General features: G+C 56.0%; 41 protein-coding genes and 1 pseudogene. 19 read left to right on the top strand and 23 right to left on the bottom strand.

What is annotated here, in order from left to right; genetic code table 11:
* Nucleotides 1–92 precede the first annotated feature (92 nt).
* Nucleotides 93–299 (top strand): annotated as a pseudogene (locus tag AAF465_12135) (EAL domain-containing protein).
* Nucleotides 300–355: 56 nt separating this feature from the next.
* Here AAF465_12135 and AAF465_12130 read toward each other — a convergent pair.
* The 6 genes from AAF465_12130 to AAF465_12105 all read right to left on the bottom strand — a co-directional run bounded on the left by AAF465_12130 (nucleotide 356) and on the right by AAF465_12105 (nucleotide 8834).
* A complete protein-coding gene (locus AAF465_12130) occupies nucleotides 356–1120 on the bottom strand; it encodes an SDR family oxidoreductase (protein ID MEM7083473.1) in 765 nt (254 codons plus the stop codon).
* Nucleotides 1121–1311: 191 nt separating this feature from the next.
* The gene (locus AAF465_12125; GenBank protein MEM7083472.1) at nucleotides 1312–3777 is read right to left on the bottom strand and encodes an acyl-CoA dehydrogenase; all 2466 of its coding nucleotides are present in this window, start codon (nucleotides 3775–3777) and stop codon (nucleotides 1312–1314) included.
* Between the two features lie 303 nt (nucleotides 3778–4080).
* Nucleotides 4081–5058, bottom strand: a complete 978-nt coding sequence (locus AAF465_12120; GenBank protein MEM7083471.1) for a malate dehydrogenase — start codon at nucleotides 5056–5058, stop codon at nucleotides 4081–4083.
* 126 nt (nucleotides 5059–5184) lie between these two features.
* Nucleotides 5185–6366, bottom strand: coding sequence for a hypothetical protein (locus tag AAF465_12115; protein ID MEM7083470.1), 1182 nt, complete (start codon nucleotides 6364–6366; stop codon nucleotides 5185–5187).
* Nucleotides 6363–6992: an RNA polymerase sigma factor gene (locus tag AAF465_12110; GenBank protein MEM7083469.1), complete on the bottom strand. Its 630-nt coding sequence runs from the start codon at nucleotides 6990–6992 to the stop codon at nucleotides 6363–6365. Before AAF465_12110 ends, AAF465_12115 begins: the two co-directional genes overlap by 4 nt.
* A gap of 69 nt (nucleotides 6993–7061) precedes the next feature.
* Complete coding sequence (locus tag AAF465_12105) at nucleotides 7062–8834, bottom strand: VWA domain-containing protein (protein MEM7083468.1); 1773 nt, start codon at nucleotides 8832–8834, stop codon at nucleotides 7062–7064.
* A 474-nt stretch (nucleotides 8835–9308) separates the two neighbouring features.
* Between AAF465_12105 and AAF465_12100 the strand changes: the two genes are divergently transcribed.
* The 7 genes from AAF465_12100 to AAF465_12070 all read left to right on the top strand — a co-directional run bounded on the left by AAF465_12100 (nucleotide 9309) and on the right by AAF465_12070 (nucleotide 17149).
* Complete coding sequence (locus tag AAF465_12100; GenBank protein MEM7083467.1) at nucleotides 9309–9680, top strand: GntR family transcriptional regulator; 372 nt, start codon at nucleotides 9309–9311, stop codon at nucleotides 9678–9680.
* Nucleotides 9677–10534: an ABC transporter ATP-binding protein gene (locus tag AAF465_12095; protein ID MEM7083466.1), complete on the top strand. Its 858-nt coding sequence runs from the start codon at nucleotides 9677–9679 to the stop codon at nucleotides 10532–10534. Before AAF465_12100 ends, AAF465_12095 begins: the two co-directional genes overlap by 4 nt.
* The gene (locus AAF465_12090; protein MEM7083465.1) at nucleotides 10531–11469 is read left to right on the top strand and encodes a hypothetical protein; all 939 of its coding nucleotides are present in this window, start codon (nucleotides 10531–10533) and stop codon (nucleotides 11467–11469) included. The genes AAF465_12095 and AAF465_12090 overlap by 4 nt, the downstream gene beginning before the upstream one ends.
* 60 nt (nucleotides 11470–11529) lie before the next feature.
* A complete protein-coding gene (locus tag AAF465_12085; protein ID MEM7083464.1) occupies nucleotides 11530–12756 on the top strand; it encodes a DUF4097 family beta strand repeat-containing protein in 1227 nt (408 codons plus the stop codon).
* Between the two features lie 320 nt (nucleotides 12757–13076).
* Nucleotides 13077–14456 carry an amidohydrolase gene (locus AAF465_12080; protein ID MEM7083463.1) on the top strand — a complete coding sequence of 460 codons (1380 nt, stop codon included), beginning with the start codon at nucleotides 13077–13079 and terminating at the stop codon, nucleotides 14454–14456.
* Nucleotides 14456–15733 carry an amidohydrolase family protein gene (locus tag AAF465_12075; protein MEM7083462.1) on the top strand — a complete coding sequence of 426 codons (1278 nt, stop codon included), beginning with the start codon at nucleotides 14456–14458 and terminating at the stop codon, nucleotides 15731–15733. The genes AAF465_12080 and AAF465_12075 overlap by 1 nt, the downstream gene beginning before the upstream one ends.
* Before the next feature lie 57 nt (nucleotides 15734–15790).
* Entirely contained in the window at nucleotides 15791–17149 is a 1359-nt protein-coding gene (locus AAF465_12070; GenBank protein ID MEM7083461.1) for a hypothetical protein, read from the top strand.
* Nucleotides 17150–17155: 6 nt separating this feature from the next.
* Here the strand turns inward: AAF465_12070 and AAF465_12065 are convergent, their stop codons facing one another.
* Entirely contained in the window at nucleotides 17156–19318 is a 2163-nt protein-coding gene (locus AAF465_12065; GenBank protein ID MEM7083460.1) for a prolyl oligopeptidase family serine peptidase, read from the bottom strand.
* 24 nt (nucleotides 19319–19342) lie between these two features.
* The gene (locus tag AAF465_12060) at nucleotides 19343–20035 is read right to left on the bottom strand and encodes a TIGR04211 family SH3 domain-containing protein (GenBank protein ID MEM7083459.1); all 693 of its coding nucleotides are present in this window, start codon (nucleotides 20033–20035) and stop codon (nucleotides 19343–19345) included.
* 150 nt (nucleotides 20036–20185) lie between these two features.
* Here AAF465_12060 and AAF465_12055 point away from each other — a divergent pair, with 150 nt between their 5' ends.
* The 5 genes from AAF465_12055 (at nucleotide 20186) to ppc (ending at nucleotide 26898) form a co-directional block, all read left to right on the top strand.
* Nucleotides 20186–21220 carry a M14 family zinc carboxypeptidase gene (locus AAF465_12055; protein ID MEM7083458.1) on the top strand — a complete coding sequence of 345 codons (1035 nt, stop codon included), beginning with the start codon at nucleotides 20186–20188 and terminating at the stop codon, nucleotides 21218–21220.
* On the top strand, nucleotides 21221–22204 hold the full coding sequence (locus AAF465_12050) for an alpha/beta hydrolase (protein ID MEM7083457.1): 984 nt from the start codon (nucleotides 21221–21223) through the stop codon (nucleotides 22202–22204).
* Nucleotides 22205–22362: 158 nt separating this feature from the next.
* Nucleotides 22363–23643, top strand: a complete 1281-nt coding sequence (locus AAF465_12045; GenBank protein MEM7083456.1) for a TlpA disulfide reductase family protein — start codon at nucleotides 22363–22365, stop codon at nucleotides 23641–23643.
* A complete protein-coding gene (locus AAF465_12040; GenBank protein MEM7083455.1) occupies nucleotides 23643–24125 on the top strand; it encodes a YajQ family cyclic di-GMP-binding protein in 483 nt (160 codons plus the stop codon). The genes AAF465_12045 and AAF465_12040 overlap by 1 nt, the downstream gene beginning before the upstream one ends.
* Nucleotides 24126–24186: 61 nt before the next feature.
* Nucleotides 24187–26898: a phosphoenolpyruvate carboxylase gene (gene ppc / locus AAF465_12035; protein MEM7083454.1), complete on the top strand. Its 2712-nt coding sequence runs from the start codon at nucleotides 24187–24189 to the stop codon at nucleotides 26896–26898.
* Between the two features lie 176 nt (nucleotides 26899–27074).
* On the opposite strand, the gene AAF465_12030 is transcribed toward ppc, so the two are convergent.
* The 3 genes from AAF465_12030 to AAF465_12020 all read right to left on the bottom strand — a co-directional run bounded on the left by AAF465_12030 (nucleotide 27075) and on the right by AAF465_12020 (nucleotide 28959).
* Complete coding sequence (locus AAF465_12030) at nucleotides 27075–27617, bottom strand: PEP-CTERM sorting domain-containing protein (protein MEM7083453.1); 543 nt, start codon at nucleotides 27615–27617, stop codon at nucleotides 27075–27077.
* A gap of 51 nt (nucleotides 27618–27668) precedes the next feature.
* Nucleotides 27669–28211 (bottom strand): PEP-CTERM sorting domain-containing protein, encoded by a 543-nt coding sequence (locus AAF465_12025; protein ID MEM7083452.1) that lies wholly within the window; start codon nucleotides 28209–28211, stop codon nucleotides 27669–27671.
* 286 nt (nucleotides 28212–28497) lie between these two features.
* Nucleotides 28498–28959, bottom strand: coding sequence for a YcgN family cysteine cluster protein (locus AAF465_12020; protein MEM7083451.1), 462 nt, complete (start codon nucleotides 28957–28959; stop codon nucleotides 28498–28500).
* Nucleotides 28960–29122: 163 nt separating this feature from the next.
* On the opposite strand from AAF465_12020, the gene AAF465_12015 reads away from it, so the two are divergent.
* From AAF465_12015 to AAF465_12000, 4 genes are all read left to right on the top strand, one after another.
* On the top strand, nucleotides 29123–30085 hold the full coding sequence (locus AAF465_12015; protein ID MEM7083450.1) for a D-2-hydroxyacid dehydrogenase: 963 nt from the start codon (nucleotides 29123–29125) through the stop codon (nucleotides 30083–30085).
* A 69-nt stretch (nucleotides 30086–30154) separates the two neighbouring features.
* Nucleotides 30155–31063 carry a LysR substrate-binding domain-containing protein gene (locus AAF465_12010; GenBank protein ID MEM7083449.1) on the top strand — a complete coding sequence of 303 codons (909 nt, stop codon included), beginning with the start codon at nucleotides 30155–30157 and terminating at the stop codon, nucleotides 31061–31063.
* 15 nt (nucleotides 31064–31078) lie between these two features.
* The gene (locus tag AAF465_12005) at nucleotides 31079–32758 is read left to right on the top strand and encodes an AMP-binding protein (protein ID MEM7083448.1); all 1680 of its coding nucleotides are present in this window, start codon (nucleotides 31079–31081) and stop codon (nucleotides 32756–32758) included.
* A 10-nt stretch (nucleotides 32759–32768) separates the two neighbouring features.
* Nucleotides 32769–33515: a hypothetical protein gene (locus tag AAF465_12000; protein ID MEM7083447.1), complete on the top strand. Its 747-nt coding sequence runs from the start codon at nucleotides 32769–32771 to the stop codon at nucleotides 33513–33515.
* A 90-nt stretch (nucleotides 33516–33605) separates the two neighbouring features.
* Here AAF465_12000 and AAF465_11995 read toward each other — a convergent pair whose 3' ends face one another.
* The 12 genes from AAF465_11995 to AAF465_11940 all read right to left on the bottom strand — a co-directional run bounded on the left by AAF465_11995 (nucleotide 33606) and on the right by AAF465_11940 (nucleotide 47626).
* A complete protein-coding gene (locus tag AAF465_11995) occupies nucleotides 33606–34499 on the bottom strand; it encodes an alpha/beta fold hydrolase (GenBank protein MEM7083446.1) in 894 nt (297 codons plus the stop codon).
* Between the two features lie 119 nt (nucleotides 34500–34618).
* Nucleotides 34619–35878, bottom strand: coding sequence for a DUF445 domain-containing protein (locus AAF465_11990; GenBank protein MEM7083445.1), 1260 nt, complete (start codon nucleotides 35876–35878; stop codon nucleotides 34619–34621).
* Between the two features lie 5 nt (nucleotides 35879–35883).
* Entirely contained in the window at nucleotides 35884–36951 is a 1068-nt protein-coding gene (gene hemE, locus AAF465_11985) for a uroporphyrinogen decarboxylase (protein ID MEM7083444.1), read from the bottom strand.
* Nucleotides 36945–37658, bottom strand: coding sequence for an orotidine-5'-phosphate decarboxylase (gene pyrF / locus AAF465_11980; GenBank protein ID MEM7083443.1), 714 nt, complete (start codon nucleotides 37656–37658; stop codon nucleotides 36945–36947). The genes hemE and pyrF overlap by 7 nt, the downstream gene beginning before the upstream one ends.
* Nucleotides 37659–37778: 120 nt before the next feature.
* On the bottom strand, nucleotides 37779–38933 hold the full coding sequence (locus AAF465_11975) for a deoxyguanosinetriphosphate triphosphohydrolase (protein MEM7083442.1): 1155 nt from the start codon (nucleotides 38931–38933) through the stop codon (nucleotides 37779–37781).
* Entirely contained in the window at nucleotides 38930–40591 is a 1662-nt protein-coding gene (gene aroB / locus AAF465_11970) for a 3-dehydroquinate synthase (GenBank protein ID MEM7083441.1), read from the bottom strand. The genes AAF465_11975 and aroB overlap by 4 nt, the downstream gene beginning before the upstream one ends.
* 83 nt (nucleotides 40592–40674) lie before the next feature.
* The gene (locus AAF465_11965) at nucleotides 40675–42600 is read right to left on the bottom strand and encodes an Ig-like domain-containing protein (GenBank protein MEM7083440.1); all 1926 of its coding nucleotides are present in this window, start codon (nucleotides 42598–42600) and stop codon (nucleotides 40675–40677) included.
* A 47-nt stretch (nucleotides 42601–42647) separates the two neighbouring features.
* Nucleotides 42648–44804 (bottom strand): type IV pilus secretin PilQ, encoded by a 2157-nt coding sequence (locus AAF465_11960; GenBank protein MEM7083439.1) that lies wholly within the window; start codon nucleotides 44802–44804, stop codon nucleotides 42648–42650.
* A gap of 61 nt (nucleotides 44805–44865) precedes the next feature.
* Nucleotides 44866–45387 (bottom strand): pilus assembly protein PilP, encoded by a 522-nt coding sequence (locus AAF465_11955; GenBank protein MEM7083438.1) that lies wholly within the window; start codon nucleotides 45385–45387, stop codon nucleotides 44866–44868.
* Nucleotides 45388–45993, bottom strand: coding sequence for a type 4a pilus biogenesis protein PilO (locus tag AAF465_11950; GenBank protein MEM7083437.1), 606 nt, complete (start codon nucleotides 45991–45993; stop codon nucleotides 45388–45390).
* A complete protein-coding gene (locus AAF465_11945) occupies nucleotides 45990–46565 on the bottom strand; it encodes a PilN domain-containing protein (GenBank protein ID MEM7083436.1) in 576 nt (191 codons plus the stop codon). Before AAF465_11945 ends, AAF465_11950 begins: the two co-directional genes overlap by 4 nt.
* Nucleotides 46565–47626: a pilus assembly protein PilM gene (locus AAF465_11940; GenBank protein ID MEM7083435.1), complete on the bottom strand. Its 1062-nt coding sequence runs from the start codon at nucleotides 47624–47626 to the stop codon at nucleotides 46565–46567. Before AAF465_11940 ends, AAF465_11945 begins: the two co-directional genes overlap by 1 nt.
* Before the next feature lie 294 nt (nucleotides 47627–47920).
* On the opposite strand from AAF465_11940, the gene AAF465_11935 reads away from it, so the two are divergent.
* Both AAF465_11935 and AAF465_11930 read left to right on the top strand, forming a co-directional pair.
* Nucleotides 47921–50416, top strand: a complete 2496-nt coding sequence (locus tag AAF465_11935; GenBank protein ID MEM7083434.1) for a penicillin-binding protein 1A — start codon at nucleotides 47921–47923, stop codon at nucleotides 50414–50416.
* Between the two features lie 26 nt (nucleotides 50417–50442).
* Nucleotides 50443–51078, top strand: coding sequence for a hypothetical protein (locus tag AAF465_11930; protein ID MEM7083433.1), 636 nt, complete (start codon nucleotides 50443–50445; stop codon nucleotides 51076–51078).
* Nucleotides 51079–51309: the final 231 nt, after the last annotated feature.

Below are 51309 nucleotides of genomic sequence, written 5' to 3'. Positions count from 1 at the left end.
TGATTGAGATAGCGCAGTCGATTGTGTTGGCAATCTATTTGCCGCACTTGATTGCTGTCATCAGGCTGGATCTCTAAGGTAGTCAACGCAATCGAAAGCTGCTCGAGGCGATGGTGACACTCGCGCAAAATCTCAACAAACAAATCGTTGCTGAAGGGGTCGAAAAACCGGCTCATATGGCGCAGCTCAAAGAACTCGGCGTTGAATTCATGCAGGGCTACGTGCTGGGCAAGCCGCTCGCCGCGTCACGAATCGGCCGGTTTCTTCGCGATCAAGGCGATGCATCAAGCACGGAGTGATCGACGCCGGCTACGCGTGTTCAGGGTCAGACAGCACACCGCGACCCACCACACGATTAAGGCGCTCCGCCGGCTGCATTGATAAACGAGCCGGTCACATACGAAGCATCGCTGGAGAGCAACCAGCGAATCGCTTGTGCGACCTCTAGCGCTTCGCCTCCACGCGCCATCGGGATGTGAGCCGCGAGTCGGTCGACTCGGTTAGGATCGCCACCGTCAGCGTGCATGTCGGTATAGATAAAGCCCGGTCGCACACTGTTCACGCGCACCCCTTCGGCGGCGACTTCTTTGGCCAGTCCGCGCGTCAGCGCATCCATCGCCCCTTTTGAGGCCGCATAGTCAACGTATTCATCCGGTGACCCGGTGAGTGCGGCTACCGACGAAACATTGACGATCGCACCGCCTTGGCCGCCTTGCTGCGTCGACATGCGTTTGATCGCCTCGCGACTGCATAAAAAAGCACTGGTGACGTTATGGCGCAATACTCGGTTGATGCGTTGTTCATCGAGATCGAAGACGCGCGCCTGATTCGATAGCACTGCGACGTTATTCACGAGTGCATCCAAACGGCCGAATTCCTGGTCGATCGCGTCAAACAAGCGCACCACTTCCCGCTCCTTCGAGACATCCGCTTGCACGGCCAGAGGTCGGGTATGCGCGAGAGACTCGCTCAACGCCTGGGCCGCCTCTTGGCTGCGTCGATAGTTAATGCAAACACGGTAACCTTCCTCGGCCAGTAGCCGAACGGTCGCTGCGCCGATACCACGACTGCTGCCGGTGACTAATACCGTCGGTTGAGCAGAGCGCGCTGAATGCGTCATGAGTGTTCCTCATTGCCCAGTGAACCCACAGTGTAACCCGTGCGGAAATCGCGGCAATAATCATGGTATTAAGCACGACGTTAATGCGGGTGTCTGTTCTGAGTAATGGGCACTCATAAAAAAAGCCGAACCGGAAAAGCGGCTCGGCCTTTTGGGCTTTATGCGGTCGCGTCGTACCGCATGGCGAGTGGTCAGGCGGCAGTATGCAGTGTTGTATCACGCGATGCGGCTGACCCGGCCATAAGCTCTTCGGTCGTGAAGTCATCGACTGCCGAGAGTGCCTGAACTTCCTCGTCGAAGGCCAAATACTCTCGCGCTTCATCGGCACTAAATACGCCTGCTTCAACCGCGGCTTCGACGATCGCAGGTGGTGCACCATCCCGGATTCTCCCTTCTTTGATCGCACTGCGCAGTGTTTTCTCGAGTGCTTCGAACGCGTCTGCGCGACGCATCAGCTGATCGATGCGACCCGGGATGTTGTTGTGTGTGGGCGTGAGGAAAATGCCGGAGACCAGTCGTTCGCGTGTATCGGACGCGCGAATCATGAGTTCGGCCACCTTGCGATCGAGTTCATCCGACGGTGCCGAATACATCCGACCACGAGGGAATACAAGCATGCGCAGTACGAGGGCCAATGCGCGATTGGGTAAATTGCGAATGACGCCGTGGAGCTGCTCTTGTGCGGTGTACATGAAATGTCGAACTGCCCAGTCGACCACCGGTAAGTCGTCGCTCGGGCGACCTTCGTCTTCAAATTTCTTCAGTACGCAGGAGGCGAAGTACAGGCAGCTCAGAATGTCGCCGAGTCGACCTGACAGCATCTCGCGTTTTTTGAGCCCGCCCTGCAGGCTCATCATCGCTACATCGGCGGCAAGCGCATACGCTGAGCTGTAGCGGTTAATTTGCTGATAGTACTTTTTGGTTGGCCCATCTACCGGTACAGGTGTGAGTCGGGATGAGCTCAGCGCCAGCAAGAACGAGCGAGACGCGTTGGCGCAAGCATTGCCGATCATGCCAAACAAATTGCGGTCGAAATTCTCGAGCGCCTGTGAACTCTCGTCATTGCATGCCTCAATTAGATTGAGCATGTAAGGATGGCAGCGAATGGCGCCCTGACCAAAAATGATCAGAGAGCGAGTCATGACGTTAGCGCCTTCAACGGTAATGCTAATCGGCACGGCCTGATAGCCTCGGCCCAAATAGTTGTTAGGCCCTAGGCAGATGCCCTTGCCGCCGTGAATGTCCATGGCGTCGTTGGCGATGTCACGCGCAAACTCGGTGCAGTGGTATTTGAGAATGGCGGATGGCACGCCCGGTTTCTGACCTCGATCGATTTCACCACAGGTGTACTTGACGGCTCCGTCCATCGCGTATGTGAGTCCAGCTATCCGCGCGATGAGTTCTTGAATGCCCTCGAACTTGCCGACGGGCAAGTTGAATTGTCGGCGAATCCGGCCGTAGGCACCGCTCGATGCTAAGGCCGCCTTGCCACCGCCGGCGGCGGTCGAGGGGAGCGAGATCGACCGACCAACAGTGAGGCATTCAACCAGCATGCGCCAGCCTTCACCGGCCATGTCGGCGCCACCGATAATGTAGCTCAGTGGAATGAACACGTTGTCGCCTTGTGTCGGTCCATTTTGGAACGGCACGTTGAGTGGGAAGTGTCGCCGACCCGAGGTAACACCGGGCAGGTGAGACGGAATCAGCGCGCAGGTTATACCGAGGTCTTCGGTCTCCCCGAGCAGACTGTCCGGATCGTACATGCGAAAAGCTAACCCGATCACGGTGGCCACCGGGGCGAGCGTGATGTAACGCTTGTTCCAGTTCAGCCGAAGTCCGAGCACTTCCTCACCGTCAAACGTTCCTTTACACACGATGCCCGTGTCGGAAATCGACGTGGCATCGGAACCGGCACGTGGACTGGTCAGACCAAAACACGGAATCTCTTCGCCGACAGCCAGTCGCGGCAGGTAGTAGTTTTTCTGCTCTTCTGTCCCGTAGTGCATGAGCAGCTCACCCGGGCCTAACGAGTTGGGTACGGCAACGGTTGAGGCGACGGTCGCGCTGCGGCTGGATAATTTGGCGATGACAGCCGAATGGGCCAGCGCCGAGAATTCGAGGCCGTTGTAGGCTTTGGGAATAATCATGGCGAAGAATTTCTGTTCTTTCAGGTAGGTCCAGATGTCTTCGGGGAGGTCGGCGAGCTCGTGCGTGATTTGCCACTCGTCGATCATCGCGCACAGTTCTTCAACCGGTCCGTCGAGAAACGCTTGCTCTTCTTCAGTGAGCGTGGGCTTGGGTGCACCGAGTAGTTCTTTCCAATCTGGATTACCTGAGAAGAGATCGCCGTCCCAGCCCACTGTGCCCGCATCCAGTGCCGCACGTTCCGTATCGGACATTTCGGGCAAGGCTTTGCGCATCAGCGCGAGCGCCGGTTTGCTCAGCGTATTCCGGCGCCAGTCGGCCATGTTGAGTGCCACCAAGCCGGCCAATGGAATGAGCAACAGTGTGTACCAAAGGAAACCGCCATCGCCAAAGACCAGATAGGCCAAATAAAACCCAGCTGCTGCGAAGGTGGTGTGCTTGAGCGATGCGCGAGTAAAGCCCAAGGCCAGAGCACCACCGATAAACGTGAGAAGCCAAAAAAGCGTCGACATGACCGTTTTCCTTTCAATACCTTTGATTCTGGAGCGACTATAGCTCGAGATGATGCGATGCCGCAATTGACAATAATCTCAATAGCGAGAATATTCAATTAAAACAGAAAGATAAGTTTGAAAAAAAGCGTAAATTTGGCTCAAGTTCTGCGCTCAATGGGCCCAAAAAAGCCACTCGAGCGAGTGGCTTTCGGGGTTTACGGATAGGGCGGCCTTGAGCCCCGCATGGCGTTGCGCCGCTTTGCGAGGCGCTGAACCCGCTTAGCGTAAGGCTATTAGGACAGAACCATCGATCGGCAGGCGCTACAGCAAGTGCGCCACGCCGTCACGCTCTTCTTGTAGCTCAGCGCGTGTCTCATCCATGCGCTGTCGGCTGAAGTCGTCGATCGATAAGCCCTGAACGATACGATAGTGACCGTTTTCGCAGGTGACCGGAAACGAGTAAATGACGCCTTCAGCAATCCCATAACTGCCATCGGATGGGATGGCCATGCTGACCCAATCACCATCGGCGGTGCCCAGCGCCCAGTCTCGAATGTGATCGATGGCCGCGGACGCGGCGGACGCCGCCGAGGAAGCGCCACGCGCTTTGATGATTGCGGCGCCACGTTTTTGAACGGTGGGAATAAAATCGTCGCGGGTCCAGCTATCATCGACCAACGATGGGGCGGCGGCACCATCAACCGAGCAGTGGTTTATGTCGGGATATTGGGTCGCGGAGTGGTTGCCCCAAATCGTCCTCTGCTTGATGTCGTTGACGTGCTTGCCCGTTTTTTCAGCCAGTTGGCTCAGTGCGCGATTGTGATCGAGCCGTGTCATCGCTGTGAAATTAGCGGGGTCGATGTCGGGCGCGTTCTGTTGGGTGATGAGTGCGTTTGTATTCGCCGGGTTGCCCACCACGAGTACTTTGATATCACGACTCGCGTGGTCTTTAATGGCTTTGCCCTGAACCGAAAAAATCTTCGCGTTAGCCTCGAGAAGGTCTTTACGCTCCATGCCGGGGCCGCGCGGGCGGGCGCCGACAAGCAGCGCGTAATCGGCGTCTTTGAAACCCACATTGGGATCATCGGTGGCGACGATACCGGCGAGCGTCGGGAAGGCACAGTCATTGAGCTCCATGACGACACCATTGAGCGCATCCATAGCGGGAGGGATTTCAAGTAAGTGCAGAATCACAGGCTGGTCTGGACCCAAGAGTTGACCCGAGCCGATGCGAAACGCGAGTTGATAACCAATTTGACCGGCAGCGCCAGTAATGGCGACCACGACGGGCTTGTTCATAGCGAGCTCCCTGAGAATGGCGTTGAGGGCGCTGATTCTAACACTGTCGATGCCCGGAAGCGCCGCTTTTTTAGCGACTCATTTAGCGGATTTTCGAGTGATTTCAAGTTGACGCTGCCCCATCAATTAGGGCGTTTCGGCCGGTGTGTCGAGCGTCACCGGTAGCGGCATGATAATTACAAGGTCTGGAAACAGTGCGCGGTAGGCGGCGAGCTGTGCACAGGCATCTGTGTACTCACCGTCTTCTCCGAGTTGACGAATATATTGAAGCCATGTCATCGCATCGCGTTTGGGTGTGGCCAGTCGCGCTGCCACCTTGGCGCGTTCGATGACCTCGGCATCAATGCCAAGCGCGTCGAGATCACACACGTACACTGGTGGGGCCGGTTGACGAACAGCGGACGCCGCCATGGATGATTGCTCGGCCTCGGTGAGCGATCGCTGGCGCGCATTTTTCAGTGCCTGCCCTTTTGCGGTGGGGCGTTCAAAGCGATGTTCTCGTTCGTCGGGTACGCGAGACCCTGTGACCAGAATTTCCTCGAACTCTATGTGATCGCTGGAGCGTTCATCGGCAAGCAACGGATCATCTGATTCGACCGAGTCAGACGGTGCTGCGGAACCTGGCGGCGTTGCCATGCTGACGACCTGCTCATCGGATGTTGATTCCGACTCAACGACGGGTGCGTCATTGGGTGAGGTGCTTGCGAACGCCGACTCGCTGTCAGCCGCTGGCGCACGGGTGTTGTCTTCATCCACCTCCATCGTTTCATTGGATCCGACCGTAAAGCGATCCTCTTTTCCTGAACGGACGACCTCCGTTGGTGGCTGCGGCACCGGCGCGCGCACTGACCGGGCCTCGGACGCCAATGGCGAGCCGGAGGCTTCGAGCTCAAGAGGGGTGGTTTTGGGCGCTCGCGCCGCGTCAACCGTGGGTTGCTCCGCCGCTTGACTAGGCTTGGAGGCAGCCGTATCGGCGGTGACCTCTTGACGTTCCACACGACCGGCGTCAATCGGTTGAGTAAGGCCGCCGCCGGCGTTCGAGTCGGTGCGTGGCGCCGGTTGGCTGACCGTTGAATACACGTCAGTCTCGGCTGAGTGGTCGTTGAGTGTGGTCGCGACATTGACGCCGAGTAGAACCGTGGCAGCGAGTCCAACCGGCACCAACCAGGCCGGGCGGCGGGGTGTGGGTTCGTTGGCTTCCTTGGCCTGCGCCAATATTGCCGCATCGAGCGACGCCGGAGGCATCTCGGTGCGCGTTGCCTTGTAGAGGTGTGAGAGCTCGGTTTCGTTGGGTGTTGTATCAGTCATAGGTGAGCCTGCTGATCATCGGCAAGAGCGGATCGAAGTTTTTGAGTGGCGTACCGCAAGCGGCTTTTGACGGTCTCTCGACCAATGCCGAGCACATCACCGATGTCGCTCAGCGATAAACCGCCTTCCTCCTTTAACAAGAACGCTTCACGCTGTTCGTCCGGCAAAGCGGCGATCGCGCTGAGTAGCCGTTGTTGAAGCGCAGCCGCATCGGCCAAAGACTCTTGAGTGGGATCGGTCGAGGCCGGATCGACCTCATCGCCGACGACCACCAGATGCGGCAACCGCTGATGTTTGCGACCTTGATCGATCAACAGGTTGTGGGCGATGCGATAGAGCCAGGTAGTAAATTTAGCGGTAGGTTGATAGCGCTCGCGCGCCTGAATAACGCGTGCCCAGGTGTCTTGAAACAGTTCGTCCGCCATCTCCACCACGCGGCACTGGCGTTTGAAGTAGCGATACAGCGGCCCTTTATGTCGGGCGTACAGTTCACCAAACGCGTCGGTGTCGCCGCGGCCATAGGCCATCATCAGTTCTTGGTCGGAGCGCTGCCCATCCATGGCCAGTACTTTAAGCAAGCCGGCACCAGAAGGATACCGTTGTCGACGTATTAAAGCCGACGTCATGGGGTCGGCCCGCTACGGGGCTTGGGGCCGACCACCGCTCGCGCCGTCCTTGGCGCTGGCGGTAGGTGATTAATCGGTGACCGCAATTTGTTGGGCACCTTGTTCGTCAAATAGCATGTCCGCGGTATTGACCAGATCAACGAACTCGTGACGATAGCCATGAGGATCGCGGTCTATCGCGCCACGGGCCAGTTGTTCGACATCGTCAAAGCCATAGCGACCCGTGTGCACATCACCACAGAGCAGTTGACCAAATGCCGCCACGGCGGCACTGAAGCGTAGGTTGTCGGTGCTGTCCTCAAGACTTTGCAAAGTGGACAGGCGTACCGGCGTGCCGATCTCTGTGCTGATGTCCCCGTGCGGTTGTTTGTAGCGCAGTCGGATAAAGCCGATTTCCGATTGCGCGCTGAGGTCGCCGGTTTGTGTGCGTTTTTCTGCCTGATAGCGAAGCGGATGCACGCTGCGAGAACTGCTGGAAACCGGCACCAGTTCGTAGAGTGCGGTCACGGTATGGCCGGCGCCGATCTCCCCCGCGTCGACGCGGTCGTTGATGAAGTCTTCTCGATTCAGTGCCCGATTCTCGTATCCGATCAAGCGGTATTCAGCGACCACGGCGGGATTGAACTCGATCTGAATTTTGACATCCTTGGCGATGGTGTGGAGCGTTGAGGTGATTTCGTTGACCAGTACCTTGCGCGCTTCTTTTTGCGAGTCGATATACGCGTAGTTGCCGTTGCCGGCATCGGCCAATTGTTCCATGAGATGATCGTTGTAGTTACCCGAACCAAAGCCCAGTGTCGTGAGCGACACGCCGCTTTGACGTTTGCGTTCGGCTAGGTCTTTGAGCGCCTCAAAATCGACCGTCCCCACATTAAAGTCACCGTCGGTGGCCAGCACAATGCGGTTGATGCCGTCCTCAATAAACGCTTCTTCTGCGAGCTGATACGCCAGGCGGATGCCGGCTGCGCCATTGGTCGAACCGCCGGCCTGCAGTTGACGCAGTGCGCGCGAGATGGCGCGTTGATTGTCCCCGGCAGTGGGTTCTAGCACCACACCCGACGCGCCGGCGTACACAACAATTGAGATGCGATCGCGCTCGTTCAGTTGTTGCGTCAACAGACGGAACGATTTTTTAAGTAGGGGCAGTTTGTTAGCACTGTTCATCGAGCCAGACACGTCCAGCAAAAAGACAAGATTGGCCGCAGGGCGGTCGGCGGCTGGGACTTCATAGCCTTTGAGGCCAATCTGGAGCAGCCAGTTATCACTCCATGGCGCGCGCGATAGTTCGGTATTCACGCTGAACGGCACATCAGAGGAGTCGGGCGTCGGATAGTCGTAATCAAAATAGTTGATGAGCTCTTCCACGCGCACCGCGTCCTGAGGCGGGAGTTGGTCATTATTCAAAAAGCGTCGCACATTGGCATACGCGCCGGTATCAACGTCGACGCTGAACGTGGACACCGGGTTGTCGCGCGTGAGCGTTACGGAATTTCGTTCGATCACCGCATAGTTTTCCCGGTTCTGCACAGAGAGATAAGGCGGTGCGTGAACCGACATGTCGCGGACCGAAACGGCGGGCGCGATCGCATTCAATGCACCATCGCGTTCTTGCCTGTATTGCTTGGCCTCTGCCTGGTTCGCCACGACCGGTTGGGGCTGTGGCACGGGCGAGGCGTCAGGCACTCGTGAGCCGGTGACAATCACCTCCTCAAACGCGTCGTTTCGTTCGACCGAGGGGGGTGACGGTTTTGCGGTCGTGTTGACGCGATCGGTGCTGCAACCGGGGAGCGCTACGGCGGCGGCACATAGCATGACGGGTAACGGGTGGAAGCGGTAGGTCATCGGTCTCTCCTAAGTATTTTTGCTGCGAGTAACCCTATAAACGACCGGTTGAAGCGAATGGGGTTAATGTCGCGAACGCTGTCGATGACGCCGAAGCGCCTGGCGGCGGTGCGGGTGCGCCGGGCATCGACCAGATCGTCGGCGCTGCGCGCCACAGTTCGACCCCCCCCCTTGGACCGACTGTCGCCCGTTACCCAGTCGAGGCGCGTGATAAAGGTGGTTTGAGGGTCGGATTAGCCAGGGTGTGGCGACACCTACTCACGGGGTTCTGGTGTTTGGTTCGCCCGGGGAATTCGGGTGGTTTTTCGTCTGCTACCACACCTGGAATCCGTGCGTGAGTTCAAATAAGCCATGTATTTCAGTCAATTACAGAAAAGTTGGCAATCTCGAGACTTGGTGTTATAGTACACTACAACACCACGACACAAAGCCAACCGATACCGGTGGGCCGCACGACTACAGAGATACGCACTTATGGATCCAAATTGGAACGACAATCAGCCTATTTATCGGCAGCTTAAGGAACGCGTCATCGCGATGGTTCTCGAAGGCATTGTGACCGATGGGGATTCGTTGCCATCGGTTCGCAACGTTGCCGCCGAATACAAACTCAATCCACTGACGGTGCTAAAGGCGTATCAGGAATTAGTGGATGAAAACCTGGTCGAGAAAAAAAGAGGACGCGGAATGTTTGTCAAAACGGGCGCTAGCGAACAACTCATGCACAACGAGCGAGAGCGATTTCTCGCGGAAGAGTGGCCGGACATTCAGGCCAAAGTGGAACGACTCGGCCTGACGCCAAAAGAATTATTGGCGACGGCGACAACGAAGGATGCCAGCGAATGAGCGACATGATTACAGCGCGTGGATTGATTAAAGCGTACGGTTCAACCCGCGCGCTCGACAACACATCCTTTACCGTTGAACGCGGCCGCATTGTGGGTCTGGTCGGACCAAATGGTGCGGGTAAAACCACTGCTTTGCGGGCGATGCTGGGCCTGACGAATTTTGATGGTGATTTGTCGATCTTGGGTATCGATCCACGCACCGATCGATCACGCCTGATGGAAAGCGTGTGTTTCGTTGCGGATATCGCGGTGCTACCGCGCTGGTTGCGAGTTAACCAAGCGGTTGATTTTATGCAGAACGTGCATCCAAAGTTTAATCGCGCTAAGGCCGAAGCGTTTTTGAGTCGCACCAACATTGTGCCATCACACAAAGTCAAAGCACTGTCGAAAGGGATGGTCGCTCAGCTGCACCTCGCGTTGGTGATGGCGATCGACGCGGAACTGTTGGTGCTCGATGAGCCGACACTCGGTCTCGATATCCTGTATCGCAAAAAATTCTACGAGTCACTGCTCAATGACTATTTTGACGACAATAAGACCATTGTTGTGACCACGCACCAGATTGAAGAGATTGAGAATATCCTCACCGATGTACTCTTTATTCGCAATGGTCGAATTGTGTTAGATAGCAGCGTCGAAGAATTGGCTGACGCCTTTACGGAGGTGCTGGTGAAGCCTGAGCACGCCGATACGGTGCGCCGCATGAATCCCATTCATGAACGAAGTGTATTTGGTAAGCAGTTGTTCTTGTTTGAAGATGTCAGCCGCGCCGATCTTGAGCCGTATGGTGAAATCCATACGCCCGGTATTTCCGACATTTTTGTCGCCAAGATGGAGATGGTTAGCTCATGAACTCCACGTCAAGTATTAAAACTTCTCAATGGCTGGTTCGCCGCGAGCTCTGGGAACACCGCTCGTTCTGGATTGTGCCTCTGGTCGTGATGAGTATCATTCTAATCGCCAATCTGGTGGCGGTTATCAAGGGTTCATCGCTGCAGATCGCCGGACCGTCGTTTTCGATTCAACACGGCTTCAGCGACACGCTCGTACCGATGATCCGCGAAGTCATATTGGCAGTGATGGTCGCCATATTTGGTGTGGCTGCGGGTATTGTTTCCATTTTTTACTTGCTGGATTGTTTGTACTCCGAACGCCGTGATCGCAGCGTGCTGTTTTGGAAGTCGCTGCCGATTTCTGACGCCCAAACCGTTGGCTCGAAGCTCTTCACGGGCATTGTCGTATTGCCTGTCATTGCGCTGATCGCGGCGGTGATCACGTATATTGCTATCGTGCTGTTACTGAGCCTTTCGTTCGGGTTTCGTGATGGATATCCCGTGGCGGGTTTTTGGAGCCCAGTGTTTTTGCTCAGCTCGGCGCTCAAATGGCTTATCTATACCATGAGTCAGCAGATTTGGTTTCTGCCCGTATACGCCTGGTTACTCTTTTGTTCGGCGTTCACCCGTAAAGCACCGTTTCTCGTCGCGACGCTTGTGCCGCTGGCCATTATTCTCGCTGAGCGCCTCGCGTACAGTCGCAGTTTCTTTATGGAGACCGTGGGTAACTACTTCATCGGTTTCTTTGCCGCTGCAGAAAATTCGGCGCCGCATTTGAACATAGACTCGACTGATTTCGGTACTGGCGAAGCATCTGTTGATTTTGGTGCGCTGGGCTTTTTGAACTACAGCCAGCTGTTGAGTCAACCGCAGTTTTATGTGGGCATCGCGGTTGCTGCGGCCCTCATTTACGCGTCAATCTGGTGGCGCAGACACAACGTCGAACTTGGATAGACCAGAACTGCCAGACAGTGTCTGGGTACTTGGCAATACACTTTATTAGGGAAGAACATCATGACTAGTTACACACGCACACGCACCGCTCGACAACTGTATGCCTGGGTTCTCATGGCCGCCGCGGTGGCTGTGCTGATCTTCGGTTCTGCCAACGCTGACGTTAATCGCGACAGCGAAACGCGCGTTGAGGCCTTCAGCTATGAGGTTAACGGCCGTACCGTATTTCTCGGTAATCTGGCCGGTGAAATCACGCTGTCCGCTGCGCGCGGCGACGAAGTGGAGGTTACCGCTACCGTTGTGGCGGGTGGCCGCGACGCACGGGACAATCTGGCGCTCGTGAGCTTTGAAGATGAAACCAAGAACGGTCGCCTGGTGTTACGCACACTGTATCCTACGGATGAGTACGATACCTATCTCTACGACCGAGACGGCCGCGGCAGCTCGCGGACCTCGTTTCGTTACAACGGCGAAAAGGTGGTGGTAGGCCATGGTCGCCGGGTACGGGATGGTATTGAGCTTCATGTGGACTACGACATTAAGCTCCCCGTTGGCGTGAATTTTATCGTCAACAATGGAATGGGACAGATTACCGCCGAAGGTATTGACGGTGAGTTTCATTTAAAAAACAAATCGGGTCCTGTGTCGGCGAGCAATACTGCAGGCACCATCAAACTCGACACGGGTTCGGGGTCGATCACTGGTGTCCAGCATCGAGGGGACCTGGTAGCGGATTCTGGCTCGGGACGCGTCAAAATCAGCGACGTGTCGGGCAACGTCTTGGCGGATACCGGGTCTGGCTCGATTACGGCTGACAATGTGGGCGGTGAGCTGCGCGCAGACACCGGTTCGGGGTCGGTGCAGGCGCGTAATGTTCAAGGCGAGGTGTTTGTTGACACCGGCTCAGGTCGGGTCACGCTCAATGACGTGGGCGGCTCGCTCAGCGTGGATACCGGTTCAGGTTCGATCGATGTCGAGGACTGGCGAGGTGGCGATGAGCTTGAGCTGGACACGGGTTCCGGCAGTGTGTCGGTGCGCGGTAACTTTGCGAACGTTGATCGGCTGCGCGTCGACACCGGCAGCGGCAGCGTATCGCTGGTGTCCAGTACGGTGCCCAATATGAAACTCAACGTATCGGCACGCCCTGGAATCGACGTGGACTTTCCGGATATGACCGATGTGAAGAAGTCACGCAGCTCGTTCCGAGGCACCATCGGCGCCGGTTCGGGCAGCGGCGAAATCGATACCGGTAGCGGCAAGGTCAGTTTCCGACTCGAGGCACTCTAAACGCTCTCCCTGTTTGCTCTTGTTGGTAAGCCGGGCCCCTCCCGTTACCAAGAGCAAGGTGTGTCCGCGACCGGTTCTGCCCACCGGCGCGGACACTTTTTTTCGTTGAGCCGTGCTCGGGGGCGATATCGCGCGCGCGATCGATCAACAATCTGTCTCGACCGACGTTGAGTGCGACTCGTGTTATGCGTGCGTTCAGCGGTTCGTATGTTTACTGTTACGTCGGTCACCCTCATCACGTGCATCACCACCCGATTCTTCGACCCGGTATACGAGCGTGTTAGCATGACCGCGTCGATGACAGTTGTTTGGAGTGATCCATGACCGCGTTTCGTTTTTCGAGTGTGTTGATCCTACTGGCGCTCACCGCCGCGTGCAGCGATGACAAGCAGGACACGGCTGCCGCCGATGTTCCGTTTGCGTCGACCTATCAACCACTGCCTTCCAAGCCTGTACTGATCACCAATGCACGCATACTCATCGGCAATGGTGAAGAGCTCGAAAACGGCAGCCTCCTCCTGCAGGACGGTGTGATCGCTGCGGTTGCGCCCAAAATTCGTGCGCCGCGTGACACGATTGAAATCGACGCATCTGGAAAGTGGGTGACGCCAGGCATCATCGACAATCACTCGCATCTGGGTGTCTATCCATCGCCGGGCGTGCGCGCGCACTCCGACGGCAACGAAATGACGGCGCCGGTGACGGCCGAAGTGTGGGCCGAACACTCCGTTTGGCCACAAGATCCGGGATTTGCCGCGGCATTGGCCGGCGGTGTAACCACGCTGCAGATTTTGCCAGGCTCTGCCAATCTGATTGGCGGTCGAAGCGTGACACTGAAAAACGTCCCCTCTCGCACGGTGCAGGGGATGAAATTTCCGAACGCCCCATACGGATTAAAAATGGCCTGCGGCGAAAACCCCAAACGCGTGTATGGAGAGAACAAAGGTCGCGCACCGGGTACACGGATGGGGAATGTCGCGGGTTATCGCGCTGCTTGGATCGACGCGAAGAAGTATCAAAAAAAGCTCAACGCGGCAGCGGATGGCGGTGGTGAGCCGCCCGATCGTGATCTCAAGTTAGAAACTTTGGCGGGCGTGCTCAACGGCGACATTCTTGTTCATATTCATTGTTATCGCGCCGATGAAATGGCGGTAATGCTCGATCTTGCTGAGGAATTTGATTACTCCGTGGCAGCGTTCCACCATGCGGTAGAGGCATACAAAATTGCCGACTTGCTCGCGCAAGCCGACGCTTGCTCGGCGATGTGGGCCGATTGGGGCGGATTCAAAATGGAAGCGTTTGATGACGTGCGTGAGAACGTGCCAATGGTGGCGAACGCCGGTGGCTGTGCCATCGTGCATTCGGACTCGTCGGTGGGCATTCAACGACTCAATCAAGAAGCCGCCAAGGCACTCGCCGCTGGCCAGCGTGTTGGCATCAATTTCACTGAAGCGGATGCGATTGCTTGGCTCACACGCAATCCGGCGAAATCGCTCGGCATTGTGAGCGTCACCGGCACGTTGGAGCAAGGCAAGATGGCGGATGTGGTCATTTGGAGTGGCAATCCATTCAGCGTTTATACGCAAGCGGAAAAAGTGTATGTCGACGGGGCACTCATGTACGACCGCTTCAATCCCGCTCATCAGCCGGTCTCAGATTATGTACTCGGCCATCGTACAGAAAATGGAGGCACACAATAATGAAACGCTCTCTAGTCGGAATGGGCTTAATCATGTTGATAGGGTGCGCGTCGGCGGCTGCCGAAATCGTGGCCATCACCGACGCAACGGTGCACACCATGGGTCGCAGCGGGACGCTCGACAACGCGACGGTGCTTATCGATGACGGTGAAGTGGTTGCCGTCGGATTGGATGTGGACATACCGGCAAATGCACGGATTATCGAGGGCAGCGACAAAATTGTTACGCCGGGTGTTTTCGACACGGTGAGTGCGCTGGGCGTTCGCGAAGTCGGTGCGGTTGATTCGACTGTCGACGTGGAGGCGAGCAGTACCTCAGGGCCCGCGTTCAAAGTGGTTGATGGATTTAATCCGCGCTCACCCACCCTGGTCGTGAATCGAATCGAAGGGGTAACGCGTGGTTTTTTATTGCCCAACCCAAACAGCGAAGGACACGTGCTTGCCGGGACCGGGTCGGTTGTGCACTTTGGCGCCACGCGTGATTACATCGTCAACGACAATGCCGCCGTGGTGGCCTACCTTGGTGAACAGGGCGCCGCTATGGCCGGCGGGGCACGTGGCCATGCACTGTTATCACTTGAAGCGGCCCTAAGCGATGCCGAGGATTATCGCGACGACAAAGAGGGATACGACACGGGCTCGACACGTGAGCTCAGTCTGGGCAAAGTGGATCTAGAGGCACTGCAGGGCGTTATTCGTGGGCGGATGCCCTTGGTGGTTGTGGTAAACCGCGCGGCCGATATCGAGCGCGTACTTGATCTTGCCAACGAGTACGCCATCGATCTGATTCTTTATGGCGGCGCTGAAGCTTGGATGGTGGCTGATCGCCTGGCTGAGGCTGGGGTGACAGTCGTACTCAATCCCATTCAGAACCTTCCCAACCAATTTGAGACACTCAACTCAACCTTTGATAACGCCAGGCGGCTGCATGTCGCCGGCGTAACCATCGCATTTTCGCATGCCGACACGCATAACCCACGGAATTTGACCCAGCTCGCCGGCAATGCGGTGGCCAATGGATTGCCGTGGGACGTCGCACTGCGCGCGATTACGGTGACGCCTGCCGATCTATTCGGCGGTAGTGATACGTGTTGTGCGATTGAACCTGGCAACGTCGCGGACCTGGTCGTATGGCCGGCCGATCCGCTCGAAGTCACCACCTATGCCGATCACGTGTTTATTCAGGGCAAGGAAATGCCCATGAAGAGTCGGCAAACCCTGCTTCGCGATCGCTATTTGGATCTCAAAGATGACCTGCCGTTTATGTATCGAAAATAGCGGTCAACGCGACTCGTGAAGCGCCCTGCACACCGCATTTGCGCCCTCTGGGCGATAATGATCGGCTGCTGGTCACCCGCGGCAATCGCTGCGCCGTATCAGACGGTGGTGAATGCGTCGAAGGCCGCGGTCGCGGCGAGCGATACCAACGGGGTAGTCGTGCAGGTGGAAGCACCTGTGTCGGTGCCGCGATCACCACCGAGGGCGCTTAATTTCGCGCCAAATGTTTCCGACCCCCAGTTTAAGAACGTGCGTCTGGTGATGCAGCCCGGCGCCGCCAACAGCGATCACAGTAATACGGTGGCCCAGCTTTTTTACGGCGCCCGACGGTCGATCGCACGTGGCATTCACACCGCCTATGTGTTCCCGTCGACGCATTGGCTGGCGCGACTCAGTCAATGGGATCTCAACCCGGATCACACCGACAATCTGTTTCCCGGTCCGGTCGTCAATCATAGTTGGGTGGCTAACTCCAGATCGGCGGCCAATCTATTGCGTCGTGCTGACTACAGCGCGGTCAGCAACAACATATTGCACGTGACGGGCGTGCGCCGTCGCGGTGCCGGCGATCATCTAATGGCCGGAGGCTATAACGCCCTGGTGGTCGGGGGTTCGACCCAAAACATCGATACACCGTACCCGCCCGTCGATGCGTTTTATGACCAAGGACGCACGCGCCCTCATCTTGTCGGTCCCTATCCCCATGCCAGTGCCGCCGCACCGATTGTGTCGGCAGCGGCGGTGAGGCTCAATGCGCTTGCTGCCGATCGCGATATGTTGCTCGCTAAAACTCGTCACGGCAGCGCGCAACTTCCAGTTGAACTCGTTCGCGCCATTTTTATGGCCAGTGCCCGAGGCAATTTTGAGATCGAAGCGAAAGGCGAGGTGGTGGTGAATGCATTTGGTACGTTGGGCGTGACGGATAACGGGCTGGATAAGCGGTTTGGTATGGGTATGCTCAATGTCGACGCCGCCGAGGATCTGTTCTCCATTGGGGCGGACGCTGTCGGCGACATCTATGCTGAGCAGGGATTCACCTATAACGCCATCGCCACAAAGGGTGTGAACGACATTCGCGTCACGCCCGATCGAGATGGATGGCTGCAGCTCTCGCTGTCCTGGTTAGCGGATATTCGTGTTACCGACACGGGACTGTTGGCGTCTTTGCCAGATTTTGATCTGCAGTTACTTGCCTCGAGCACTGTCGATAGCGAGCAACGTGAAAGTGAACACACCGCGCAGGACGACCATGGGCCGGATGCGCCGCTGGTACTGCTGGCCCAATCAGCCGCGCGCGCGGACAGTACCGAAAATTTGCGTGTTCGAGTCGAACGTGGGCGCGACTATGTTGTGCGCATCGTGCGCCGTGATGATGGCGATCCCTGGCCAGTGGCGTTGGCCTGGTACCGCCATTGATCGCGGTTAGGGCATTGTCGCGTCGAGATGTTCGGCCAGGAACGCCCACTGATACGCGTAGTCTTCAATAATCATCCATTTGGGTTTGCCGGCGCCGTGGCCGGCGCGCGTTTCGATGCGCGCTAATACCGGGTGTTCGCACGCCTGACGGTGTTGTAGCTCTGCCGCGAATTTGTAGGAGTGCCATGGCACGACACGGTCGTCACGATCCGCCGTGGTAACGAGCGTCGGCGGATAGCACGTGTCGTCGTTCACATTGTGAACGGGGGAGTAGGCATAGAGCGCGGCGAACTCCTCCGCGTTCTCAGATAGGCCGTAGTCGCTGGACCAGGCGCGCGCGTTGGCGCTTGGCGTGTGGTATCGCAGCATGTCGAGCACGCCGACAGCGGGGAGCGCAGCGCCGAACAAATCAGGTCGTTGGGTAAGTGCAGCGCCAACCAGCAAGCCGCCGTTGCTGCGACCGCTAATGCCAAGGTGCTGGCTCGATGTGTACCCTTGTTCGATCAGAAACTCGGCGGCGGCAATAAAGTCATCGAATACATTTTGTTTGTCGGTCTTAGTGCCGGCCTTGTGCCACTGTTTGCCGTACTCACCCCCGCCGCGCAAATTGGGTATGGCCACCACGCCGCCCATTTCGAGCCACACGATGTAGGCTGTTTTGTAGTCGGGCGTGAGCGATATATCGAAACCGCCATAGCCGTACAATAGCGTGGGATTGGACCCATCGCGCGTGATGTTCTTCGGCGAGATAATAAACATCGGAACACGCGTGCCGTCTTTGCTGGAATAGAACACCTGCTCGGTCTGATACTTCGAAAAGTCAGCCTCAACGTTTACGTTTTTAAACAGTTTGGCCTCGCCAAGTGACAGATCGTAACGGTAGACCGACGGTGGCTCGGTAAAGCTCTCGAAGCTAAAAAACGTTTCGCTCGTATCACTACTGCCATCGAAACCACTCACCGTGCCGATCCCGGGCAATGCCAGTTCGGTCAGCAGTTCGCCTGCTGGCGAATGCACTTGCACAAACGACTTAGCGTCACGCAGATAGTTAATGAACAGTTGACCGCCCGTCAGCTTGGCGTCGTCGATCGCTTCATCGGTGGTCGCAACGACCTCGCGCCAATTAGCAGGCGACGGCGTGTTGGGGTCGACCGCGATGACGCGCCAGTTGGGCGCCTGGTTAGTGGTCACAAAGTAGAGTTCATTATCAATCTGTCCCAGATACCAATACAGTGCATCCCAATCATCCATGAGGCGCACGACGTTGTCGGGGTCGGTGCTGTCGACTAAGTGGACGGCGTTGGCGTTATAGCCCTCGCTGATGCCGATAACGAGCTGCTTGCCGTTTTCCGTCACTTCCGCATACGGATTGTAGCGGGGATTTTCGGGGACCGAGTAAACCAGCACATCGTTGATCTGTGGTTGACCGATACGGTGGCGGTAAACCGATACCGCTTTGCTGCCATCGCCCACGCCATCGCTTTTTGCTGGGTAGCGACTGTAGTAGAAGCTTCGACCGTCTGGTGTCCAGGAGACCGACGTAAACTTGGTGTAAGTGATGAAGTCGTCGAGATCTTGTCCAGTCTCAGTATTGCGTACGCGCCACGTGCGCCAATCGCTGCCACCGTCCGATAAACTGTAAGCCACTAACGTGCCGTCGGGACTGGGTTCAACTTGGTACAGCGCGACGGTCCCATCTTCGCTAAAGTCCATCGGATCGATGAACGGACGTGGCGTTGTGTCGAGATCGGTGGTGACATAGACGATCGATTGGTTCTGATTGCCATTGTTATAGCGGTAAAAATAATAATCTCCGTATTTGCGCGGCTTGGTGTAACTCTCGTAATTCCAAAGTTGGGTCATGCGTTGGTTTATGACTTCCTGCAGAGGCAGGGCCTCGAGATACGGCTCGGCTAATTGATTTTGTGCGGCGACCCATTCTTGGGTGTCGGCAAGATCGGCGTCCTCCATCCAACGATAGGGATCGGCAACCTGTACGCCGTGATACGTATCGGTCACTGAACCGCGTTTGGACTCGGGGTAACTCAGCGCTGCGCTCTTGTTATTCATGCTGGTGTGGGACTCATTGGTGGTCTCGTCCTGCGTACAGGCACCGAGGATCAGCGCCAAAAGTGCGGTAAAAAGAGCGCTTCGTTTGGTGGGCGTCATGCCATTCTCCCAGATTGATGCGAATCAAAGATCGCCCCACTTGGAGCGTCGTTTTAATTTGAGTCTCGGTAGTACGAGGCCGGCCATAATCCCGAGTATGAGTGTGCCGGCACCCGCCATGAACCACACTTGCCGGCTGCGCGCCGACAGCGTGGCGTTCTGTGCCTGGAGTGTCTGAATCTGATTCTCAAGATTGGCTTTGGTGGCGGTCAGCGTACGGTTTTGCTCAGCCGTTTGGATTGCGTTGGCGGCGGTGCGACGAATGTCGTTGAGTTCGTCGGTCAGTCGCGTGTTGTCACTTTGAAGGTTCGATTGCGACGCGCTGTAATCCGCATTATCGCCTTTAACGCTGGCCAGTTCCGCCTCGAGTTCCGCAATTCGCTCAGCATTGCGTGCCAACCGCTGATTGGCGATGGCGAGTTGGTCACGCGCGATGGGTTGATAGGTGACGAACCGCGCCAGCACAAATCCTTCGGTGCCGCCCTCGGTCGTGACGCGCGCGTAGCCCGTCTCTTCATTGGTGCTCAACACGTCAAGACGTTCGCCGCTGGAGAGCATGCGAATAATTGAATTACGCGTGCTTTCGCCGGTGCGAAGGGTGACTTCCAGTTCGTCGTTGATATAGCCGGTGCGGGCACTCGCTGGCAGGCTGACTGATAGCCAGGCACCGAGGGTGAGTAGCGCAAACAGCGCGCGACCAGGCGGGGTCTGAATCATCATTTTCTCTTGTGCTTTTAGGAACTTGGCTTATATACAGCCCGAAACCCCGATTCTAGCGCGTTTCCGCGTGCGGGTGGTGGCGATTGGTGTTGGCATTTGCTAACTTTCGGACGGGTTTACCTGTTGAATCAAGCACAAAGGCTCCCTATGTCGCGACTGTTAATGTGCCTCACCGCAATGTGGCTCAGTGCCCCATTTGCGGCGGCAACCACTTTGGATCTGGATCTCAACCGGTCCGCTTCTTGGTTAACAGTAACCGACTCCGGGCCGTATTCGCCTGTAGAAGATCAGCCACACCATTCCCCGGTTGTGCAGGGGAACACCACCGTGCTGTGGGCATTGGATGAAGTGAGCCGTTTGTGCCGGCAGCTGGATGAGAAACTGACGTCGATTGACTACGACGAATGCGCCGCGGCGAATCTTCAGCCGAGTGGTGCGTATTCAACACTTCATCGCACCATCGCCTATCGGGATGTGCAGCCCAGCGATCGAGAGCCGGTCGGTAAAGTACTGCTCATCGGCGGTATTCATGGCGATGAGTACAGTTCGGTGACCATCGTTTTTCGCTGGCTACGCGAGCTGGAACAGAACAGCGGCCCATTTCATTGGCGAGTAGTGCCCACACTGAATCCTGACGGATTGTTGATGCCGCCCAGAATGAGTCAGCGCATGAACGCGAATGGGGTGGATTTAAACCGCAATTTTCCCACCCCCAACTGGGAACGGGAGGCGATGGACTACTGGGTCAATCGCACGCGTAAGAGCAAGCGCCGCTATCCAGGCAAGGCCCCGTTGAGTGAGCCCGAGTCACGCTGGCTCGCCAAACAGATCGATGAGTTCAAACCCAATGCGGTTATTTCTGTTCACGCCCCGCACGGTATTGTTGATTTTGATGGTCCGCTGGTACCCCCGGATAATTTGGGGCCGCTCGAGCTGCGTTTGCTCGGCACTTACCCTGGGTCGATGGGACGCTATGTGGGTGTTTATCGTGGCATACCGCTGCTCACCGTTGAGCTCGAAAGCGCCCTGCGTATTCCGGATGACGATGATGCCGAGAAAATCTGGCAGGACACGATGGCGTGGCTTGAGAACCGGGTGATCAATACCGAAAAACCACGCGTTGAGCAGGCGCTCGACACGCCGATGCAGTCGGACGATGAGACCGATAACGCGAATTTGTAAATGAGTAACACGTACACGCATCCGCACACGAGCGCTGCGGATGTGTCCACCACGCTCAGGCAGCGTTTGCTCAATTGGACTCTTCGAACTGTGATCAAGCGTCGGTTGCGCGCACTGCCTGTCGAGCAAGAAGCCATTGCTCAGCAGCGGCAGCGAATCGAAGGCCTCGCTCAGCGTTTCTTGCCGAACGACAAGCGGGTGGTCATTAAAGAGGGTCATCTTAAGGATGTGGCGGTGGAGCACATCACGCCGACAGAGCTCGCGGCGGATCTTCCGAATCATGTCGTGTACTACATCCACGGTGGTGCGTTCATTCTCTGTTCTCCTCGCACGCATCGGGGGATCACGGCGCCGCTTGCGCGCTATACTGGCTGCGAGGTCGTTGCGGTCCAGTATCGTCTCTGTCCCGAGCATCCCTATCCAGCGGCCGTGTCTGATGTAGTGTCTGTGTATCGCGCGCTTTTGGAAACACGGGATGCCAGGCAAATTACTATCGCCGGCGATTCAGCAGGCGGTAACCTGGTGTTGGCTCTATTGCACGCCGCACGGGAAGCAGGACTGCCGATGCCGGCCAGCGCGGTGTGTTTGTCTCCCCTGACGGATTTGACCGGTAGCGGCGAGAGCATTCGCACCAACATTCGTCATGATGTGTTGCTCCCAGGTGAGCGAATGGTTGAACTCGCCAAACTGTATCTCGATGGTGCGTATATCCGCGAGCCGACGGCCTCGCCTTTGTTTGGCGATTTTGACGGGTTTCCGCCGATGCTTTTTCATGTCGGCGATCGCGAAATTTTGCTGGACGACAGTTTGCGTGTCATCGACAAGATTCGACATAGCGGCGGGGAGGCGCATTGTCGTATCTGGCCCGATTTGCCTCATGTTTTTCACGCTTTCTCGAGCTATCTGCCCGTTGCGCACCAGGCGTTGCAGGAAGTGGCCGACTTCATGAGCGCACGGTTTAAGTCAGCGGTCGCGTCGCGCTAATGGTGATCGGCTTATTGTGATGGATTGCCGTCTGCTGCGGTATCGATCGTAACTAATTTAGACGCGATGGACCGAGTTGCTTTGACGCGTTGCTCAACCGGCGTCGTGGTAGTATTGGCGCCCCATTCGTGCGTCGCGTGGCGACGCGGAGAGAGCCAATGAAACTTCGATGTGTCTTAGGTCTGTTGATGCTCGGTTTAGCGGGTTGTGACGCGTCGACCGGCAGCGCACCGCCCGCGAGCGAGAACGCTGCGTCGACCACCGGCGCGCAGATCGCGGCCGGCACATGGCGAGCGGTCGTGGAATTACCAGGCGGCAACATGCCGTTTACGATGGACGTGCTCGATGAGCAAGCCGAGGGCGTGAAGGCCTTTATTATTAATGGTGAAGAGCGCGTACCGGTCAACTATTTAACCCAGGATGGCAGCCGGGTTCTCATCGATTTTCCAGCGTTCAACAATCGCTTGGTGATGACGCTCGACGGCGACCGCATGACTGGGTCGCTTACGCTCACCAAGCGCCACGGCAAGTTGCAGGTAATGCCGGTAACCATGACGGCTGGGCAAGTGCATCGCTTCTTCGAGCAACCTCGAGTTGCCAATGCCGACTTTGGTGGTCGGTGGCGTGTGGAGTTTGTCGATGACGAGGGCGAAAAGTCCATCGCGGTTGCCGACTTTGTTCAGTCGGGTAGCGGTGTTACCGGTACCTTTCGAACACCCACGGGCGACTATCGATTTCTTGACGGAGCGGTAGAAGATCGCACGCTGTACTTGTCGACCTTTGATGGCGCACACGCGTTTTTGTTCGACGCGACGATGTCCGATGACGGCCGCCTAAGCGGTAATTTTTGGTCTGGCACGGAGTGGCATGAAACGTGGACAGCCGTACGCGACGATAACGCGGCGCTACCGGACGCCAATGACATGACGCGCATGAATGATTCGACGCAGGCGTTTGTCGTCGAGTTTCCAAATGTTGATGGCACACTCGTGCGCAGTAATGATGCCCGTTTCCAGGACAAAGTACTCATCGTCGCACTCGCGGGCAGCTGGTGCCCAAATTGTCACGATGAGGCTGCTTTCCTTGCGCCGTTCTATCAAGCCTATCGAGACCAAGGGCTGGAGGTGCTCGGTCTGATGTACGAACACTTGGATGATTTTTCCGAGGCGGCGGCACAGGTGGATCGATTTCGAGATAAGTTTGGTATCGAATACGAACTGTTGGTCGCCGGCAGCTCGGACAAATCAAAGGCGTCTGAAACGTTGCCGATGCTCAATCGTGTGATCGCCTATCCGACCATGATCGTGATCGATCGGAAAGGTGAAGTGCGACGTGTGCATACCGGCTTCAATGGCCCGGGAACCGGTGACAAGTACACTGAATTCCGTCGGGAGTTCACGGCCTTTATTGAACAACTGTTAGCAGAGGAGCAGAGCTGATGCCGTCTTTTGATGTGGTGTCCGAAGTGGACGAGCACGAATTGAATAATGCCGTTGATCAAGCCAATCGCGAAATTGGTAATCGTTTCGATTTTAAAGGTGTCAACGCCAGTTTTGCCCTCCAAGACAGTGTCATCACGCTGACCACAGAATCGGCGTTTCAGCTTAAGCAAATGATGGATGTGCTCCACTTGAAAATGACCGCACGAAAAATCGACATTGGCTGTCTTGAGGCCGGCGAGCCTGTGACCAGCTTGAGTAAGGCCACGCAGGTGGTGCAGGTTAAGCAGGGTATCGAGCAGGCGACCGCTAAGAAGATTGTGAAAATGATCAAGGATAAAAAGATGAAAGTGCAGGCGTCCATCCAGGGCGAAAAGCTACGCGTCACCGGAAAGAAACGCGATGACCTGCAGTCTGTGATGGCATTCCTTCGGGAATCCGATATCAAGTTGCCGTTGCAGTTCGATAATTTTCGGGATTGATTTTTAGCTAAGCAATACACAGAGAGTGGCGCCTTAACGCACCGCCACCGAGGGAGAGCGCATGACCGGTCGTTCAATACAATTTCCATCCAAGGACAAGCCGCTCAAAGACGATGTGAGTGAGCTGGGTGGATTGGTTGGTCGCGTACTCCGAGAGCAGTGTGGTGACGAGTTTTTCGAGTTGGTTGAGGATGCGCGAAAAGCCGCGATCAAGGGTCGGCAGATCGACGACCGCGATGAGCAACCATTAGCGGCGGTTATCGACGGTTTAGACTCGAAGGACGCGGCGAAGTTGGTCCGCAGCTTTTCGTCGTATTTTCAGATTGTGAATATGGCCGAGCGTATTCATCGTATTCGCCGTCGCCGCGAGTACATGCGTTCCGTGCAGGCGCCTCAAAGTGAAAGCATCGAGTGGGCCATGCGCGAACTGAAGCGTCAGGGAGTGAGCGCGGATGAGTTACACGAGCATCTAGCCGATTTGATTATTGAACCTGTGTTCACCGCGCATCCAACCGAGGCGACACGACGGTCTTTGCTCGAAAAGCAACAGCACATTGCGCGCCAGCTCATCCGCAAATTGGACCCGACGTTGACCATTCCGGAGCGTCGCGCGGTAATGTCACAGATTCAAAGTGAGATTACCGTTGCGTGGCAAACCGAAGAGCACCCCAGCGACCGCATTACGGTTGCTGATGAGCGCGACAACGTGTTGTTTTTCCTCACACAGATTCTGTATCGCGTGGTGTCGCCGTATTACGAGAGCTTGAGTCGAGCGTTTCACGAAGTGTATCCCGATGCCCAGCCGCTCGAGTCGTTCTCCATTTTGCGCTTCAGCTCGTGGGTGGGGGGTGATATGGACGGCAACCCGAATGTCACGGCACGCACAATCGAAGAGTCGCTAGAGCGGCATCGAAAAGCGATCATTCATCGCTACTACGACGAGGTCATGGAGCTATCCTGGCGCCTCAGCCAGTCTGCCAGTCGAATACCTATTGATGCCGATATTGTTGAGCGCATTTTGTTTTATCGCGAACTGCTAGGCGATCGGCTCAGTAAGGTACATCCACGTCACGAGACCATGTTCTATCGTCGGTTTTTACGACTTATCGCTGGCCGCTTACAGGCCACCCTGGATGATCATAAGGCAGGCTACTCAGGCCCAAACGAATTTCAAAGCGACATTCAGCTTATCGCTGACAGTCTTGCCTTGAACAAAGGCGAGCACGCGGGCCTATTCTTAGTCAATCGTCTGCTGGGGAAGATTCGCACATTCGGTTTTCATTTGGCGACACTCGATGTACGCCAGGATTCGATCGTATATCGCGAAGCGGTTGGCGCTGGTCTGGGTCACGCCGACTGGCTGGAAAAACCCGCCGCTGAACGCGTGGAACTGATCAGCGCGGCGCTTGATCAGCGGGCGCCAGCGGAGGATGTGGAAAATTCAGCGTTGAGCGACAGTCTGGACGTATTCACAACGATTTTGCGTTGCCGTGCGCGGTACGGTCGTAAGGCAATTGGGCCGTGTGTAATCAGCATGGCGCAGGATGCCGATGATGTGTTGTCTGTGTTGCTCTTGGCGCAGTGGGCAGGATTTCGACAAGAAGATGGGGTCATCGACTTGGACATTGCGCCACTGTTTGAAACGGTAGACGATCTTCAAGCCGGTCCGGAAGTGATGCGGCGTTTGCTGTCGCATGCGGTGTATTCACCACATCTCGATTCTCGCGATCGCCGACAGATGATTATGATCGGCTACTCGGACTCCAATAAGGACGGCGGCTTGGTTGCCGCGCGCTGGGCGCTACAGCAGGGTCAACGTGCGTTGGTGAATGTGCTCGCTGAGCACGATACCAAAGTGGTGTTTTTCCACGGCCGAGGCGGCAGTATCAGTCGAGGCGGCGGTAAATTTCATCAGGGCATTCTGGCCGCACCGCATGGATCGGTGCAGGGGCGTCTACGGGTCACCGAACAAGGCGAAATAATCAATGCCAAATATGGCCTGCGCGGTATTGCGATGCGCACGCTTGAGCAATCGACGTCGGCGGTGATGCTGGCCACGTTAGGTCAAGGTACGAGCGCATTTCCTGCCGAGTGGTTTGCCATAATGGATGAAATTGCGGCGACGAGCCGTCGGGCGTATCGCGATTTGGTGTACGACGATGAGAATTTCACGCGGTACTTTCGCGCATCGACACCCATCGATGTGATCGAGAAAATGCGCATCGGTTCCCGTCCGGCCTCACGGCGTCAAGGAGCAGGCGTGAAAGACCTGCGTGCGATCCCCTGGGTATTCTCATGGACCCAAAGCCGACAGATCATCACCGGTTGGTACGGTGTGGGCACGGGCTTTCAGTACGCGATTGATACCTATGGCGAGGCACGTGTGCGAGAGATGGTGGAAGCATCCGTGTTTCTACAAACGCTGCTTGATGATGTTGAGATGGTGTTGGCCAAAACTGATATGTCCATCGCGCGTCACTATGCGCGTCTGGCCGATGATGACGTCGGCTACATTTTCCAAAAAATTGAGCGAGAGTACGCCCGCACATGTGAAGTGGTCTTTAGTTTGAAAGGCACCCGCTCGCTATTAGAGGGCGACGCCACGCTCAAGCGCGCCATTATGCTGCGCAATCCTTATGTCGATCCGATGAGCTTTATTCAGGTTGATCTACTGAGGCGCTGGCGCGAAGGTGGGCGCGAAGATGGCGATTTACTCAAAGCGTTGCTGAGCACCGTCAATGGCATCGCCCAAGGGTTGCAGAACACCGGCTGATTCACGCTATTCCCAGTACGCACCATTGAGCCATCTTTCAATCCGTGACATCAAAGGCCGATGACGACGACACGGTCGTTTTCCCAATTCGCCCAAGGCCAATATGACGGTCTAGATTTGTTTAAGCAAAAAAAAGCGACCCGAAGGTCGCTTTCTTTTTTTGTTAGCCTGATCGCTTATTTGCGACGCAGACCGAGTGCTGCAAGGGCCGAACCAAACAGAATAAGCGCGCCTGGTACGGGAACCGGTTGAGCGGTGAATCCGGCAGAGAAGTTGCGGAGATGGCCGCTTTGATTGGCAGAGAAGAAAAACTCAACCGCCGTATCATCGTAGCCATTGCCGCTGGCAATGCCGGTGCCTTCAATCAGAATGATCGTCGCGTTTTGGAACACAGCCTCAACGCTTGTCAGAGTGAAGTCAAACCCACCAAGGCTCAGGAATGTACCTGCCGATGGTCCACCCGCACCGAAATCCAGTGCGGAGATGATGCCAGCGTCACCGTCAAGGATGCCGCTGAAATCGCCACTCGAACCGTCAGCATCAACATCGCCATCAGGAAACGTAATCGACTCGGTGATGTCGGTTGAATCGATGGACGCCCAGTCACCTGAGAACGTCACATCACCGGTGATCAGCGCCGCTGATGAACCAAACGCAAACAGCATAATAGCGCTGGCCACGATGGCTTTAACCAGTTGGTTAATGTTGATGGACCTCATTTACTTCCCCTAAAAAATCTAGCAGTTTATTCGTATCGTTATACGGTTCGATTAACTGCGGCGACGAGCTACGGCAAGGCCGATGAACCCGAGACCGACCAGAGCCAACGTTGCTGGTTCTGATATGGCGGTGGTGCCCGACGAGAAGTTGAACAGAGAGCCTGCTGCGTTACCCGTAAGATTCCAGCTGCCAGCGGTATCTTCGAAACCGTTACCACTCAGCATACCAGTGCCTTGCAGAACGATAAAGAAGTTGTTTTGCAAAACAACGTTAATTGAGTCCAGAGCGAACGAGAAACCGCCGATAGACCAAACAGTTGTGCCAGGGGCAAGTGGGTCAAAACTAAAATCGAAGTACTGACCGATGTCACCTGACATAATACCGGCATCGGCAAAGTCGTCAGTAGCCCCGTCGACGCGGAAGTCATCGCCAATAAAGTCGATGCCCGTTGCGTCGGCGATACCATCACCACCCACAGGCTGGAAGTCGCCTGACATAGTGATTTGACCTTCGATAAAACCGGCTGAAGCATTGAAACCAACTGCCAGCAGAGCGGCAGCCACAATCATTTTCATCGTTTTTGTAATAGTCATTATAGTGAACCTTATGATCCTTAATATTCCCCAGTCCAAAAAGCGGGACGGAGTAGGCCCTAAGGATTGCAACTATCGTGCCGCTTTTTGCGAGGGCGCCGAACTGGCGTAACGTAAATTGGTAAGTGATTGACAGGATTGCGTATTTAGAATGGTTTGAAACTGTCATAATCTGTTACAGACGGTCCTATCCGGATCAAACGTGTAACCGATTTAAACTCTGTAAAGCATCCTGACAAAGTTTATGTAAATTAGAGGGTTATTATACTTTTTGGTTTGACTTAAATCATTTCACATGCGGCGAGCACGTTATCCAACTGGCATGACGATGTTCAATGTCGTCGGGATGGATGTACGTTTCCACTACGCAACGATTGGCAACGCTGATGCCCGCCTCATCCGTTGAGCGTGGGTCGCCTGACAACAATGGATGCCAGTCATAGAGCGGCTTGTTTTCGAATCGCAGTCGATAGGCGCAGGTGTCGGGTAGCCACCGAAATGTTTTGGGCTGGTCGATCGAGAGGGACAGGCAGCCAGGTACGCGTTGTTTGCGATTGACATAATCTGTGCAGCGGCAGTCCTGTTGATCGAGTAGCGCACAGACCACGTCGGTGATGCGCACCTCACCGGTGTCCTCGTCTTCAAATTTATGCAGGCAACAGCGTGCGCAGTTGTCACACAAAGCCTCCCACTCAACCGGGTTGAGTTGCGCAAGTGGCAGTTCCCAAAATTTCGATCGTTTTTCCATAATCTATCAGTGCGCGTGGGGTAGACACCCATTTGGATGGGTGGCACATGGGCAACAACGCGCGCGCCGACCGGCGAGTGCCGTCGGCCATGAACGCCTGAACATTGGTTGGTCATCACTACAGCGTTACACTATACGCCTTCCATTGGTGGGTTGGGGCATTATGCGCACTGTATTTCTCGACCGTCTCACGGTTGATGCTGGCGATTTGGATTTTACTGCGCTCGAGCACGCGGCGCCGGATATCACCTACTACTGCACCTGTACCCGGCATGAGCTGGCGGAGCGTCTGCGCGATGCTGAGATCGTGATTACGAATAAGGTGACGCTGGACGCATCCTCGCTTGAGGCCGCCCCAGCGCTCAAACTTATCTGCCTGATTGCCACGGGCACGGATAATGTTGATTTGGACACCGCGCGTGCGCGGCACGTCGCGGTTTGCAATATTCGAGACTACTGCACCAACTCCGTTGCGCAGCACGTCTTTGCGATGATTCTCGGGCTCACTCAGCAGCTCAAAGGCTATGGAGAACTACTGCGCGCCGGTGCGTGGCGACTAAGCCCGCAGTTTTGCATGCTCGACTACCGCATTGGAGAACTCGAAAACAAGGTGCTCGGTATCGTGGGATACGGCGTGCTTGGTCGCGCCGTGGCTCGCATCGGGCGGGCGTTTGGGATGCAGATTGTCGCGACAACGCGGGACGGCCAGCAGCCAGAGGATGAGCATCTGTTCGTGGTGCCGCTCGATGAGCTTTTGCAGGTCAGCGACGTCGTGAGTTTACATTGTCCCCTTACCGCCGATACGGCCAAGATGATCAATCGCGAATCGCTCCGCATGATGAAATCCGATGCCCTGCTTATCAACACGGCACGAGGTGGCTTGGTGGACAGTCATGCTCTGGTTGAAGCCCTCGATCAGCATGTCATCGGTGGTGCTGGCATCGACGTGCTCGAAGAGGAGCCTCCAATGCAAGGTGACCCGCTGCTCGAAACCCACGCGCCTCGGCTTATCATCACCCCCCACGTTGCCTGGGCCTCGGTACAAGCGCGCCAAACGGCCTTGAATCGAGTGAGCGAAAATGTCGAATCGTTCAAGCTCGGCGGCCGGCTCAACCGCGTGGTCTAGTCTGAACGCTAATAGTCATTACCTGCGCATGCAATGGAAATCTATAGCTGAAATCTATACATTGGCCGTATGAACCTTCGCACGCTTCGCTATCTGGTCGCCCTCGCAGATGAGCAGCATTTTGGACGGGCCGCTCAGGCATGTTTTGTAAGCCAACCCACTCTGAGCGCACAAATCCGCAAATTGGAAGAAGAGCTTGGCAGTGTGCTCATCGAGCGTGGACCCGGACGATTTTTACTCACCGATATTGGCAAAGACGTGGTGGCGCGCGCGCGATTGATTGTGCGTGAGGCCGATCAGATCAAAGAGGTGGCCAAGCGCACACACGATCCGTTATCCGGCACCGTGTCGATGGGCTTTATCCATACGTTAGGGCCGTATCTCATGCCGCACATCATGCCTGGCCTACACGCGGCGTTTCCAGCGATTCGCTGGCACTTAAGTGAATACCAAACCCATCAGCTCATCGAGCGTCTCAACGAAGGATCGTTGGATGTCGGCGTAATGGCATTACCGCATGGCTCCGAATCTGAAGGGTTGCTGCAAGCTCGAGCGTTGTTTAACGAGCCGTTTGTCGCTGCGCTTCCGCCCGGACACGCACTGTCGTCGAACGATACGGTAACCACCGACGAATTGAGTCCCGACGCGTTGCTGTTGCTTCAGGACGGACATTGCCTGCGCGACCAGGCGCTGAGCGTGTGTGGTCTGGCAGAGCCAGGCAGTCAGGAATTTACTGCGACCAGTCTTGAGACGCTGCGGCAAATGGTCGCGGCCGGTCTTGGCGTTACGCTGTTGCCTCAGCTCGCAGTGCATGGGGCGCCCGCTACCGTTCAGGCCGAGGCCTTGACGATTCGACCGTTTAAAGAGCCGGTGCCCTTTCGCGAAATTGGGGCGGTATGGCGGCTGTCGAGCGCAAAATCTCATGCCATTGAACAAGTGTGTGTCACAATTACGTCGCTGATGAAATCGCTACTCTAATAAAGGGGGAAATACGTGGAGAAAGCATGGCTTAATAGCTACGACGCTAACGTCGTACACGAAATCGATTTGGATGCGTATGAATCACTGTGCGCGATCATCGAAACAAGCTGCAAACAGTTTGCTGCCAATCCTGCTTTCACCAACATGGGTAAGAGCCTCACCTATGCGGACATCGATCGGTTGAGTCAGCGCTTTGGTGCGTATTTGCAACATCAACTGGGCCTTAAAAAAGGCGATCGCGTCGCGGTGATGATGCCCAATCTGTTGCAGTATCCCATCGCTATTTTGGGTATTTTGCGCGCGGGCTGTGTCGTCGTGAACGTCAATCCGTTGTACACCCCGCGCGAACTTCAGCATCAGCTGTCCGATGCGGGCGTGAGTACCATTGTCATTCTGGAGAATTTTGCGACAACGCTCCAATCGGTCATCGATGATGTGCCGGTGGAGAACATCATCACGACGCAAATTGGCGACATGCTTAACTTTCCAAAATCCGCCGTCACCAATTTTGTGGTAAAGCGCGTCAAAAAGATGGTGCCCGCGTTCTCACTACCGGGTGCGATCTCGTTTAATGCGGTGCTGAACACCGATGCCGGTGTCCTGCAAACACCCCCGCTTACGCACGATGATCTCGCGTTCTTGCAGTACACCGGCGGTACCACGGGCGTGGCCAAAGGGGCGATGCTCAGTCACGGCAATCTGGTCGCAAATCTACTTCAGTCAGGCGCTTGGATGGTGAACGAAACGCGCGAGGGTGAGGAAATCATCATTACGGCGCTGCCGCTTTATCATATCTTTTCGCTTACCGCGAACTGTCTGACTTTCATGAAGTTTGGTGGTGAAAATATTCTGATTACTAACCCACGCGATTTTCCGGGGTTTGTCAAAGAACTGGGTAAGCATCAGTTCACCGCCATTACCGGCGTCAACACATTGTTCAACGCCTTGTTACACACCCCCGGATTTGATCAGCTTGATTTTTCTTCACTTCGACTCACCCTGGGCGGCGGCATGGCCGTGCAGCGAGCGGTGGCTGAAAAGTGGCAGGCGGTAACCGGTAAAGCACTGGTGGAAGCTTACGGCTTGACCGAAACATCGCCGGCTGCGTGCATCAACCCGATGAGTTCGACAGCCTACAATGGCTCGATTGGGTTACCCATTTCGTCGACCGTCGTGACTGTTCGTGACGACGATGGCAACGAGCTGCCGCAAGGAGAGGTCGGCGAAATCTGTATCAGCGGACCCCAGGTCATGCAGGGTTATTGGCAGCGAGAAGAGGCGACTCGAGAAGTGTTTACTGAGGATGGCGCACTGCGGACAGGGGATATGGGTCGCATGGACGAGCGCGGTTACACCTACATAACGGATCGCAAGAAGGACATGATTTTGGTCTCTGGCTTTAATGTCTACCCGAACGAGTTAGAGGATGTGGCGGTGATGCATCCGGGAGTATCCGAAGCCGCGGCAATTGGTGTGCCGGATGACAAATCGGGCGAAGTCGTCAAACTGTTCGTGGTCTGCTCCGACGGCAGCACCACGGCCGAACAGGTTAAGTCCCACTGTAAAGAGCATCTGACGGGGTATAAAATCCCGCGCTTTATTGAGCTTCGCGACGAATTGCCCAAAACGAATGTTGGCAAGATTTTACGTCGCGAGCTACGCGACGAAGAGCTCGCCAAGATTAAGCAGTAGGGATAGATCGGTGACGGGTAAAGTCAAAAAGTCGGTGGCCAAACGGTTTCGTATTCTGCTTGAGCAATCGGCTGAACTTACGCGCAAACGTGTCGCGGGTGGTGGTCTTGAAGTGGGTCAAGAAGTGTTGGCTAGGTTTCAGTGCAACCGACTCGCAGCCACCTATGACGATCTTCGAGTACAGAAGCGCTATACCAAGGCGATGGACTTTTTCTTGACCGATCTGTACGGACCTCTCGATTTTTCTCAGCGTGACGACGACATCAAGCGGGTCTACCCGATCATGGTCAATGTGCTATCGGCGGATGCCATTGAATCACTGGCACAAGGGCTGGAGCTAAACAGTCTATCTATGCAGCTCGATGCGAAGTTACTGCATGTGCTGGTTGGGGAGCTTGGCTTCGATCCTCAGCACGAACCCGACGCACTCGATTTTCAAATGTACGCGGATGGTTATCGCCTGTGCGACAACTACGCCGAACGGGCTCGACAAATCGAGTTGATTGTTGAGCTCGGAGAAAATCTTGAGGCCGTGACGCGTAAGCGCCTAATCCTGACGGCCGTGAAAGTCGCACGCAAACCGGCTCAGGTTGCCGGCTTTGGCGAACTCCAGAGCTTTATTGAGCGAGGACTGGCGGCGTTTAAAGCAATGGGTTCGGCAAACGAATTCCTGAGCACGATGCACAGCCGCGAAACCCGACTGCTTGATTCGATTTTTGAGAATAAGCCCATTCCAAAATCCATTCGCGTTAAATAGGCGTTAAACCAACGTAAGCGAATCGAACGAGGCGCACTGTACGCGAATTGATGACGAGCGCTAGTCGCTCGTGACGCCGAGGGGCGTCATTCAGTCTTTCTGGGCGAATTGGGCCAGTTGCGCACAGCGAGCGTAGGTCCACTCAATAACAGACTGATCAAGAGCCATGGCCAAATGACTCATGCCCGCTAGATACGTGTTGGTGGCCGGCGTGTAGCGCGCGTTTTCTTGAGGCCCGACGATATTGTCGTGTGTGCCAATCAAGGCCTCGAAAGGCGGTTGAATCCGGTCTCGCTCCTGATCCGTGAGTTGGGCGAGCCAGCCGCTGCCTGTGCGCATTTGCTTAGCGTTGGGTGCCAGGGAGAAATAACCAAGGCGCGTGCCGCTGTGCGGCGTGCCGAGTGTCACCACCCCCGCAATAGCGGGGTTCGCGGTGGCCAACAGGTGTCGAGTGGCCAGACCCCCCATGCTATGGGTGACCAGCAAGCACTGCGACTGGCCGGACGCGTCAAGCAGTGCATCGATCCTTTTCGCTATTGGTGCGGCATAATGCTCAATGTCGGTGTGCACCGGTTCAAGATCGATGGTGGCGATGTGTGCGCCCCAGTGTTGCTTGAAGAACCGCACAAAACGACGCCAGTACCCTGCGTTGCACACAAAGCCATGCACAAACAATATCGGCAAATGGTCAGCGTGCTGTTGATCGGTTTGTAGGATGCGGGCGCGATCAACGATCGCACTAAACGAGAAAATGTACACCGCCGACACATACTCAGAGGCAATGGCCGCCGCGAGCCGCGACACCGGTTGCAGCGGGGGCTTAGCGATCACAAACGTCAGTGTAATGATAATGAATCGCAGCAGTAAGGCGGCGCCCACAATTGTGATGAAAGCGTGATACCAGGATGTATTCGCATCGACCAGCAACCATGCGTAAAGAGCAAACTCGACAAAATGAATAAAGACTAATAGGCGTTTTAGCATTCGCGTTCCGTAATACGGGTTATCGGCGGGCACTACGCGCACCCCGAACGGTTGTTAAGTATACGACGCTCAGCGGATCGATGCCGAACAGGTGTCCAGATATTCGGGTGGAGAGCGCGTCAAAAAACGTGCAAGAGTGCATGAATGATCAAGCCGACGAGACCACCGACCAGCGTGCCGTTAATGCGAATAAACTGCAAATCTCGACCGACCTGCAGTTCGATGCGTCGAGTCGTGAAATCAGTATCCCACGATTTGATCGTGTCGCTGATGACAGTGCTGATCGATTCGCGATGGTTTTCAAGCGTGTGCAGAATCGCCGCGCGGGCCCAGTCATTGACCTGTTGGCGCATGGTGTCGTCTTCTTGTAAGGCAATGCCCAGGCGCTGAACGGCGCGCTCAAGTCGTCCGCGCAACGCCGAGTTGGGTTGATTGGCCTGCTCTTGCACGTAGCGTTTAATGTCTTCCCAACTCGACGTTAGATAGGTTTGCACCGAAGGATGGTTGAGCACGTCCTGTTTGATCGACTCGCCGCGTTCAATCATGGCGGGGTCATTGGCTAGCGATTCGATCAATTCTTGTGTGGCGTCGTTAAAGCGATGGCGAGCGGGGTGATCCGGATCATCGCCGATGCGATCGAGTAAGCGCGAAATCTCGCCGAGAATCTTCTGATAAATTTCTTCATCCACAAAGCGCGGCAGCCACCAAGGACTCTGCTGTTCGATGCGGTGACGAATGGCATATTGATTAGCGTAGAGCTGCTGTCGCCCAATGCGCACGGCACTATCAATGAGTTCCTGATGTCGATTCGATGCGGTCAATGCACCGAGTACCTGGCTGATCAGCGGTGCTACCTGGATAGTGCCCGACCCGGAGCGCAAGTTCTTTTCCAGGAAGCCTCGCACTGTGTCGTTGTCAATCGATTCCATCAGCCATTGAATCAGACGCCCCGCATCGTCTCCCAAGCGATGGGCGTGGCCGTCATCTTGCATCCACTGTCCGATTCGCGTGGCAACGTCAATATCTGTGAGGCGTGGTGCGAGTGCCGATTCGGTCAGGAAATGGCGTTCGACAAAGCGGGCGAGGCTTTCGCCAATGCGGTCTTTATTGCTGGGTACGATGGCGGTGTGCGGGATCGGAATGCCGAAGGGATGTCGGAATAAGGCGGTTACAGCAAACCAGTCCGCCAGCGCGCCCACCATGGCCGCTTCTGAGAAGGCGCGGACATAGCCAAGCCAAGGAGGTTCGTGTGTGGGCAGCAATGTTAGGCAGAAAATTACCGCCATCAACACGAAAAGGCCGGTCGCAATCCATTCCATGCGACGTAGGGCACGCGCCCGTTCCTGCTCTGCCAGGGTCAGGGTTGGCGCGCTGTTCATCGGCACTACTTTGAATTGAGCGAGGCGTAGCTATGCACCGCCGCCACCAGATCGGTGACACGCTCGGGATCGACCCCAGGATGTATGCCGTGGCCAAGGTTGAAGATGTGCCCCGGCGCGTGGCCGAAACTCTTTAGCACACGGTGTGTTTCGCGTGTGACTGTTTCGGTGTCGCCATATAGCACGCCCGGATCGAGGTTGCCTTGTAGCGCCACGCGATCACCGACGCGCTCGCGCGCTTGACCAACGTCGCATGTCCAGTCCAGGCCGAGACCGTCGCAGCCGGTATCGGCCATCATTTCCAGCCAGTGACCGCCACCCTTGGTAAACAGAATGACCGGCGTATCACGCGTGGCGGGGTTGGCTTTGAGCGCCGCGACAATATGCCGCATATAGACGAGTGAAAATTCTTTATACGCGCTGGTCGATAGACTGCTACCCCAGGTGTCGAACACCATCGCGGCTTGTGCCCCCGCCTCAATCTGCGCGGTCAGATACGCAGTGCTGGCATTTGCCAGCTTGAGAAGCAGCGCATGCATAATTTGCGGTTCTTGAAAAACCAGTGCCTTGATTTTGGCAAAGTTGCGACTTGAGCCGCCTTCGACCATGTAGGTGGCTACGGTCCAGGGGCTGCCACAAAAGCCAATGAGTGGTACATCGTCTGGCAACTCACGTCGGATTAAGCCCACGGCATCGATGACGTAGCGCAGTTCGTCGGCTGGGTCGGGAATCGGCAATGCGTCGACGTCGCGCTGATGTTGGATCGGGCGCTCAAATTTCGGACCTTCGCCGGTTTCAAAATAGAGACCAAGTCCCATCGCGTCGGGAATGGTCAGGATGTCGGAGAACAAGATCGACGCATCCAGACCGAAGCGCCGGATCGGCTGCAGCGTGACCTCACAGGCCAGTTCGGGATTTGCGGCCAGCTTCATAAATGACCCGGCCTGTTTGCGAACGGCCATGTACTCGGGCAGGTAGCGCCCCGCCTGGCGCATGAGCCAGACCGGTGTCCGCGGTACCGGTTCGCGCCGCAATGCCCGCATAAAGAGACTGTCGTTGAGATCGGTCATGATGCAAAAGACTCGTTGATGGTGTGCTGGATGGCCATGGCCGCCGCTTTCGGGCTGTCGGCGGTACGAATAGGGCGCCCGACGACAATATGATCGGCGCCGTTCTCAAACGCTTGTGCGACATCCACGACGCGTTTTTGATCGTCGGCTGGGCGATTGTCTACCGGTCGGATGCCTGGTGTGATTACCAGCAGTTTGTGATCGATGTGTTCGCGCAGTTTTGGCGCCTCAAGCCCTGAAGAGATCACGCCGTCACAGCCGCTTTCGAGCGCTCGCCGCGCACGTGACAAGACCAGTGTGTCGATATCGCATGCAAAGCCTAAATCGTCGAGATCGCCACGATCCAGGCTTGTCAGCGCTGTAACCGCGAGTATTTTGACGTCGTCTTTTGCGTCTGCGGCGGCTTCCATGATGGACTGATTGCCATGAATCGTGGCGTACGTTACGCCCCGTCGATTGAGGCCACGAACGGCAGAGGCGACCGTGGCCGGGACGTCGAAAAATTTGAGGTCCACGAAGATCTTTTTGTTCTGAGCGACCAGCCAGTCGACCAACCCAAAATAGTCGCCCGAGGTCATCAGCTGCAGACCCAACTTATAAAACGTCACGGCATCGCCCAGTTCGGTAGCGAGCGCTTTTGCCTCATCCACCGTGCCCACATCCATGGCGAAAATAAGGCGATCAGCGTTGGGGATGTTCTTGGGCGTCATGCACGGCTCCGAAGTAATTGACGTGGCGCCAATGCTACCACCCGCGCGCGATTTTCGCAGGCTGTATGTGCACTGGCGTCTGTTGCGGATGGGCCGGATTGCCGATTGTGAGTGGGGCGTTTAGGTACACAACTCGGCGTGGCGGGCGAACGCGTAGCGATCGGTCATGCCGGCAATGTAATCAGCAACCCGTCGAGCGGGTGGGTGGTCGTCGAATAGAGCATCGGCATGATCGACGTCCCCAGGCGCAGGTTCCGCATACGACGGCGGCATATGGTGTGGATGGGCTAAAAGCACGGCGAACAGTTCATTGACCACATCGCGTGCGCGATCGGTCATCGCCACCACCCGCGGATGTCGATAGAGGTTGGCACGCAAAAATTGTTTTAGCTGCAGATGCTGCGCCAGCGCATCGGGGGACAATGAGATCGCCCGTGTCGGTGCCTGACGGATCTGATCGGCCTGTTGAGCACCAAGATCATCGAGCTGTTTCATGCTGTGTTGGATCAAATCATGAATAAAGTCACCGATCATGCGTCGCACTGTCTCATAGAGCGTGCGGCGCTCATCGATTGCTGGAAAGGCTTGGCGCGTGGCGCCAAGATGATGCGCGAACACCGGCACCTCTTCGAGTTGTTCGATGGTGAGTAGCCCCGAGCGAAACCCATCGTCGACATCATGGTGATTATAGGCAATCGAATCAGCAAGATCCGCCAGCTGCGCTTCGGCGGAAGGCCGCGTGTTATCGAGAAAACGTTGACCAACGTCGCCAATTCGGCGCGCATTTTTGCGCGAGCAATGCTTGAGAATGCCCTCTCGTGTTTCGAACGTCAGGTTTAAGCCGCCAAAATCCGGGTATTTGTTCTCCAGCGCATCGACCACTCGAAGCGACTGAAAATTATGCTCAAACCCACCGTAATCGCGCATGCAGGCATTGAGCGCGTCCTGCCCCGCATGACCGAACGGGGTGTGGCCAAGATCGTGCGCTAAACACACGGCCTCGATGAGATCTTCATTGAGTTTGAGCGCGCGGGCAACGGTGCGCCCTACTTGCGCCACTTCGAGACTGTGAGTTAGACGAGTGCGGTACAGATCGCCTTCATGATTCACAAATACTTGGGTCTTGTACTCCAGCCGCCGAAACGCGGAGGAATGAATGATACGGTCTCGATCGCGTTGAAAGTCGTTGCGATAACGAGAGGGCGGCTCGTGGTGCAGGCGACCGCGAGACTGTTCTGGCGTGGATGCGTACGGTGCGAGCAGGCGTTCGGTCATGTGTCGCAGTATGCCCTGAGCGCGTTTTCCACCAGGGTGCTGTCACAGTCCGCGCGGACTTCACTCGCGCCAATGTGTTTAAGCACGATCAGACGTTGTGTGCGGGCGGTATTCTTTTTGTCCTTTTGCATGGCTTGTTTGAGTGCATCGATACTCAATGCGCCCGCCCGTTTGGGTAGGCCGGCGTGGTTAATCAGTGCTTCGATGCGGGCAAGCTCGGCGGACTCAAGCTGATCCATTTGCTCGCTCAAATGTGCAGCCATCTGCATACCGATTGCGACAGCTTCACCGTGTAGCCACTGTCGATACTCGGTCACCTGTTCAATGGCGTGGCCGAAGCTGTGACCGAAGTTGAGTAGGGCGCGTTCGCCTTTTTCACGCTCGTCGCGCGCGACGATTTCCGCTTTGATCGCGCAACTCCGATAGATAGCGTGGGTGAGCGCTTCGGGCTCGAGCGCAAGCAGGCGTTTCATGTTGTTTTCGAGCCAGCTGAAAAATTCGGCGTCAAAAATACAGCCATACTTAATGATCTCGGCAATGCCCGCGCGCACTTCGCGTTCGGGCAACGTTGACAGCGTGGCGGTATCGATGACCACAGCCGCAGGCTGGTGAAACGCGCCGATTAGATTCTTTCCGAGGCTGTGATTAACCCCTGTTTTGCCGCCGACCGATGAGTCAACCTGAGCGAGTAATGTGGTTGGCACCTGCACAAAGCGTACGCCACGCATGAAGCTGGCGGCTGCGAATCCAGTCATATCACCCACCACACCACCACCGAGCGCAATCACCGCCGTGTCTCGTTGGGCACCGCACTCGATCAGCCCGTCGATGATCGTTTCGATGGTGCCTAGGTGTTTATGTTGCTCGCCGTCGGGCAGTTCGATATGGCTCACGCGATGGCCGGTGAGCGCTGTGGAGAGCGTGTCAAGGTAGGCGGGTTTGATGGTGGTGTTGGTCACGATTACCAAGTGTTCGGGCAAATTGACCTCGATGGCCAATTGGCGCCACAGCGACTCATCGCCCATCAGTTGGTGGCCGATCACAATCGGATAGCTGCGTGTACCCAAATTGACATTCAGAGTTTGCATGTTGTGCAGTGTATCGGCTTGTTCTTGGGGTGGAATGCCTGCAAGCGGCGTGTGGCGTTCCCGCAGCAAATTCATAATGGTCTTGGCGACCTGTGGAACGCGTTGACCATCGGTTTCGACCACATGATGTGCCAACGCCCGATAGAGCGGTTCCCGCTCGGTCCAGAGCGCTTCAAGACGGGCAAGCGGATCATCCACGGCGAGTAGGGGGCGCGAACTGTTGTATCGGGTGCGCTCATATTGCTGCGTGGGCGTCGTATACAAAAACACAACAATCGCCCCCGAACTGAGCAACTGCCGGTTGTCGGCTTGGGTGACGATGCCGCCACCGGTTGCGATGACGCTGTGCTGCTCGGACAGAGCGCTCTCGAGCGCCGCTGTTTCGCGCAGGCGAAAACCCGCTTCACCTTCTTTGTCGAAGATGAGGCTGATTTCCACACCCGTGCGCTCTTCGACCCAGTGATCCGTGTCGATAAACCGACGATCGAGCAACTGGCTCAATCGCTTGCCGACGGCGCTTTTGCCGGAGCCCATCGGTCCGATCAAACAGATTGGCGGTAATGGCTGCATGCCAAGAGTCTACCGCGTGCGAGATTCGTTTGGCCAAAAAAAACGGGAGCCGAAGCTCCCGTTTTGCATGATCCGATCCGATATTAGAAATCGAAGTCGTCAATCGCACAGTTTGGATTGTAGCCAAACGGGCTAGATAGGATGCCCGTCCCCGCAGTACAGAGCGGACTTTCCGTAAACATCTGCGGTACAACCAGGCGACCTGGAGGCGCTTGATCCAGCTCTTCGGTATCCGAGGCGGCAACGTTGAGAATGTAGATCGCTGTCTCTGACGATTCCGTACCTTGTACCGAGGCGCGAGCTTCCAATTCAACTTCGAGCCAGCCACCGTATTCCTGTGGATAGAAAATATCGATAAAAGCAAAACCGGCCGTGTCCGTCACAATCTCGGTCGCGCCGTCGGCTGGAGCGATGGTGGCGATGTTGCCTGCTTCAATTGAATTGTTGTTGTTGATGTCTTCGCCCGGGTCGAGAATGCCGTTACGGTTGAAGTCTTCATCATCACAGCGATCCGCTACGATCGGAATCCAGGAAGAGGCGTCTTCGTTGCCACACCAGTAACCCTTGATGAATTTGGTTGATACCACACTCATAATTACATCGACGCCCGTCACCGGACGACCATCCGCGTCAGTCACCTGTACTACGTAGGGCACGCGATACTGAGCGGGGTTGGGTTCGAAAATCTCGTTACCGGTTCCGAACGTGAAGAACACTTCGCGACCGGCCACCGTTAGCGCCACCTGATCTTCGATCGCGGTGCCGGCTACGGTCGCGGTGATCACCACGCCGTCGACTTGAGAAGTTTGCGTGTTGGACGTGTAAAACGTTTGAGCACGACCTTGGCTGTCCGTAACGGCAGACGCCACTGACAGGCCACCGCCGGTGATATCTTGAACATCGAATTCAACAACGATGTTCTTCACCAGGTTGCCATTGGGATCACGAACAACAGCGGTGATGGCACTTTGACTGTTGGGCGCGACGGTGAACGGACTGGCCTGTACTTCAATCGTATCGGGTGTGGTCGCAACAAACTCAACGCTGAGCGTAGCCGAGGGGCCGTTAACGGTTGTCGCGCTGATCGTCGATTGGCCCGCATTCTGAGCGGTAATCGAGAAAGTCGCTTCGCCAGCCGCGTTCGTTACCACCGAGCCGGGTGTGACATCTCCGCGCGTTGCCGAAAAGGTGACGGTCTGACCGACTACTGGCGCATTATTTTGCGACCATCGCAGCGTTACGTTCTGGGCGGTGTTGAGATTAATTTCGGTGTTGGCCGATGGTGCGGTAAACGCGAAGCTATCGTCTGCCACTTCGACGTTCGCGGCGGCGGTTTCACCCAACGCGGACGCCGTGATGGTGTCGGAACCACCATTGACAGCGGTGTAGTCGAATTGAGCCTGGCCACTGCTGTCGGTGGTCAGAGTCTGTGCGGATAAGGTATTGCCGAGCGACGACGTGACATTGACCGAGCTTCCGGCAATGCCCTGACCGTTGGCATTGTTGAGCACCAACGTGTAGGTGCCCACGGCGCTTTGAGCGAGATTGGTCGGTCCGGTGATCTGCAGATTGGTGCCGATCACTGTTACGTTTACCGTGTCGCTGAGTTCACCGGTGGTGGCGGTTACCACAATCACCCGGTTAGTCGGGTCTGATTGGGTCGACAAGCGGGCGGTTGCCACACCATCGGTGCCGGTTGTGGTGTTGATCTGCTCGATGCCGCCTGAGTCCGCGGAAAATTGCACTAGGGCGCCTTCAATAAAATTATTGTTGGCGTCTTTGACCAGCGCGCTAATAATCACCGGAATACCGCCATCTGATTGGAGCTGCGGATTGCTGGTAATCGCCTGTATCGACGCGGCATCTGGAACAACTGGCACGCTATCGTCGGGCGGCGTCACAACAACCGGTGGCTCCGGCGCTACAAAACTCTTGTCATCGCCACCACCGCCACAGGCAGTCAGCGCCAACACGGCGGTCAAGACGATAATTCGCGACATCTTAAACATACTATTTCCTCTCAAATCTGAACGGAGCTGCGGTACTGCGCACCAACCTAGTTCAGATTCGCACCTTCTTTAATGATTCGGGGGGTAACGAAAATCAGCAGCTCTGACTTGTTCGAAAGGCGCTGGGTTGTGCGGAACATCGCGCCCACTACCGGCAGATCGCCGAGTACCGGCACCTTGCTGTTAATTTCGCGCTCTTCCGTTTCGTAAATGCCGCCCAGTACCACTGTTTCGCCATTGCTGACCAGTACCTGGGTTTCGACTTCTCGGGTGTCAATACTTGGCACAAAACCACCCGTTGCGCTGGGCACACTTTCGCCCACGCTGTCTTGGCTGACGATCAAGTCCATGATGATGCGATCGTCGGGTGTGATGAGCGGCGTTACTGTCAAAGCCAGTACCGCTTTCTTAAACTGGGTTGTGGTGGCGCCGCTTGACGAAGCTTCCTGGAAAGGAATTTCCACGCCTTGCTCGATGCGTGCCTCTTTCTGGTTGGCCGTAATCACCCGTGGCGTCGAGATAATCTCACCGCGACCTTCCGCTTGCAGCGCGGACAACTCCAGATCCACCAGGTAGTCCGAGTCGAGGATCGCAAGCGCCAGACGGCCCGCCGGGTTAGCCACCGGCAGGTTCACGGCCAAGCGGTCGGCTAAGCCGCCGATCGATACCGGAAACACATTACCGCTGTTCTGCAGATTGTCGAGCGCCGAACCGGTCGTGACCGAGTTGCCTTCGGCGGAGCCGGATATCGCGATCAGGCCGTCGCTCGAATTGGAACTCACGTCGGTAAAACCAGCGCGAACGCCAAGCTGACGATTGAAATCATCGTTGACGACGACAATGCGTGATTCGATGAGCACTTGGCGCACGGGAATGTCCAAACGCTGCACCAGTCGACGAATTTCAGCGAGCTTCTCGGCCGTGTCCTGCACCAACAGCTGGTTGGTACGCTCGTCGATCGAAATGCTACCGCGTTCCGACAAAATACTGTTCTCGCCGCCGCCGACCAGGTTGGCAAGGTCTGTCGCTTTCGCGTAATTGACTTGAACAAACTCAGAGCGCAGTGGCGCGAGCTCTTCAAACTTCTGCAGGGCTTCTAGCTCTTGGCGCTCGCGCGCATCAATTTCTTCCGACGGCGCCACGATAATTACGTTGTCGTTTTGGCGCATACCAAGACCTTTGGTCTGCAACACGATATCGAGCGCCTGATCCCACGGCACCGACTGCAGCCGCAAGGTGACGTTGCCCTGGACCGTGTCACTGACCACGATGTTCTGACCACTGACGTCGGCCAGAAGCTGCAACACGGAGCGCGTATCGATGTCCTGGAAGTTCAGAGTGAGTCGTTCGCCCGTGTATTCTTTGTCCTGAATTTCTCGAAGCTGATCTTCTGCTGTCGGTTCGTAGGCGCGCATTTCAACCGTAAACTGATTGTCCGACTGGTACGCGACCTGCTCATAGGGTGTGTTGGAGCCAATAATAACGCGGGCATTGTTGCCAGCCTGGCTGGCATCAACAGTGGAAACCGGCGTCGCAAAGTCCAGGACGTCATAACGACGCTGCAAGCCGCCGGGAAGCGCGGTGTCGACAAAGTCGATGATGACATTGCCGCCTTGCTCTTGAATGTCGACGATTGTGCTGGGGTCGGTCAGTGTCACCACGACGCGACCCGCGCCGTCATCGCTACGACGAAAATCAATGTTCTCGATCGACTTAAAGCCGCTACTGGTGCTGACGCTTGGGGCTGATGCCGTCGCCGCGTCATTGCTAAATGGTGTGCTGGGATTCGGCGCAGAACCCGAGCTGCTGCCGAGTGTGACAAAAATGGTGCTGCCCTGAACTTCTGTGGTGTAGGGCACCATGTCGTCGAGATTGAGTACGACACGTGTGCGCCCATTGGCTTCTGCGGACAACACGCTGCGCAGCGGTCCGAGATCCACGTCTTTGCGACGCGAGTCGAGACCGATGCCAGTGCCGGGCAAATCGAGCGAAATGCGTGCCGGATTCTCAATGGTGAAACTAAGCGGATCAGGGGCCAATTCCGTTGTCTGTAAACGAAGCTGAATCTGTTGTCCGGTTAACGGAACCACGTCGATGCCGACCAGCTTGTTGGATGGGCTCTGTGCCAAGCTGCTAACGCCTAGCAGTAAGGCCAGGCCAAGCGCGGTCGCCAGGCGACTGAATTTAGAAGACAAGCCTCTCATCGAGATTCCCCATGATTGTGTTGGATTATTCAGTGCGTTCATTCGTCAATACTCCAGACCGTTAGTCGCTAAGGGCAATTGCCGCTTCGCGTTCGGCCCATCCGCCCAAACCATTGGGCACCTTTTCGATCAGATTGATCGTTGAATTATCTATGCTGATGACAACGCCGTAGTTCTCACCAATGTAGTTGCCGGGACGCACACGATGGATCAACCCGTCGTTGGTCTGAACCAGCGCCGAATTAAACTCGCCGGTGTTCAGTGAACCGACCATGCGCATCGAGTCGAGCGAAAACTTCTCTAAGTGCTCGCGGTTTCGGTTCGGGTCCGGGCCGTCGATGCCGGAGTCTTCGGTGGCGGTTTGATTGCGTGTTGGCTGAAACGGAGACCGCTCCTCGGCCGCGGAGTACGTGTGAACTTCACGTGGCTTGACTTCCGGCATGTCGTTTCGAAACGGCACGCGCTCCGCTTTCTTATCGGCCACCCATTTTTCAAGGTCGGACATATCGCCGCCGCAACCGGTCAGCAAACCGACAGACAGCAATGACAGTGCGAACAGGCGAAGAGTAGAGAAACGGGACATCTATTCCACCTCCTCGACTTCGTTTGGATCTAAGTAGCGAAACGTCTTGGCGGTGACGTTCATGGCCAGGTCGTTTATGCCATTAGCGCCATCAATTTCTACGTCTTCCAAGACGACAATTCGAGGTAGTTCCGCAATGTCGCTCACGAATTGCCCAAGTTCGTGGTAGTCGCCGCGCAGGCGAATCTTGATGGGCTTTTCAGCAAACACTTCTTTGCGGGTTTCCTGGCCGGGTTGGAAGAGCTCTTCTTCCAGGCCACTTGCAAGGCCAGTTTGCGAGATGTCGACCAGCAGACTGGGAATCTCGGTGCGGCCTGGCAGTTGTTTCAACATGGCGCCAAAGTTGGTGCGCATCTCTTCAAGCTGACGCTCGTAGGCGGCGAGGTTGGCTGCTTTGCGGTGCTTCGACGTGAAGTCGTCACGCAGCTCCTGCTCAGTGGCTTCGGCTCGCTCGAGCTGAGGCACTTTATTTTTGATCACGGTCTGGTGGATACCGATTCCGGTTACCAGAAGAAAGATCAAGGCGATCAACGCGACGCGCAACCACAACGGCGCGCGGCCGATATCGTTGATGTCGAGTGTTTTAACGTCGTCTACGAAACTCACGACTCAGTCTCCCCGTCTGCCTCTTTTTTGGGTGTCGTTTGCGTCGCCACGATAGTGAACGAGCTGGTACGACCGGCATCGTCCTGATTCGTGGTTTCGACTACATTCAGGTCGGGCTTGGTTAACCACGGCGATTTATCGATATTGCGCATGAACGCCGACACACGTGTACTGGACTGAGCTCGGCCAGAAATCGTGATGCGTGAACCCGACTGGGTGATTTTGTTGAGGTGAACACCGTCCGGTACGGCTTTCGCCAATTCGTCGAACAAGTGCACAACTTCGGGCCGCTTAGTTTGCAGGCTCTCGATAATTTCCATTCGCGCGATGAGCTGCGCTTTGTCGTTCTCAAGATCTTTAATTGAAACAATCTGCCGATCCAGAATAGCGATTTCGTCCTCAAGATACTTGTTGCGCTTGTTTTGGTGATCGATGCGCGCCGAGTACAGCATCATGCCACTCACAATAATCACGCCACCTGCCAGCGCGGCACCGATGGCTGACAGACCAAAATTTTTCTGGCGAACTTTGCGTAGCTCTTCTCGCCAGGGAAGTAAGTTAACGCGAGGCATTAGTCGAAACTCCTCAGGGCCAGGCCGCACGCTGTTAGCAGCGCGGTAGCGTCTTTGTGAACGCCCTGGGCTTTGGCCTTTGATGACACCTTCATCTGGCCTAATGGATCGCCCTTAACCGTCGGGATGCCGACGCGGCTGGCGATAAGATCGGCTACGCCAGCGATGTTGGCGCATCCCCCACACACAATAATTTGCTCCGGCTGTTCTCGACCGCCGCCGGATGCAAGGAAAAACTGAAGTGAGCGACTGACTTGCTGAGTCATGTCGTCAATAAACGCATCGAGCACTTCGGGCTGATAGTTACTCGGTAAACCGCCTTCTTTTTTCGCGCGGCCGGCCTCTTCCAGACTCAGGCCGTACGTACGCATGATTTCTTCGGTGAGCTGCTGACCACCAAAGGCAAAATCGCGTGTGTAAATGACTTTGAGGTCGCGCAGCACACTAAAGGTGGTGGAGCTGGCGCCAAAATCCACCACGGCCACTGAGTGGTCGCTGCCGCTGTCCGGCATTTGATGGGTTAAGAGTTGGCATGCGTTTTCCAACGCGAATGGCTCCACATCCACCACTTTGGCCGTGAGGCCAGCGGACTCGACGGCGGCTTGTCGTTGTTCCACGTTTTCGGTACGGGTAGCGACGAGCAATACGTCGATCATATCGGGGTCTTTGTCGGACGGACCGATAATCTCGAAATCGAAACTGACTTCTTCCATGGGAAATGGAATGTACTGATCCGCCTGCAGCTCGACTTGGCCCTCAAGCTCAGCCTCTTTGAGCGTTTTGGGCATCTGAATCACTTTGGTGATCGCGGCGTCACCGCTGATGGCGACGGCACCCAGACGGCTGCGGGCACCGGAGCGTTTCACCGCACGACGTACCGCTTCACCCACCGCGTCGACATCAACGATGGCTTTTTCATTGATCGAATTTACCGGCGTGGGCTCGGCGGCATACGATTCGACGCGATACGAGTCACCGGATTTGGCGAGCTCAATCAATTTTACCGATGACGTCGTTATGTCAAGGCCCAGTAGTGGCCGTTGTGCAGCAGTAAAGAGCACGTTTTTTCCTTTCAGAGTCCGTAACTTGCGTTAGAAAGATAGACTATCTTCTTAATAAGCGGAGTCAACTATATAACAATAAATATAGGATGTGTAATGTGACCAACAGCACATTATTGAGAACCTGAGACCCGAGTCTCAGGTTTTCCACGTCCAAAAATGTTGCAGCACAACATTTACCATAAGTATTTCTTTACCGGACACATTTATAGCAACTATTTTTCCAGCGAAGTGTGATTTTTTTCACATTCCTGAGTCGATATACTCTGTCCCTGATTCGACTGGCGAACCTTCATGCTGATGCTTTCTCGATTATTTGCTTTTTTTGTGTGTCTGGGCCTGTTTGGCGCGGCAACGGGTGCCCTGGGCACTACCGTGGCGTATTTCTATTTTTCGCCCGATCAGCCCGACGTGGACGTGCTCAAAGATGTGCAGCTTCAGGTGCCGCTTCGCATTTACTCCCGTGATGGACGCCTCATCGCCCAATTTGGCGACAAACGCCGATTGCCTGTTACCTGGGAAGAGTTGCCGCCGAAACTCGTGCAAGCCTATGTTTCAGCTGAAGACGATCGGTTTTTCGAGCATCCAGGTGTGGATTATCAAGGGCTGCTCCGAGCCGCGTATAAGCTGGTTAAATCGGGGGAGAAGCGCGGGGGCGGCTCCACCATCACCATGCAGCTGGCGCGTGCCTTCTTCTTGACGCCGGATCAAACCTACACCCGCAAGATTCGTGAGATTTTTCTGGCGATCAAGATGGAGCGCGAATTTAGTAAAGAAGAGATTCTCACGCTCTACCTCAATAAGATCTTCCTCGGCCAGCGCGCCTATGGAGTCGGGGCAGCCGCCCAGGTGTATTACGGCAAACGGCTGCACGAGCTGTCACTCGGTGAAATGGCCACGCTGGCGGGTTTGCCTCAGGCTCCATCGCGCGACAATCCCGTGCGCAGCCCGGAGCGTGCCAAAGAGCGTCGCTTGTATGTATTGCGACGTATGCTCGAAACCGGTGCCATCAGTCGTGCTGAGCATGATACGGCGGTGGCCGAACCGATCGAGACATTTGTTCATGGCACGCTACTCGAGGTGAGTGCGCCATTTGTGGCTGAGATGGTGCGTTTAGAAGTCGAGAAACGATACGGTCGCGAAGCCATTAACGAGGGCATCGCGGTTATCACCACGCTCGACAGTGCGCTCCAACGCAATGCTCAGCAATCTGTGCGCAAAGGTATTTTTGAATACGATCGCCGCCACGGCTACCGGGGGCCAATTGCACGACTCGACCTTGATGACTACGCGGATCGTGAGGCGCTGATTGAGAAAGTGGCCACGTATCCTGCGTTTATTGAGCAAGTGCCTTCGGTGGTGCTGGCTGCGGATGAGCAAAGCGCAACGTTGCTTAGCGCCGATGATCGCGATGTGACCTTGACGCTTGAGAAAGTCGCCTGGGCGCGTCGCTATCTTGACGCCGATAACATCGGTGATGAGGTCGAGGCGGTGTCCGATGTGCTCAACCAAGGGGATATGGTCTACGTCGAGTTTCTCGAGGATGGACCGATGCTGAGCCAGATGCCGGTTGTTCAAGGCGCAATGGTGGCCATGGATCCCCACGATGGCGCGGTGGTGAGTTTGGTCGGCGGACTCGATTTTGTTCAAAACAAGTTCAATCGCGCGGTGCAGGCAAGGCGCCAACCCGGATCGGTGTTTAAACCCTTCATTTATTCTGCCGCGCTCGAGCTGGGACTCACACCGGCCACTGTGATCAACGACAACGCCGTGGTGTTTGAAGACGCGGCGCTCGAAGACGTGTGGCGCCCGAAAAATTATACCGGTCGGTTTTTTGGTCCTACGCGACTGCGTGAAGCGCTCATTAAGTCGCGTAACTTGGTGTCGATTCGCGTGCTCGATCGGGTCGGCATTCTGCCAACGATTGAGCATCTGGAAAAGTTCGGATTTCAAAGCGACATGCTGCCGCGCGATTTGTCTTTGGCACTGGGCAGCGCGGCCGTGACGCCGCTTGAGCTCGTCGATGCGTATTCGGTGTTTGCCAATGGCGGATTCGATGTGTCGTCCTACTTTATCGATCGCATTGTGTCGATGGATGGAAGCGAGATGTATCGCGCCGAGCCGCGCTTTGCGTGTGCGGATTGTGTTGATTTGGCAGGTGAGGCGGCCGATGTTGTGCTCGAAGCGAACAACGAAGAGGACGACTGCACACGCGTGGCGTACTTTGCCGATGCCAACGCGGCACCGCGCACGGTGTCGGCGCAAAATGTTCATCTCATGACCAGCATGATGCGCGACGTGATCCGTCGTGGTACTGGCGTGCGGGCCAATCGGCTTGGTCGGGTAGACCTGGCTGGAAAAACCGGCACCACGAACGATTCACGCGATGCGTGGTTTACCGGGTTCAATGCGTCGCTGGCGGCGGTGTCTTGGCTCGGTTTTGACCAAGAGCGCCCGCTCGGTCGAGGCGAGGCGGGCGCCAGTTCGGCGTTGCCGGCTTGGACGTATTTTATGCAGGAAGCGCTGGCCGATGTGCCGACCAGTATTGTGCCGGAACCGCCGGGCATGGTGACGGTGCTCATCTCGCCTGATACCGGTTTGCTGGCCTCCGCCAGTCGCACCGATGCGGTTTTTGAGACCTTCCGTATCGGTATGGTGCCTGAGGCTGAGGCGGAGTTTGACCTGCCGGACGCCAATCCATTTACCGACCTTCCCATCGTTACCGGCACTGAAGCCGGTGGTGAAGGCGTCGACGAAAACGAGTCGGCTGAAGACGAAGATCTATTTTAAGCCACGCCGAAAGAGCAGGAGAAAAGATGGCCAAATCGGTTGATCGGCACAGCCGCGAAGTGGCGGTGGTCGCTGCACGACTCATGCAGGAACAGGGTCTGGACTATTTGGCGGCGAAAAAGAAGGCCGCCTTGAAACTCGGACTGGGCGTGCGGGCGGCGCTCCCCACGAATCGTCAGATCGAAGACGCATTGCTGGAGCATCATCGCTTGTTTCATCATGAAGCAACGCAAGAAGCGCTCGTTACGCTGCGCGAGATTGCGCTCGAGATGATGGACCATCTTGCTGCTTTCGAGCCAAGGTTGGTCGGGGCGGTGCTGAGCGGCGCCCTGACTTCAGGCGCTGCAATAGAGCTACACGCATTCGCCGACAGTGCCGAAGCAATTGCGGTGATGCTGATCGACCATCGCATCGATTATCGCCTGGTCGAGCGCCGCGTGCGCATGCGCGCCGAGCATACGGTGCTCATACCCGTTTACTTGTTTGAACATCGAAACGTCGACATCGAGGTGTACGCGTTTGCGCTCGATGGTCAACGCCAGCCGCCGTTGTGTCCGGTCGATGGGAAACCGATGGAGCGGGCGCGCGCGAGTGCCGTACGCACACTTCTCGAGCCCACGAGCGGACCATCTGTCGTTGATGACTTTTTCTCTCGCGTCTAGCGTCGGCCAACGCCGGACGGTTTCGTTCGCTTTGCACGTACCGTATCGCATGCCAAATGGTCGATACGGCCACAGCGCCGTTGCATAGCCTGGCCGGGGATGACTCGCCAAGACGGATTGTGTCGCGCTTCGAGGGTTGTTTTTCGGGTGTTCTCTGAGTTTGAGAACCTAAGAGTCGGGTTTTTAACGCCTTTTGTCCTTATCCACAAAAACTGTGGATAACTTTGTGGA

The organism is Pseudomonadota bacterium (genome assembly GCA_039028935.1).
Classification (GTDB): domain Bacteria; phylum Pseudomonadota; class Gammaproteobacteria; order Steroidobacterales; family SZUA-146; genus SZUA-146.
The sequence above is the reverse complement of the archived record's forward strand: the minus strand, read 5'-3'. Positions and strand labels throughout refer to the sequence as shown.

Coding starts and splice junctions, on each gene's coding strand:
- AAF465_12130 (MEM7083473.1), bottom strand. CDS start 1,120: ATGACGCATTCAGCGCGCTCTGCTCAACCGACGGTATTAGTCACCGGC.
- AAF465_12125 (MEM7083472.1), bottom strand. CDS start 3,777: ATGTCGACGCTTTTTTGGCTTCTCACGTTTATCGGTGGTGCTCTGGCC.
- AAF465_12120 (MEM7083471.1), bottom strand. CDS start 5,058: ATGAACAAGCCCGTCGTGGTCGCCATTACTGGCGCTGCCGGTCAAATT.
- AAF465_12115 (MEM7083470.1), bottom strand. CDS start 6,366: ATGACTGATACAACACCCAACGAAACCGAGCTCTCACACCTCTACAAG.
- AAF465_12110 (MEM7083469.1), bottom strand. CDS start 6,992: ATGACGTCGGCTTTAATACGTCGACAACGGTATCCTTCTGGTGCCGGC.
- AAF465_12105 (MEM7083468.1), bottom strand. CDS start 8,834: ATGACCTACCGCTTCCACCCGTTACCCGTCATGCTATGTGCCGCCGCC.
- AAF465_12100 (MEM7083467.1), top strand. CDS start 9,309: ATGGATCCAAATTGGAACGACAATCAGCCTATTTATCGGCAGCTTAAG.
- AAF465_12095 (MEM7083466.1), top strand. CDS start 9,677: ATGAGCGACATGATTACAGCGCGTGGATTGATTAAAGCGTACGGTTCA.
- AAF465_12090 (MEM7083465.1), top strand. CDS start 10,531: ATGAACTCCACGTCAAGTATTAAAACTTCTCAATGGCTGGTTCGCCGC.
- AAF465_12085 (MEM7083464.1), top strand. CDS start 11,530: ATGACTAGTTACACACGCACACGCACCGCTCGACAACTGTATGCCTGG.
- AAF465_12080 (MEM7083463.1), top strand. CDS start 13,077: ATGACCGCGTTTCGTTTTTCGAGTGTGTTGATCCTACTGGCGCTCACC.
- AAF465_12075 (MEM7083462.1), top strand. CDS start 14,456: ATGAAACGCTCTCTAGTCGGAATGGGCTTAATCATGTTGATAGGGTGC.
- AAF465_12070 (MEM7083461.1), top strand. CDS start 15,791: ATGATCGGCTGCTGGTCACCCGCGGCAATCGCTGCGCCGTATCAGACG.
- AAF465_12065 (MEM7083460.1), bottom strand. CDS start 19,318: ATGACGCCCACCAAACGAAGCGCTCTTTTTACCGCACTTTTGGCGCTG.
- AAF465_12060 (MEM7083459.1), bottom strand. CDS start 20,035: ATGATTCAGACCCCGCCTGGTCGCGCGCTGTTTGCGCTACTCACCCTC.
- AAF465_12055 (MEM7083458.1), top strand. CDS start 20,186: ATGTCGCGACTGTTAATGTGCCTCACCGCAATGTGGCTCAGTGCCCCA.
- AAF465_12050 (MEM7083457.1), top strand. CDS start 21,221: ATGAGTAACACGTACACGCATCCGCACACGAGCGCTGCGGATGTGTCC.
- AAF465_12045 (MEM7083456.1), top strand. CDS start 22,363: ATGAAACTTCGATGTGTCTTAGGTCTGTTGATGCTCGGTTTAGCGGGT.
- AAF465_12040 (MEM7083455.1), top strand. CDS start 23,643: ATGCCGTCTTTTGATGTGGTGTCCGAAGTGGACGAGCACGAATTGAAT.
- ppc (MEM7083454.1), top strand. CDS start 24,187: ATGACCGGTCGTTCAATACAATTTCCATCCAAGGACAAGCCGCTCAAA.
- AAF465_12030 (MEM7083453.1), bottom strand. CDS start 27,617: ATGAGGTCCATCAACATTAACCAACTGGTTAAAGCCATCGTGGCCAGC.
- AAF465_12025 (MEM7083452.1), bottom strand. CDS start 28,211: ATGACTATTACAAAAACGATGAAAATGATTGTGGCTGCCGCTCTGCTG.
- AAF465_12020 (MEM7083451.1), bottom strand. CDS start 28,959: ATGGAAAAACGATCGAAATTTTGGGAACTGCCACTTGCGCAACTCAAC.
- AAF465_12015 (MEM7083450.1), top strand. CDS start 29,123: ATGCGCACTGTATTTCTCGACCGTCTCACGGTTGATGCTGGCGATTTG.
- AAF465_12010 (MEM7083449.1), top strand. CDS start 30,155: ATGAACCTTCGCACGCTTCGCTATCTGGTCGCCCTCGCAGATGAGCAG.
- AAF465_11995 (MEM7083446.1), bottom strand. CDS start 34,499: ATGCTAAAACGCCTATTAGTCTTTATTCATTTTGTCGAGTTTGCTCTT.
- AAF465_11990 (MEM7083445.1), bottom strand. CDS start 35,878: ATGAACAGCGCGCCAACCCTGACCCTGGCAGAGCAGGAACGGGCGCGT.
- pyrF (MEM7083443.1), bottom strand. CDS start 37,658: ATGACGCCCAAGAACATCCCCAACGCTGATCGCCTTATTTTCGCCATG.
- AAF465_11975 (MEM7083442.1), bottom strand. CDS start 38,933: ATGACCGAACGCCTGCTCGCACCGTACGCATCCACGCCAGAACAGTCT.
- aroB (MEM7083441.1), bottom strand. CDS start 40,591: ATGCAGCCATTACCGCCAATCTGTTTGATCGGACCGATGGGCTCCGGC.
- AAF465_11965 (MEM7083440.1), bottom strand. CDS start 42,600: ATGTTTAAGATGTCGCGAATTATCGTCTTGACCGCCGTGTTGGCGCTG.
- AAF465_11960 (MEM7083439.1), bottom strand. CDS start 44,804: ATGAGAGGCTTGTCTTCTAAATTCAGTCGCCTGGCGACCGCGCTTGGC.
- AAF465_11955 (MEM7083438.1), bottom strand. CDS start 45,387: ATGTCCCGTTTCTCTACTCTTCGCCTGTTCGCACTGTCATTGCTGTCT.
- AAF465_11945 (MEM7083436.1), bottom strand. CDS start 46,565: ATGCCTCGCGTTAACTTACTTCCCTGGCGAGAAGAGCTACGCAAAGTT.
- AAF465_11935 (MEM7083434.1), top strand. CDS start 47,921: ATGCTGATGCTTTCTCGATTATTTGCTTTTTTTGTGTGTCTGGGCCTG.
- AAF465_11930 (MEM7083433.1), top strand. CDS start 50,443: ATGGCCAAATCGGTTGATCGGCACAGCCGCGAAGTGGCGGTGGTCGCT.